The sequence below is a fragment of the Pseudomonas sp. 2 genome (genome assembly GCF_056627435.1).
Genome location: NZ_JBWXNG010000006.1, coordinates 1 through 57,671, shown reverse-complemented (window position 1 = coordinate 57,671; position 57,671 = coordinate 1). Strand labels below are relative to the sequence as shown.

The following is a 57,671-nucleotide window of genomic DNA, read 5'->3' as shown; positions in this document are numbered from 1 at the left end:
CGAGTACGCCTGGCTCGACCCGTTGAAGGTCGCGCACAACTACGGCTGTGAAATCCTTGCGCTGAACTGGACGCTGTGCACGCCCGAGCGCCTGAAGAAAGCCCAGAGTCAGGGCCTGCATGTGTCGGTGTGGACAGTCAACGAGCCTGCGCTCATGCGCAGGCTCGCCGACTTCGGCGTTGACAGCCTGATTACAGACTTTCCCGGTTTGGCCAGCGCCACCCTCGGGAATGACTGAAATCGGTCTCTCCGGCCGGCTCAGGCCACCGGCCGGAGCCGCTCAAAAAAGCCGGTTGAGGCCGTCGTACGCCGCTACTCGATAGGCTTCGGCCATGGTCGGGTAGTTGAACGTGGTGTTGACGAAATACTTCAGGGTGTTGGCTTCGCCCGGCTGGTTCATGATCGCCTGGCCGATGTGCACGATCTCCGAGGCCTGGTCGCCGAAGCAGTGCACGCCCAGGATCTGCAGGGTTTCGCGGTGGAACAGGATCTTCAGCATGCCCACCGGCTCGTTGGAAATCTGCGCCCGTGCCATGCTCTTGAAGAACGCCTTGCCCACTTCGTACGGCACCTTGGCCTGGGTCAGGTCGTGCTCGTTCTGGCCGATCGAGCTGATTTCCGGAATGGTGTAGATACCGGTCGGCACGTCATTGACGAAGCGCCAGGTGCCGTTGTCCACCGCCTTGCCCGACGCCGAACGGCCCTGGTCGTAAGCGGCACTGGCCAGGCTCGGCCAGCCGATCACGTCGCCCGCGCCGTAGATGTTCGGCTTGCTGGTGCGGTATTCCTCGTCGACTTCGATCTGGCCACGGCCGTTGGCCTTGATGCCGACGTTTTCCAGGCCCAGCTTGTCGGTGTTGCCGGTCCGGCCGTTGCACCACAGCAGCGCGTCGGCCTTGACCTTCTTGCCGGACTTGAGGTGCAGGATCACGCCGTTTTCCAGGCCTTCGACGCGCTCGTATTCTTCGTTGTGGCGAACCATCACGTTGTTGTTGCTGAAGTGATAGCTCAGGCCCTGGGAGATTTCCGCATCCAGGAAGCTCAGCAGCTGGTCGCGGTTGTCGATCAGCTCGACGTCAACGCCCAAACCGCTGAAGATCGACGCGTATTCGCAACCGATCACGCCAGCACCGTAGATGATCAGTTTGCGCGGGGTGTGATTGAGGCTGAGGATGGTGTCGCTGTCGTAGATGCGCTTGTGGTTGAAGTCGATATCGGCCGGGCGATAAGGCCGCGAGCCGGTGGCGATGATGATCTGGTTGGCCACCAGATGCTCCACCACGCCGGTGTTGCAGACCACATCGACGGTGCGCTCGTCGGCGAAGCTGCCGGTGCCGAAGAACACATCGACCCGGTTGCGCGCGTAGTAGCCGGTGCGCGAGGCCACTTGCTTGTTGATGACTTTTTCGGCGCTTTTCAGCACATCGGGGAAGGAGAACCAGCGCGGCTCGCCGATGGCGCGGAACATGGGGTTGGTGTTGAACTGGATGATCTGCTTGACCGAGTGACGCAGCGCCTTGGACGGGATCGTGCCCAGGTGGGTGCAGTTACCGCCGACCTGGCGGCGGCTGTCAACCATCGCCACCTTGCGCCCAGCCTTGGCGGCGTTCATTGCCGCGCCTTCTCCCGCTGGACCTGAACCCAGCACCACTACGTCGTAGTTGTAGACAGCCATGCGTACTCCTCAGAACAGGCCGAAACGCCACGATGGCGTCTGCGGCTAAGTCATGCCGTCACGTGCGGCATGAAGAATCGAAACTCGCGGCGCAGTCTAAACGCCAGACGAGGCAACCACCATTAACCCTTGGTCGCGTCACAGGCCTGTTCGGCCAGCGTCGTCTGGCATTCGCATTACCGCGGGACGCCGTCGAGCGCCCGATTGTTGCGGATGATAAAGCCGTTATCGTTACGAATCACAAAAAATGCAGCATTTTTGTATTCAGCGGCCCGACAGCGCCATTTTTATCACCCTGGATCAGCCATCACCCCCGGTGCCTGAGGTGCCACGTTCAAGAACAACCTTTGCGCGACATCTTTGCCGATGACACTGCGGTAAACATTGATGACACCCTTGTTGTCGGTGGCCGCCTTGACTTGTGCCTTGTACCCGATAAACCGCTGCTCGGGCATTTTCAGGTGAGCGGCTGTGTAGGCGGTGGCGGGAGCGCCCTCACTGGCGTAATGAAAGTGCGCCCACCACAGGACACGAGAGTCCTTGCCACGGATGACATATTCCTGAAGAAAATCATCGCGTTTCTTCCCGGACATGTTCTTGCGACCTTCGAAGCTGGCGATACTGATCTCCCGCTCTGTCGCCAGATAGTCAAGACGCGCGCCAGTCGGGGGTTGTGACTTGATCAGGCTGATTCTCAGCGTCCGGCCCTCCTCTACCATTCCCTGTGCTGCCTGACGCAGGCTGGCAATCAGCGCCTGAGTCGAGCCGGGGAGATTGTTTGAATCATCGCTCTTCTGGGCCGTTTCGCTGCGATCGACCGCGAGTTTGTCCGCCAGTACCTGAAGCTTGTCCGCCTTGTGCACCAGCATGTCCTGCACATCCGCAGGCTCCACACCACGGCCGGACTGGCGCCGGATAGCATTGATGTCCGCTTCGACTCGGCCAAGGGCGGCGTTGGCCTGGGATTTCAGCTGCGTCAGGGTCACGACGCTTTCGCCTTTCGCCACCTTTGCCGGCGCGAGCGTCTCGACCTCGACCCACTCACCATTGTCGTGCATATGGTAGGTGCTGATGACTTTTGCATCCCTGGCGTCGATCACATCGACCACCGCCCCCGACAGTTCAGGCTCCCCCTCCCTGAGCTTCCCGACCAGCGTGCGATGGCCCCGGGTCTTGAAGATGCGTCTACGCGCCTGTTTCACCTTCGGCACGTATTCCGGGTAGGACTGCGAGGGCTCGGCGCTCTCTCTGATCAGATCGGACAGCCTGGTTTCTGCACGCTCCGTGAGCCAGGCCAGGTCTTCGAGAAAACGTTCGAAATACTCCGTGACAAGCGTCTGCGCATGGCTCTCTTTTGCGCTCGCAGCCACTAACGAACACCTCTCATACTCGCGCAATGAGCTTTCCAGCACGCTGATCTGATCAGCTGGCGCGTAGTCATTGGGCTTTTCCAGTTCCGCCTGTGAACTGAATGCCGCATGCAGACGCTCATCCATGCGCAAGCCCTTGAGCGCCTGATCACCGTAACCCGCGAGAATGTCGCTTCGGGTAAAACTGAGCTCAAGCAACGACCACATCCGGTAGATGCGCCACTCCAGATGATGCAACAGATTATGGTTCTGCAGGTCGGTCTGCTCTGATCGCCAGAGATTCTCGCCAACTTTGGGCACTTCTCTGAGCCGCTGCATATATTGCTCGCGCGATGCCGACCAGTCCGCGCCCTTGTCCTGGATGTCGAGCAGGTCCTCGAACATCTGCAGATAAGCGTCGATATTGCTTGCCTTGACGATCCCCTCGGCTGATTCATGCAACTGTGGCAGTCGAGAATTGACCGTGTGAGTGGCCTTGTTGAGCAAGACCCCTTCTACAAACCCCATGCGCCGGGTCAGCCCTTGATACGCCGTCGCGACCACTTTTTCGCTGGCACGATCAGCAGCACGCAGACTCTGCTGAAGTTGTCCGTTCTCCTCGATGATCGCGCACAGCGCCTTCAGATCGATCTCCATCAGTCCAATGGTTTGCGCGTCGAATGGCGCCTGTCCTCTTCTGAGCGTTTTGTCCCACTCGGTGAAGCGAGCGTAAATCCGGTCTTCGCTCTGCTGGAGGTTGGCGCTACGCTCCTGAACACGCTTGAGCGTGGCAGCGTTCTCCAGCGCCAGCTGGCGCAAACTGCGCTTTTTGGGGCCACCACCCAGAAGCCGCAGCGACAGGTCCAGACTCCAGCCTTGATCTCCCTTGCGCAACTGCGGCCCCGGAGACGCAGGACGTTGAGGGTCGACGATACACACTCCCTCATCCGTGAAGCTGACCTCAAAGATCCCTTCACCGAACCCGATGCTTACGGCATCGGCGCCGAGAAACTCCAGCTTCACCAGCCATTGCTTCTCATGCAGGTACAATCCTTCCCTGCCGGGTTGAACAGACGCATCCTTGAGAACAGGCTCGGGCGACATCCTCATGCCAGCCAGCTTCGTGGCCTGTTTTACCGTCAGGTGACGTTGCGAGCTCGCCCAGGAAAATTCAAGCGATGCCAGGTGCTCGCCCTGCGCAGGAGTAGGAAAAATGTCAATCTGAAGGGGCGGGTCCACCACAACAGTCGCTGGCACATCCGGCACCGAGGCCGGGGCCGGCTCACCCTCACTTGCCACCACCGATGTTTCTGTCGGCTCAGGTGTTGCCGGACGATCAGGCGACACCAGGCCTCGCGGGAATCCCTGGTGGAGCAGGATCATGGAGATCGTCAGTAACAGGCTGTTCCATGCCTCGGCACGATCACGACCGGTCTTGCGCCTTTCGGCAACCAGCACGTGATCGACTGCCAGCATCATTTGCATCAACCACACCGCATTGGCCACCGCTCCGCTCAGAAACGGCATGACGACATCCAGAGCCAGCCAGCCACCGCGCTGAAACATGGCCCAGCGGCTCTCGGCATTGGTCACCGACTCACGATCGGCCAGGTCTACCAGTGCCTGGGCATTGGCATCAAAAAAGGTCTGCATAGGATCGTCCTGAAGCCAGTCCGACTCCAGTTGTGCGGGGGCCGGGGTTTCAATTGGCGCGAAATCAGACCCCACACCAAAGCGGGTGATGTGCGGCTGATCGAAGCCATTGTTGGCGTAACGCTGGCGCGCTGCGTCGGACATCCAGACAAGCACGTCATCTTGCAGATCCCCGGGCTTGGCGATGGCGTCGCGCAATTGCTGCCAGGAAGAAAATTCGGTCAGTGGTGTTTCGGCGAACGGTCGATACAGGATGAACGGGCCGTTCTGCGGATCGGCATCGCCCATGATGAACATGTTGCCAACCGGATCAGCCGTATACCCCGGCGCGGCCACCCAGGCCAGCGGACGCAGGACGGGGCCACCATCAGACGGCAAGGTCGTGTTGTCGGGGTCGAGCAATGCGCAGACGCAACGATACCCGGCCTGGGTCAGATTGCCCTGACCGCGGATTTTCTGTTCGAGCGCCTTGAGCGGCAACTGCACGCTCAACTGATCGGCAAACAGGGTCTGGCGCCGCGCGGCCTCCACCTGATCGGTAATCAGATAACGCCGTACCAGCGCTGGATAAGCGCACCCCAGATCCAGCCGGACCATCAGCGACTTCAGATACTCAGGCGTCAGCCAGACCGGGATAGGGCCTCCATCCCTGATCGACAGCGTAATCGTACCGTTAGGCAGGCTTGCAAGATTCCCCAGCGCGAAGGTGGCAACGCTCATGCTGACCTTTTCCACAGTACCGGTCGCGATGATTTGTCCGGTGGACGGCACCGCAGCAGCCACAACCTTGGCGATGTGCACCGTCACATCGTCGAGCGTCAACCCGTTGGCGTCGGGATGGTCTTCCAGCAAGCCATCCTGCAGCGCCTTTCTGGCGTAGTCGAGGAGGGGCGGCAGATCGTCATTCCAGGATTGACCCGCAGCGCGCACGGACGCGATCGCCAGCCTCTCCATCCGCCGACTGTAATCCAGACGCTCGGCGGCAGAAGCCGTTTGCAGCCAGCCGGGAAGCTGATCCATCCGGGTCAGATCAGTGCCTGATCCTGCACTCTTGCTGCCCTTGAACAGCGGAGTAATGTCGGTGACTTGCGCCAGATACCCTTCTATTTCGTCAAAATCGTCGCGTTCCAGCGAACGCAATGACTCGATGGCCGACAGTTGCGCTCGTAACACGTTGAGCGCCTTTTTTTCAAAATACGGGTCGACGACAGCCGTTACCGCAACATCGCCGCGCACGGTTGAACCCAGCTTCTGTCGCTCGAGGGCCAGGGCCAGTTGTTCCCAAGGGCTCCTGCCGCTCTTGTCCGGTGTGCTCCAGAACTCTACCAATGCCTTCATGTAGGCGTGGGAAAGGCCCAGCGCCACGCTATCTACAGAAATGGCCAGTGACGCCATGTCGACGTTCACCGCGACCGGAGCCGATGCTTTGGGATCGGCCACCAGCGTGTTCTGATCATCGGTCCAGACCGTGGTCCTGCCCGAAGCGAAGCTGGCATGCAACCAGGCCGACAATGTCCGCCCCTTGATCCGGCCCGGTTGTTCGGTCTGGATCGGGCTTGCCTGGGTAACAATCGCGACATCCGGGTCGATCGTCAGCGACGGGTATTGCGATTTCATTTCGTTCGTCATGAGTGTCGAGGCAACAGACGACAGTGACGGACGCCGCGAAAACGTCTCGATCAATTCAAATTGCTTGTCCATGGTGGGTTTGACTCGCCTATAAGTCCGTTTTTCGGATTGGCTGAGATACAGCCGAAAATTTCAGGCGAGTTAACGGCAGATCGATAGGCGCTGTGACATAAACAAATATTGCGGTTATCAGATCACCGGTTGTGAACGAGCGGCGCCGGCCCGAGTCTTCTGATTGCCATCTGCTACTTTTACACATATCGTTACAAATCTGTTCCGTTCGAGACCAGGCTCGAACGGTGCAGCAGAGGACGCATAAATACAACGGATCCCCCCAGCTAGACAGCCTAAGTGAGTAATTTCAAATGGCCTCGAACACAGGCAAAGGCAAGGCGATTTTTCGCGTTGTCAGTGGCAACTTCCTTGAAATGTTTGACTTTATGGTCTATGGCTTCTACGCCACTGCCATCGCCAAAGCATTCTTCCCGGCAGACAGCGAATTCGCCTCGCTGATGCTCTCGCTGGCCACCTTCGGTGCCGGCTTCCTGATGCGTCCCTTGGGCGCGATTTTCCTCGGTGCCTACATCGACCATCACGGTCGCAAGAAAGGATTAATCATTACCCTGGCGCTGATGGCCATGGGCACCCTGCTGATCGCCTTCGTCCCCGGCTACGCCACCCTCGGCGTTGCCGCGCCGCTGCTGGTGCTGATTGGTCGCCTGCTGCAAGGCTTCTCGGCCGGCGTGGAACTGGGCGGTGTGTCGGTGTATCTGGCCGAAATCTCGACCCCGGGCCGCAAGGGCTTTTTCGTCAGCTGGCAATCGGCTAGCCAACAGGCTGCGGTGGTGTTCGCGGGCCTCTTGGGTGTCGGCCTGAACCACTGGCTCACCCCTGAAGACATGAGCCAATGGGGCTGGCGCGTGCCGTTCCTGGTGGGCTGCATGATCGTGCCGGCGATTTTCATCATCCGCCGCTCGCTGGAAGAAACCCCTGAATTCGAAGCCCGCGCGCGCAAGCATCGTCCGACCATGAGCGAGGTGATGAAGTCAATCGGCTCCAACTTCGGCATCGTCGTCGCCGGCATGGCGCTGGTGGTCATGACCACTGTGTCGTTCTATCTGATCACGGCCTACACGCCGACCTTCGGCAAGAACGAGCTGCACCTGTCCGACCTGGACAGCCTGCTGGTGACCGTGTGCGTGGGGATTTCGAACTTCATCTGGCTGCCAGTGATGGGCGCGCTGTCCGACAAGATCGGCCGCAAGCCGCTGCTGTTGGCGGCGACCATTCTGGCGATCATCACGGCCTATCCTGCGCTGTCCTGGCTGACGGCCAACCCGAGCTTCGGCAATCTGTTGATGGTGGAGCTGTGGCTGTCGTTCCTGTATGGCTCGTATAACGGTGCGATGGTGGTTTCGTTGACCGAGATCATGCCGGTCGAGGTGCGCACCACCGGTTTCTCGCTGGCCTATAGCCTGGCGACGGCGACCTTTGGTGGTTTCACGCCAGCGGCCTGTACTTATCTGATCCATGAGCTGAACAACAAGGCAGCGCCTGGGATCTGGCTGAGTGGCGCGGCGGTGCTGGGGCTGATTGCTACGCTGGTGTTGTTCCGTAAGGGCCCGCAGGGTGTGCATGGGGCGGCTACGGCTGGTTGATTTCGCTGTACGATTCGAGCCGCACGCAAGACCAAACGCCCCGACAGTGATCGGGGCGTTTTTGTTTCAGGAGCTGGTCTGTTTTGACTTCGTTGAATCAGGATCAAGATCAAGATCAAGAGCGCTCTTCCTAACGTCAGATCTGTTTCGACTTCGTCGAGTTACTTGGAAAAGACCCCCAAGTAACCAAGGGGTCTTGCTCCTGGTTTGGGTCCTCCTTCGTCGGACTACCTTCACTCCGGTCTCGCTCCGTGGGCCCGGCGCGAACGGGCCATCCATGGCCCCGCGCCTCGCGCGGCATCCTGCCGCTTGGCCCACTGCGCGAGACCTCCGTTCAGCCTGCACCCAAGTCGCGTTTTGTGGCGCCTGTGAGATTTGCGCACGAAGATCAAAAGCATCTGATGGTTCCCACGCTCCGCGTGGTAACCCATTGCGTGACGCTCCGCGTCACCGGACGCGGAGCGTCCATATGCGGCATTCCCACGCGGAGCGTGGGAACGATCAAAATTGTGGGAGGGAGCGAAGCTCGCGATGCTGTTGCTGTTGTTGCTGTTGATCTTCATGCATCGCCAGTCCAGACACCACAAAACGCGACTTGGGTGCAGGCCGAACGGAGGTCTCGCGGAGTGGGTCGAGCCGCATGGATGCGGCGAGAGGCGCGTGGGCCATGGATGGCCCATTCGCGCCGGGCCCACGGAGCGGGACCGGAGAGAGGGGACCCGACGAAGTCGGGCCAAACCAGGAGCAGGACCCCTTGGTTACTTGGGGGTCTTTTCCAAGTAACTCGACGAAGTCGAAACAGGTCTGGCGTTAGCCAGAACAACTCAGCGTCACCGCCGAAAACGATAAACACGCAACATCCAAAACCACCACAAACAAAAACGCCCCGACTGAATGTCGGGGCGTTCTCGTCTTGCTTCACCTTACGGCTGGCAAATCACTTCGGGAAAGCAGGCGGATTGACCCCGGCCATGTCTTCCATCACGCGAACCACCTGGCAGCTGTAACCGAACTCGTTGTCGTACCAGACGTACAGCACAACACGGTTATCCATGCAGATAGTCGCTTCAGCATCGACCACACCCGCGTGACGCGAACCCACGAAGTCAGTGGACACCACTTCCTGCGAATTCACGAAATCGATCTGCTTGTGCAGGTCCGAATACAGCGCGGTTTCACGCAGGTATTCGTTGATCTCTTCGCGAGAAGTCGCAGTACCCAGGTTCAGGTTCAGGATCGCCATCGAAACGTTTGGCGTTGGCACGCGGATCGCGTTGCCGGTCAGCTTGCCGGCCAGCTCAGGCAGTGCCTTAGCAGCGGCAGTGGCAGCGCCGGTTTCGGTGATGACCATGTTCAGCGCAGCGCTGCGGCCACGGCGATCGCCCTTGTGGAAGTTGTCGATCAGGTTCTGGTCGTTGGTGTACGAGTGAACGGTTTCAACGTGGCCGTTGACAATACCGAACTTGTCGTTGACCGCCTTCAGCACCGGCACGATGGCGTTGGTGGTGCAGGACGCCGCCGAGATGATCTTGTCATCGGCGGTGATCTGCTGGTGGTTGATGCCGTGAACGATGTTCTTCAGCTTGCCCTTGCCCGGTGCGGTCAGTACCACGCGGTCGATGCCGGCGCACTGCAGGTGCTGGCCCAGGCCGTCGGCGTCACGCCATACACCGGTGTTGTCGACCAGCAGCGCGTCCTTGATACCGTACTGGGTGTAGTCCACCTCGGTAGGGTTCTTGGCGTAGATCACCTGGATCAGGTTGCCATTGGCGGTGATGGTGTTGTTGGCTTCGTCGATGGTGATGGTGCCGTCGAACGGGCCGTGCACCGAGTCACGACGCAGCAGGCTGGCGCGCTTCATCAGGTCGTTTTCCGAACCCTTGCGCACGACGATGGCGCGCAGGCGCAGGCCGTCGCCACCACCGGTCTTCTCGATCAGGATGCGGGCCAGCAGACGACCGATACGGCCGAAACCGTACAGCACGACGTCAGTGCCCTTGCGCGCGGCGGAGTTCTGCTGGCCAACGATGTCGGCCATTTCCTCGCGAACGAACTGCTCGGCGGTGCGGCCGTTGGCTTCGGCCTTGTATTTGACGGCCAGCTTGCCCAGGTCCACCGAAGCGGCGCCCAGTTTAAGCTCGCTCATCGCCTTGATGAGCGGGAAAGTCTCGTGTACGGACAATTCGGTCGCGTCAGCCTGACGGTGACGGGCAAAGCGGTGCGCCTTGAGAATTGCGATGACGGAACGATTGATCAGAGTGCGGCCATAGATCGAACTCACCACATTGTTGTTGCGGTAGAGCTGACCGATAAGCGGGATCATCGCCTCGGCGAGCGCTTCACGATCGATCCATTCACCAAGACACTGGTCGGGCTTCTGAGTCACGGGAACCTTCCACATGTAGGGGCTGAAAAAAGGGACTACATTATGCCCAAGCCTTTGTTTATGAGCAATCCGGAGTTTTCACCTGACCCGGCACTACATAATTTGCGACCGACAAAGGCGAGCACAAGACTGACACCGGATTCCCGATTTAGTTACAATCCAAGGCTTTGCCGCAACGCCTGGAGCTCAACCTTCCGTGCCCGTCCTGCGCCTGCCGATTCTTCCTGCCGCCACTGGCAAACAACATTGGGGCAACCTGCCCGGTGCCGCCCAAAGCCTGGCCATCGCCGAGGCCGCCAGCGCCGCGAAACGCTTCACCCTGCTTTTGACCGCCGACAGCCAGAGCGCCGAGCGGCTGGAGCAGGAACTGAAGTTTTTCGCCCCCGATCTGCCGGTGCTGCATTTCCCTGACTGGGAAACCCTGCCCTACGACCTGTTCTCGCCCCATCAGGACATCATTTCCCAGCGCATCGCCAGCCTGTACCGGCTGCCTGAGCTGGAACACGGTGTGCTGGTGGTGCCGATCACCACCGCCCTGCACCGCCTGGCGCCGACCAAGTTCCTGCTCGGCAGCAGCCTGGTGCTGGACGTCGGCCAGAAGCTGGACGTCGAACTGATGCGCACCCGGCTCGAAGCCAGCGGCTATCGCTACGTCGACACGGTGTACGAGCACGGCGAATTCACCGTGCGCGGCGCGCTGATCGACCTGTTTCCGATGGGCAGCAAACTGCCCTACCGGATCGACCTGTTCGACGACGAAATCGAAACCCTGCGCACCTTCGAGCCGGAAACCCAGCGCTCCATCGACAAGGTCGATTCGGTGCGCCTGCTGCCGGCCAAGGAATTCCCGCTGCAGAAGGAAGCGGTCACCCGCTTCAAGGCGCGCTTTCGCGAGCGCTTCGACGTCGACTTCCGCCGCAGCCCGATCTTTCAGGATCTGAACAGCGGCATCACCCCGGCGGGTATCGAGTACTACATTCCGCTGTTCTTCGAAGAAACCTCGACCCTGTTCGACTACCTGCCCCAGGACACCCAGGTGTTTTCCCTGCCGGGCATCGAGCAGGCCGCCGAAACCTTCTGGAAGGACGTGCGCAACCGCTATGAAGAACGCCGCATCGACCCGGATCGTCCGCTGCTGCCGCCCGACGAGCTGTTCCTGCCGGTGGAAGACTGCTTCGCCCGCCTGAAAAGCTGGCCGCGCATCGTCGCCAGCCAGGACGACGTCGACACCGGCGTCGGTCGCGAGCGTTTTCCCGCGCGGGCGCTGCCGGAACTGGCCATCGAGGCCAAGGCCAGCCAGCCGCTGGCAGCGCTGTCGGGCTTTCTCGATGAATTCCCCGGCCGCGTGCTGTTCACCGCCGAATCGGCCGGTCGCCGCGAAGTGCTGCTTGAGCTGCTCGAACGCCTGAAACTGCGCCCGAAAACCCTGGACAGCTGGCAAGAATTCGTCGAAAGCAAGGACCGCCTGGCGATCACCATCGCGCCGCTGGACGAAGGCCTGCTGCTTGAGCAACCGGCGCTGGCGCTGATCGCCGAAAGCCCACTGTTCGGCCAGCGCGTGATGCAGCGTCGCCGGCGAGAGAAGCGCACCGACAGCCACGCCAGTGACGCGGTCATCAAGAACCTGGCCGAGCTGCGCGAAGGCGCGCCGGTGGTGCACATCGACCACGGCGTTGGGCGCTACCTGGGCCTGGCGACGCTGGAAGTGGAAAACCAGGTCGCCGAGTTCCTGATGCTGGCCTATGCCGAGGACGCCAAGCTCTACGTGCCGGTGGCCAACCTGCACCTGATCGCCCGTTACACCGGCAGCGACGACGAGCTGGCGCCGCTGCACCGGCTGGGCTCCGAAGCCTGGCAGAAAGCCAAGCGCAAGGCCGCCGAGCAGGTGCGCGATGTCGCCGCCGAACTGCTCGACATCTACGCCCGCCGCGCCGCCCGCGAAGGCTACGCGTTCGCCGATCCCAAGCTTGACTACGAAACCTTCAGCGCCGGTTTCCCGTTCGAGGAAACCCCGGACCAGCAGACCACCATCGAAGCGGTGCGCGCCGACATGCTCGCGCCCAAGCCCATGGACCGCCTGGTCTGCGGCGACGTCGGCTTCGGCAAGACCGAAGTGGCGATGCGCTCTGCGTTCATCGCCGTGCACGGCGGCAAGCAGGTGGCGATCCTGGTGCCGACCACCCTGCTCGCCCAGCAGCACTACAACAGTTTCCGCGACCGCTTCGCCGACTGGCCGGTGAAGGTCGAGGTGATGAGCCGCTTCAAGTCGGCCAAGGAAGTCAACGCCGCCGTGGCGGAGCTGGCCGAGGGCAAGATCGACATCGTCATCGGCACCCACAAGCTGTTGCAGGACGACGTCAAGATCAAGAACCTGGGCCTGGTGATCATCGACGAAGAGCACCGTTTCGGCGTGCGTCAGAAGGAACAGCTCAAGGCCCTGCGCAGCGAGGTCGACATCCTGACCCTGACCGCAACGCCGATCCCGCGCACCCTGAACATGGCCGTAGCCGGCATGCGCGACCTGTCGATCATCGCCACGCCCCCTGCGCGGCGTTTGTCGGTACGCACCTTCGTCATGGAGCAGAACAAGCCGACCGTCAAAGAGGCATTGCTGCGCGAGCTGCTGCGCGGCGGCCAGGTGTATTACCTGCACAACGACGTGAAGAGCATCGAGAAATGCGCCGCGGACCTCGCGGAACTCGTGCCCGAAGCGCGTATCGGCATCGGCCACGGGCAGATGCACGAGCGTGATCTGGAACAGGTGATGAGCGACTTCTACCACAAGCGCTTCAACGTGCTGATCGCCTCGACCATCATCGAGACCGGCATCGACGTGCCGAGCGCCAACACCATCATCATCGAGCGCGCCGACAAGTTCGGCCTGGCCCAGTTGCACCAGTTGCGCGGCCGGGTCGGGCGCAGTCACCACCAGGCCTACGCCTACCTGCTGACACCGCCGCGCAAGCAGATCACCCCGGATGCCGAAAAGCGCCTGGAGGCGATCGCCAATACTCAGGACCTGGGCGCGGGCTTCGTGCTGGCGACCAACGACCTGGAAATCCGCGGCGCGGGCGAGCTCTTGGGCGAAGGCCAGAGCGGGCAGATCCAGGCCGTGGGCTTCACCCTTTATATGGAAATGCTCGAACGCGCAGTCAAATCCATTCGCAAGGGCGAGCAGCCCAACCTTGAGCAACCGCTGGGTGGCGGCCCGGAAATCAACCTGCGTGTGCCGGGGCTGATCCCCGAGGACTATCTGCCGGACGTGCACGCGCGGCTGATTCTCTACAAACGCATCGCCAACGCCGCCGACGAGGAAGGTCTGAAAGACCTGCAAGTGGAGATGATCGACCGCTTCGGCCTGCTGCCCGAGCCGACCAAGAATCTGGTGCGCATGACCGCGCTCAAGCTTCAGGCCGAGCAATTGGGCATCAAGAAGGTCGACGGTGGGCCGCAAGGTGGACGAATCGAATTCGCCGCCGATACTCCAGTAGACCCATTGACGTTGATCAAGCTGATTCAGGGGCAACCCAAACGCTACAAGTTCGAAGGTGCCACGGTGTTCAAGTTCATGGTGCCGATGGAGCGTCCCGAGGAGCGCTTCAATACGCTGGAAGCGCTGTTCGAACGCCTGGCGTCGCCGCCTGCAAAAACAGCCCCTGGAAAATCGGCTTAAGGAAAGTACATGCGTCTGCTTCACTCGCTCACCCTGCTGCTGGTGCTGATTGCCCCTGCGGCATTCGCCGATGGCACTTATCAGGTGGAGCTGATCCTGTTCCGCCAGCACGGCGAACCGGCCGCCACCAATCAGGCGGCCCCCGAAGACTGGGCGCAAGGCGCGCAAACGCTGGGTGCCGACAACCAGACCTCGACCGCGCTGGACGCGCTGGTCGACAAATTGCAGAACAGCGACGGCTACAAGGTGCTGCTGCATCGCGCCTGGCAGCAGCCGCTCAGCGCCACGCCGAGCAAGGTCGCGATCAGCAGCGGCCAGGAGCAGTTCGGCCACTTTCCTATCGAAGGGACGGTGAGTCTGGGCCTGGCGCGCTTTACTGATATCGATGCCAACTTCTGGGTCAACCAGCTGGACGATCATGGCGTGCTGGTCACCAGCGAACGCATGCGTCAGGCGACCCGGGTCAGGAACGGCGAATTGACCTACATGGACAACGGAAGCCTGGCCATGCTGATCAAGGTTTCTCCTCTTCAAGCACCGCGTTGACGTAGGGCAAGACGTGTCATCCCCATTGGAAAAAGCCCTGGCCCTGCCATGGGCACCGCTATTCAAGGCACAGAGCGTGGAACGCGGGCAGGACTATGCCCGGCAGAAACGCGTGATGCTCGAACACCTGAGCGGTGACGCGGTGCGCACCGTCTGCCGGGGCTCGGGCCTGGAAATCTATACGCAAACCCTGCAATTCAAGGACCCCGAGCACACCCGCAACTTCGTGGTCGGCAAGTGCACCTGCCCGGTCCGAAACAACTGCAAACATTGTGCGGCGGCGCTGTTCTACCTGCAGGACCCGGAAAACAAGTCCGGCATTCTGGCCGCCATCGCCCGCGACAGTGCCCCTCGTCAGCCCAAGCCTGAAGACCGCCCCGCCCTGCCGGAGCGCGTCATCGACGACCTGCAGCCGGTGCCGCGCCTGATCCTCGCCAGTTTCGAGTTCAGCGCCTACGAACCGCGCAACGGCAAGATGCAGCGGCACATCCAGCACCGCGCGGCCCTGGCCTTCCGCTACGGCGAGTTCTACACCTCAGGCGTCCCGGCGCCCGGCCGCTCCAGTGACATCGTGCGGCATCTGGCCGAGGAAACCCTGCGCCTGCGCCGACAGCTGGATAAGGAAAACCCGTACCGCAAACAGCTGCAGGAAATCGGTTTTCGCATCGCCACCCGCCAGAGCAAGGCCTTGCCCGACAGCGCCGGAGAAATGTACGAGCTGCCCAACGACAAGGCCTGGCTGAGTTTCATGCTCGACCAGCTGCCCACCCTGCGCGCGCAAGGCTGGGAAGTCGAGATGATCGAAGATTTCGGCTTCGACGTGACGCCGGTCGAGGACTGGTATGCGGTGGTCGATGAGGAGCCGGAGCACGACTGGTTCGACCTGGAACTGGGGATCATCGTCAACGGCGAACGGCTGAGCCTGCTGCCGATCCTGATCAACCTGCTGCGCACCCATCCCGAACTGATGACCGCCAGCGGCATCGCCAAACGCCGCGACGACGAGCAACTGCTGGTGCAACTGAACCACTTCACCCAGCGCGGCGGCGGGCCGATTCAGGTCGCCCTGCCCTACGGCCGGCTGAAGAACGTGCTGGCGACCCTCGGCGATTTCTACTGGCGCGAGGAAGGCAACGACGCGATTCGCCTGAACACCGCCGACGCCACGCGCCTCAAGCAGCTCGATGACCTGCCGCTGGTGTGGCAGGGCGGCGATCGCCTGCGCCAGTTCTCCGAGCGGCTGGTCAATATCAAGGACGCCCGGGTTGAAGTACCTGAAGGCCTCAATGCCACGCTGCGGCCGTATCAACTCGAAGGCCTGAGCTGGATGCAGGCGCTGCGCGAGCTGGAAGTCGGCGGCGTGCTGGCCGACGACATGGGCCTGGGCAAGACCCTGCAGACCCTCGCCCACTTGCTGGCGGAAAAACAGGCCGGACGCTTGGATCGCCCAGCGCTGGCGGTGATGCCCACCAGCCTGATCCCCAACTGGCTCGACGAGGCCCGGCACTTCACGCCGCAGCTCAAGGTGCTGGCGCTGTACGGCGCCAACCGCCATCAGGAATACGAGAGCCTTGAGGATTACGACCTGATCCTCACCACTTACGCCCTGCTGCCGCGGGACGTCGAGCGGCTGAGCAAGCAACTGCTGCATGTGCTGGTGCTCGATGAAGCGCAGTACATCAAGAACCCGGGCAGCAAGGCCGCCCAGGCCGCGCGCCAGCTCAACGCGCGGCAGCGCCTTTGCCTGTCCGGCACCCCACTGGAAAACCACTTGGGCGAGCTGTGGTCGCTGTTCCACTTCCTGATGCCCGGCTGGCTGGGCGACGCCAAGCAGTTCAATAGCAACTACCGCACACCGATCGAAAAAGCCGGCAACGAGGCACGGCTGGAGCACCTGAACGCGCGGATCAAGCCGTTCCTGCTGCGCCGCACCAAGGAAGAAGTCGCCACCGAACTGCCGCCCAAGACCGAGATCGTGCACTGGGTCGAACTCAACGACGCCCAGCGCGACGTGTACGAAACCATGCGTCTGGCGATGGACAAGAAAGTGCGCGAAGAGATCACTCGCAAGGGCGTGGCGCGCAGCCAGATCATCATTCTGGAAGCCTTGCTCAAACTGCGGCAGGTCTGCTGCGACTTGCGCCTGGTCAACAGCGTGCCGGCGAACGCTCGCCATTCGAGCTCGGCCAAGCTGCAAAGTCTGATGGAAATGCTGGAAGAATTGCTGGCGGAAAATCGAAAGATTCTGCTGTTTTCGCAGTTCACCTCGATGCTTGAGCTGATTCAGGCAGAGCTCGAGCAACGCGGCGTCGAGTACGCGCTGCTGACCGGCCGTACCAAGGACCGTCGCACCCCGGTGCAGGAATTCCAGAGCGGCAAGCGCTCGATCTTCCTGATCAGCCTCAAGGCCGGCGGCACGGGCCTGAACCTCACCGCCGCCGACACCGTGATCCACTACGACCCGTGGTGGAACCCGGCCGCGGAAAACCAGGCCACCGACCGCGCGTACCGCATCGGCCAGGAGAAGCCGGTGTTCGTCTACAAGCTGATTGCCAAGGGCACGGTGGAAGAGAAGATCCAGCATCTGCAGCAGGAGAAATCGGCGCTGGCCGCCGGCGTGCTCGACGGGCGGGTCAGCGGCGACTGGAAATTGCAGGACGAAGACATCGAAGCGCTGTTCGCACCGCTGCCGGCGCAGCCGAAGAAGGGTAAGCGTTAGAGCCGGACACGATCCATTGTGGGAGCCGGCTTCGGCCAGAAACAGATCGTGATCACCCCGCGAGCGCCGCCTCCTCGGCCCACTGCACGTAACACACCACCACCGGCATGCCATGTTCGGCGCAGAAATCGATCCAGCGCAGCTGGTTGTCCTGCAAGCGATCCCCCGGCCCCTTGACCTCGATCATCCGGTAGCGGCGCTGCTCGGGGTAGAACTGGATCAGGTCGGGCATGCCGGTGCGGTTGGCCTTGATGTCCTGCAACAGACGGCGGAACCAGCGCTCCAGGTGCTGCGCAGGCAGGCAATGCAGGGCCGTTTCCAGCAGCTGCGGCGTCAGCGCACCCCAGAACACGAACGGCGATTGCAGGCCGAACTTGTCCAGATAATGCTGGCGGATGATCGCCTGATAGCGGCCGTCGGCAAGCGCTGCAAGGGAGGCATCGAACAGCTCGGCGCGGCGCTGGTAGAAGTCCGGGCTATACAGATCGCTCGGCGCACTGTGAAACGGATGGAAGAACGCCCCCGGCAACGGCGCGAAAATCGCAGGCCAGCACAACAGCCCGAACAGCGAGTTGATCAGCGCGTTCTCGACGTAATGCACCTCGCTGCCCGCCTCGCTCAGGTGCAACTGGATCAATTGCTCCACGCTGTACTCGGGCAGCGGCACCACGCTCAGATCCAGCCGCGTGACAGCCCGCGCGGCCTTGCGTCTGGCACTGCCCTGCCCCAGCTTGCGCTGCAGCCGCGGGGCGATGCGCAGCAGGTGCTGGGTTTCTTCATCGTTCTCGGGCGCGCTTTGGGCGATCTGCAACAGCGCCATGGCTTCGACGAACTGCTCGCTGCGTTCGAGCACCCGCACCCGACGCACCCGCGCCCCCGGATAACTGGACTGCTCATACACATTCAGCGCCAGCGGCCAGTCCTGCTCGCGCTCGGCCTGATAACCGATCTGGAACAACAGCTTGGCCCGGCGCATGGCCAGCCACGGATTGTCGGTGGCAATGCTCAGCGCCTGCGTGGCCAGCGCTTGCAACTCGACACCTTCATCCAGGGCCTGGCGGCAGTTGTGCAGATGCAGGCAGGTGTCGATGTCCGCGCGTTGGCTGATGCCCCGCGACTCGACAGAAAACTCGACCTTTTCGTAGCGATAAATGCCCAGATCCGCCAGCACGAACTCCGACCATTCCTGATAGAGATTGCCGAAGTACAACAGCCGCAAACGATCGCACAGCGGCATGACCTGCAGATCGAAAATCACCTCATCCAGATCGGCGAACCACGCCGCCAGCGGTTGCGCCTCTTCGTATTCGAGCAGCAGCCGCTCCAGCAGAGCGGCCTTGTTTTCCGTGCGCCGCACGCCATGGGCCTTGAAGCACTGGGCCAATTCATCCTTGCGCAACAGGGCGAACAGCGCAGGCAGATCCAGATGCGGCTGGCCATCGACCCAGCCGAATTCAAGCAACGGCTGGGCCGCCAACCGGGCGTCACCGATTTCCGCGTAATCGAGCTTGCTGGCACGAAACAGCGTCCCCTTGCGCATGACCATCCGCACCAGCAGCGCCTGGGCAGGCTGTGGCAGGCAGGCGAAGTCGGCGATGAAGCCGCGCTCTGCGTCATCGAGCAGATCGTCGTAGCGCTGGCCAATCCAGTTCAGGACCTGACGGAAGTTCTCCAGGTAATAGAAGGGATTGTCGAGGGGGGATTCGCTCACAATTGGATCACGTAACAGCTGGCTGAAAGAAATCAGAATACTGGTTATTCGTACAGATACCAGCGCTTTTTTCCGCCATTGGTCGGCCGCTGTTTCACACCAGACGCAGTCCGCTCATGCCGCACATGATGGCAGCCGAGATGCCGGCGCTGAGGGTCGCTGCGGCCCACCAGGCTCTGTTGGCCGCAGCCCTGCTCAGCCCGTGAGCCAACATGACGACTCGCATTCCAGAGGCCAGATGAGCGAGGACCAGAAACACACCCAGCGCGTAATGCGGCACCAGGCGAATGTTCCACGGGTCATGAATCAGCCCGGTGGGCGCGCCCGTCGCGAACGCCCAGTCAGTGGGGATGTGCAGAAATGTGCGGGCGAAGATAAAAACCGAGTTCATGTGCCCGAGAATAAAGAACGACATGAAAACGCCGGAGGCAATCTGAAACAGGCGATAGCGATCCACCGACGCTTCATTCCAGCTCCACGCCAGACGCAGGCCCGTGGCTATCTGAAACAACATGACCGCCACCAGCAGCGGCTCGATCGCCGCCGCGCGATAGGCCTTGCGCCCGATCTCCATGACGGCGGCATGGGCGTCGGGGCTGACCAGCCCGAACAAGTGATTGAACAGGTGAAACAACACATACAGGGCGGCAATCGAACCACTGATCCCGTGCGCCACGCGCAAGCGCGCCCCCGGCATCGTCGCAAGCACAGTGATCGAAGCTGATGCGCGAGAGGCCCGGTAACCCAGCAGCAACCACGCTGGCGTCCAGATCCAGGTGTCCGGAATCGTGCTCCCGGCCATGTAGGTGAGCACGCCGAAAAACACATAAACGGTAGGTGCCGTGACGGTCAGCAAGGCGAAACGACGGCTGCGAGCTTCGGCCGATGACAGGGACGCCGATCGCTGCGCGCGGAAGGCCATCTGCAAGTTGACGAGCGGCACGGCAAAGGCCGCCAATAACAACAATGCCGCCAGCAGACTGGCCCAGACCGACAGTCGTGCATCGGACGCGGCAGGGGTAACCGCCCAATGAAAGGCGTCGAGGATCCAGGGATAAATCGCGGCTGTCGCTGCCGTAATCCACACCGTCTCACGTGTCGAGACCGAGCTTGTCGAAGCATTGGCGGTAACGGATACGCCCACTTTTGGCATGTCGAGCATTATTCAAACTCCGGCGATGGGATCAGCGGTCTGTCCCGAAAAGTGCGCTCACGTTAGGGCAGTTATGGCTTAGGATACAGAGCCAAAAATGATCAAAACGACTAGGACATCCATGCAGACTCCGGCTGAAAAAAGCGCCAGTGATCCTGTTTACCGGCAAATCTACTGGCGCTTTCGTCACGGGATCAGTGACGGCAGCCTCAAGCCCGGGGATCGAGTGCCTTCCATGCGTGCACTCGCGGCCGAGTTGAACCTGGCGCGAGGCACCGTCGAAATGGCCTATCAGCTGCTCATCAACGAGGGCTACCTGATCGCCCGCGGCCCCGCCGGAACCGTGGTTTCGCCTTTGCTCAAACCGGCCCGGCCAGGGCACCGGGCCATTTCGCCGATGACATTGCACAAGCCACTGGTGCACTCGGGCGAAAGGCCCTTACCCCTGCAAATGGGCCTGCCGGCGCTGGATGCATTTCCCGGCAAACTGTGGAATCGACTCGCCGGTCAGACCTTGCGTGATGCCGATATCGACAGCCTGATCTACCCGGACGCCCGGGGCGATTCATCCTTGCGCAACGCCGTGGCAGGCTATCTGGGGGTTTCCCGCGGTATTGCCTGCTCGCCTGAGCAGGTATTTATCGTGGCAGGCTATCGCGCAGGTCTTGATCTGATCTGCCGCAGCCTGTTGCAGCAGGGAGACCGCTGCTGGATCGAAAACCCCGGTTACTTCACCGCCCGGGATTTCTTTCGCGAGGCGGGCGCAACCCTGATCCCCGTGCCGGTGGATGCCGAAGGCATGGTCATTGAGCACGGCATTGAGCAAGCGCCTGATGCCGGGTTTGCGATCGTCACCCCCGCACACCAGAGTCCGTTGTGCGTGGCGCTGTCGATGCCCCGCCGACAGGCATTGCTGGATTGGGCCAACCGCCGCAAAAGCTGGATAGTCGAGGACGACTACGACAGTGAGTACCGATACCTGGGTCATCCCCTTCCGGCGCTGAAAAGCCTGGATACGCAAGAAAGAGTTCTGTACTGCGGGACCTTCAGCAAGGTGCTGATGCCTGGGCTGAGGCTGTCGTACCTGGTGGTGCCTCAAGCGCTCGTTCCGCACTTCGCTGAAGTGGCTGACAAAATGCACAGCCATTGCCCACGAATCTGGCAGGCCACCACCGCCCGCTTCATCGAGGAGGGGCATTTCGCACGTCACCTGAAAAAAATGCGCGCTCTGTATGCCATTCGGCGGCAGTTACTGGTGGATGCAATGCAGGCCAACCTCAGCCAGTGGCTGTCGATCAGCCCTCAAGTTGGCGGCATGCATCTGCTGGCTCGCCTGCCTCTGGGTGCGGATGACCGGATCATCGCGGCCAGGGCATTAGCCGCCGGCTTGCGGGTCTATGCGTTGAGTGACTGGTTTTTGCCACCATCCATCGAACAGGGATTGCTGATCGGTTTCACCAACGTGACCACCCCGGAACAGGCACTGGCCTTGACCGCGCGTCTGGCGCAGGTGTTTCGGACCCATTACCCAAGCCGTGGCTAGCGTCAGCGGCTGCCACAGCGGGATTTCATGCTGCGGCAATCCGGATGCCGATCAGCACCCGGGCGGAATCAGCCCAATGTCGAGGAGCCGATATCCAGCTTGTCGGAATCGGCGAACTCGTCCAGCCCCAGATCACCCAGGTCCAGTTCCTCCAGCGAACTGGTCTCTTCGTCGGCGTCCGAATCGTTGAGCGGGGACTGATCGCCGCCGAAATGGTGGTTGTCATCGTTCATCCGGTAGCCGACCGGGTGGGTTTTGCCGTGGGTGTGTGGCTGTGCCTGCATCGTGAATGTCTCCTGTGTCGTTAAGCGCAAAACTACGCCAGAAAGCCTGGCGATCAAACCCAGCTGAAAAACGCGCCGCCGTTGTCGCGCAGCATCTGCACCATGGCATGGGCGGCGGGCGACAGATAGCCCTCGCGGCGCAGGATGACGCAGATGGTCCGCGCCATGGTCGTAGCCTGCAACGGCACCTCCCGCAGATATTGCATGTTCTTGCCATATTCCAGGGTTTCCCTGGCGATGAAGCTCAAGAGGTTGGTCTGGGCGATCAAGCGCGGCAGCAATGAAATGGAATTGGCCTCGATCTGCACCACCGGCAGCGGAAGATTGTGGCGGGCGAACGCCTCGTCGACCCAGATCCGCGACGACACGCCCAGGGGCGGCAGCACCCAGCGATAGTGGCACAGATCGCTCATCTGGAACGGCGCATTGAAAATCGGATGGTTGCGGCTGGCGATCACCACGGCTTCATCGGTGAGGATCGGGTAAGCCGTGAACTCGTCTTCGACGCTGCGCTGGGAGCAGATGATCATGTCCAGATGCCCGGAACGCAGCTGTTCGCGCAGCATGTCGTCCTGGCCGATCACCAGTTTCAGGGTGATGTCCGGGGCGCGCTTGAGCAGCGCGTCGGTCAATTCCGGCAGCAGGTATTCGGCCATGGTCGAGGCGCAACCCAGGCGGATTTCACCCACCGCGCCGCTGGCAAAATCCCGCACTTCGCGCTGGGTCTGGGCGATGCTCTGCTGCAGCATCTTGCCCCGCGCCTGCAGCAATTCACCGACGGGCGTCAGCTTGATCCGCCGCCCGTCGCGCTGAAACAGCTTGGTGCCAAAGGACTCTTCCAGGCGCTGGATGCTCTTGGTCAGCGCAGGCTGGCTGCGATTGAGTTTTTCTGCGGCACGGCCCAGATGGCCAAGCTCGGCGATGGTTTCGAAATAGGTCAGGTCCCGCAGGTCCATATATAAACCAGAGTTATCAATTCATGATTATTAGAAAATAGACTTGATCGATTGAACTGTCGATACTTCCCGGCATTGGACGAACTCCCATCAGGAAAAGCCAATGCACTGGAGATCCTCGTTGTCGCGCCCCGCCTCGTTTTCCCTCGAAACCCTGCATCCGTTGTTGCAATGGTCGCTGCTGATTCTGCTGGCTGGCAGTGCCGGTCAAGCCTTCAAGTATTTCAACGTTCCTGCTGCCCTGTTCCTTGGCCCGATGCTGGTGGCCATCGGCTTTGGCGTGTCGGGCGCGACGATCCGCCTGAACAAGCAGGTGTTTCGCCTCGGCCAAGGCACCGTGGGGGTGTTGGTGGCGCACTCGATGACCATGGGCGTGCTGATCACCGCCATGCAGTCCTGGCATGTGATGGTGTTCGCGACGATCCTGACCATCGCCTTGAGCGCGGTGGTGGGCATTGGCCTGGCGCGCTGGGGCGGCATTCACAGCAGCACCGCAGCCTGGGGCACTTCTCCGGGAGCAGCGTCGGCGATGGTGGCGATGTCCGAGGACTACGGCGCCGACTCGCGGGTGGTCGCCACCATGCAGTACGTGCGGGTGGTGTGCGTGGTGATGATCGGCGCGTTGGTCAGCCGGGTGATCGGCGTTGAAGGCGGCGGCACCGACGCCCACAGCAACGATGCGCTGATGCATGGCGTCAACCTGATGAATCTGGGCTTGAGCCTGCTGGTGATCGTGGTCGGCGTGACCCTGGGCGGCAAACTGCCCGCCGGTGCCTTGCTGGTGCCGCTGCTGCTCGGCGGCGCGCTGCAACTGAGCGGCCTGTTGCAGATCACCATGCCGGCCTGGTTGCTGGCGATCGCCTACGGCGCCATCGGCAGTTACATCGGGCTGCGTTTTGACCGCGCGACCATCCGCTACGTGTGGCGGCGCCTGCCGGCGATGATCATGGGCTCGCTGCTGCTGATCGTGCTCTGCGCGATTTCCGCCTGGGTCATCGCCGAGATGATGGGCAAGGATTTTCTCTCGGTGTACCTGGCCACCAGCCCCGGCGGCCTGGACGCCATGGCGATCATCGCCATCGACACCCACTCCGACGTCGGCTTCGTGCTGGCCATGCAAACCCTGCGCCTGTTCGGCGTGATCGTCACCGGCGCCTACATCGCACGGCAGGTGATTCGGGTGACGCAGCGGTTGGCGTGATCGGCCGGCCGGAATTCGGAACACCGAACGTGTAGCGCATCCCCCCTGTAGGAGCGAATTCATTCGCGAAAAATCGGACAGACGAAACACATGCAGCGCCTGTCCCGGCCAATCGCGAATGAATTCGCTCCTACAGGGATCCGCGTTCATCCCTCCGTCAACAACTCAATCCAGATGGGCAAGCGCCGTCGCCAGGCTCCGCGCCAGCGGCAACACCGGCAACAACGTCGCCTGATACGCGTGATACAGGTCCGGCTTACCCGGCCAGATATCGGCGCTCGGCTGGTTTTGCGGGTTGAGCTCGTGGCGCCAGCTGCCATGTTCACGGTCGATGAACAGCGGCTCGATGAACTCCCAGAACGTGCGATACCAGACCTCGTACTGCGCCTCGCCGGTGCGTTGCAACAGCGCCGCCGATGCCGCTGCTGCTTCGGCGTGGGTCCAGTGCAGGCGATGACGCACCACCGGGCGGTTTTCCCAATCCAGGGTGTAGACGATCCCCGGCGCCCCATCGACGTTCCAGCCATAACGACAGGCGTTTTCGAACAGGCCGCGCGCGTCCGCGAGCAACCAGGACGGCGTCGGCATCTGCGCTTTCTGCCGGGCCGCTTCAAGGTGCAGCACCAGCCGCGCCCACTCGAACGCATGGCCCGGCGTGGTGCCGAACGGCCGGAACTCATCGCCCGGGCGGTCCGCGTTGTAATCGAGCAGCGGCTGCCAGTCGTGGCTGAAATGCTCGATCACTTGATGATCGTTGCCCGCCGCATGTTGGTGAATGACCCGCTCAACGATGCGCAGCGCACGGTCCAGCCAACGCCCGTCGCCAGTGACATCGGCGAGGGCAAGGAAGGTTTCGGTGCTGTGCATGTTGCTGTTGGCGCCGCGATACTGCTCTTCCTGGCTCCAGTCACGGGCGAAGGACTCACGCACCGTGCCCTCCTCCTCGCTCCAGAAATGCTTGCTGATGATCTGGATCGCGTCCTCCAGCAGCGCCTGGGCGCCCGGGCGTTGCGCGACCGCCGCCGAACTGGCCGCCAAGGCAACGAAGGCGTGCAGATACGCAGCCTTGCCAGTGTTGGAGGTATGCGCCAGTGGCCGGTCGAACCAGCCGCCGTGTTCGGCGTCACGCAGAGGGCCGACCAATGCGGCAACGCCGTGATCGACCAGTTCAGCGAAACCGGGGATGCCACTGATGTGGGCCATGGCGAAGCTGTGGGTCATACGCGCGGTGATCAGTGTTTCGGCGACCGCGTGGTCCGGCAACCGGCCGAAATCGTCCAGCGCACCGAAGCCTTCGGGCAGCTTCGAGGCCTTGGCAAAGCCCAGCAAGCGCATGCCCTCTTGAGCCAGCCAGCCCTTGTGCAGGGGGGAACGCAGCCAGCTGCCGAAACCGTGATTCACATCATCCATTGCCTTTCACCTTGCGTGTCGGCGGGTGCGGCCCGCCAGGAATTATTGGTCGGGGAGAATGATGCTAGCGGGGGAAGTTACAGGCAAGTGGCGCTGATGAAACGTTGCAGCTACTTGAAAAGCGGTCCGTAGCAGCCGGGCTTGCCCGCGGGAGCGATCTTGAAACCGCCCCCGCCGGCAAGCCGTGCTGCTACGGGTGATCTGTCGTCGAACTACACCCGAAACCGCGCCACCACCTGATTCAACTCCCCCGCCAGACGCGATAGCTCGTTGCTCGACGCACTGATCTGGTTCGCCCCGGAAGACGACTGCAACGACAGGTCGCGAATGTTGACGATGTTGCGATCCACTTCCCGCGCCACCTGCGCCTGCTCTTCGGCGGCGCTGGCGATCACCAGGTTGCGCTCGGAAATCTGGTTGATCGACGAGGTGATCCGGGTCAGCGACTCGCCCGCGCCCTGGGCCAGCTCCAGCGTGCTGGAGGCCTGGGTGCGGCTGACCAGCATCGATTCCAGCGCCTGGCTGGAACCGCTGCGCATGGTCGAGACCATCTTGTCGATTTCCAGCGTCGACTGCTGGGTACGATGGGCCAGGGCGCGCACCTCGTCGGCGACCACGGCAAAGCCGCGCCCCGACTCACCCGCCCGCGCCGCCTCGATGGCCGCGTTGAGCGCCAGCAGGTTGGTCTGCTCGGCGATCGAGCGGATCACGTCCAGCACCTTGCCGATGTCCTGGGATTGATCGGCCAGATTCTGCACCAGTACCGAAGTCTGCTGCACGTTGGTGGAGAGGTTCTGGATCGAGGTGACGGTCTGGATCACCCGGCTCTGGCCATCCTGCGCCGCCTCGTTGGACTCGCTGGAGGCCTGGGAAGTCGACACTGCATTGCGCGCCACTTCTTCCACCGCCGAGGTCATCTCGTTGACCGCCGTGGCCGCTTGTTCGATTTCAGCGTTCTGCTGGTGCAGGCCACGATGGCTGTCCTCGGTCACCGAGTTCAGCTCCGTAGCCGCCGACGCCAGCTGGCTCGCCGAACTGCCGATCAGGCTCAGGGTGCTGCGCAGGTTGTTCTGCATCTGCTGCAGGGCGCTCAGCAGGCGGGTGACTTCGTCCTTGCCTTCGACGCGGATGTCGTGGGTCAGATCGCCCTTGGCGACGAATTCGGCAGCGCTGACCGCGTCCTCCAGCGGCAGGATGATGCTGCGGGTCAGCCACAGCGCCAGTACCACGGTGGACAAAGCTGCGATCAGCACGAACACCAGCACCACGTTGCGCGACTGACCATACTGGGCCTGCGCGGCCGTGCCTTCCAGCTCGATCTGGCGGGTGTAGAAATCCGCCAGATCGCCCAATTGCGTGCCGGAGTTGTCGACCGCGGTCTTCATGTCCACCAGCAACAAGGTGTTGAGCGCCTTCAGGTCACCGCTCTGGGCCAGCACGAACGACTGGCTCAGCCCGCGCTGGTAATCGCCCAGCGTGGCGCGGAACTTGTCGTACAAGGTCTTTTCTTCAGGCGTGTCGATGAACGCATCCAGGGCGGTCAGTTTTTCGCTCAGCACCTTGGAGCGCACGTCCATCTGGCCCTTGTAGACGCTGACGTTTTTAGGGTCGGTGTCCAGCGCCATGCGCAGCGAGATCGTGCGAATGCGCAGCATGGCTTCGCGAATGTCGTTGACCAGACGCATGCTCGGCACCCAATTGCTTTCCACCGCCACCTCACTCTGGCGGATGGTGGACATCTGGCTCAGGGCAAACCAGCCAAGCAACGCGACAAGCAGGGAAATCAGGGTGAATCCAAGGCCCGCGCGGCGGGCGATGGTCAAATTGCGTAGGTTCATGACCGTAGGCTCGTTGTTTTTGGGGGCAGTCGTAACAAATAATGTCATCGTACGACTCACGGATATCGACGCCGTCGGTCGCTTCTTGAGTGCCCGGCAGATGAATAAAGCGAACGCCCGTTCGACGAAACATCGAACCTGCGGGCGCAGAGCGGTCTAGACCTAAGAGTCAGCCCCTTTGATTGGAACGGGAGAACAGACCATGCACCTGGAAGGTTCCTGCCATTGCGGCGCGGTGGAATTCAGCCTGACCTGCGCCCACCCCTACCCTTATCAGCGCTGCTACTGCTCGATCTGCCGCAAGACCCAGGGCGGCGGTGGCTACTCGATCAACCTGGGTGGTGAGGCGAAAAGCCTAAAGGTCAAGGGCAAGAGCAGCATCGCCATCTATCACGCCAAGATGCGCGACGACGAACAGCACCTGTTGGGCACCAGCAGCGCCGAGAGGCACTTCTGCAAACACTGCGGCAGCGGCCTGTGGCTGTTCAGCCCGGAGTGGCCGGAGCTGATCCACCCGTTCGCCAGCGCCATCGACACCCCGCTGCCGACCCCGCCAGAACACACGCACCTGCTGCTCGACTCCAAGGCCTCGTGGGTCGAAGTGCAGACCGGCCCGAATGATCTGGAGTTCGAGCAGTATCCAGAAGAGTCGATCGCCCAGTGGCATGAGCGGCTGGGGCTGGTGCGCTGAGGCAGATTCTGTGAACCTCTGCGCGGGCCCCCGACTCCCAGAAGAAAGCCTGGGAGGAAAGTGTCATGCCTATGCATCGAGTCGCCAGCCTGGGCGATCTTCGCCGAGATCGCGGCCTTCAGGTTGAAGTTGGCGCAACGCAGGTCGTGCTGGTACGGCATGCCGACGAGGTCCGCGCCTATCAGGCTGAATGTCCCCATGCCGGTGCGCCGCTGGCGGATGGCGCGGTGTGCAACGGCCATCTGATCTGCCCGTGGCACAAGGCCGAATTCGCCATCGAGGATGGCAGCCTCTGCGAGCCACCCGCCCTCGACGCGCTGCTGCGCTACCCGGTGCAGGTCATCGAAGATCAGATCCATGTCGACGAACGCGCCATGACTGCGACGGTGCGGGAGCGGCCCTTCGACAATCGCTGTTTCGTCATCATCGGCGCCGGTGCCGCCGGAACCGCTGCGGCCTGCGCCTTGCGCGAAAAAGGCTTCAACGGCCAGTTGCTATTGGTCGATCGTGAACGGCATCCGGCCTACGACCGGACCGTGCTGAGCAAATTCGTGCTCTCCGCCGAAATGCCTCTCGAGCAGACCCCGGCGCTACGGGAAGAACGCTTCTACGACGACAACCATATCGAGCGCATCCACGGCGAGGTGATGAAGCTCGACGTGATCAACCGGCGCCTGATCCTGGCCGATGGCCGCCGTTTCGATTACGACGCGGCACTGATCGCCAGCGGCGGCGAACCTCGCGCCCTGCCGCTGATTGGCGCTGACCTTGCGCAAGTGCTGACCCTGCGCAGCCGCGACGATGCAAAGAAGATCCTCGCCGCTGCCCAGCCTGGCAGCCGTGCGTTGATCGTCGGCGACAGTTTCATCGGTCTGGAAGCGGCCTCGGCGCTGCGCCGGCACAAGGTTGAAGTGACGGTGATCGCTCGCCATGAAATCCCTTTCGTCGCGCAGTTGGGCGAGCGCATCGGTAAGGCCATTCGCGCGCTGCACGAAGCCAATGGCGTGCTGTTTCGCACCCACGTCGAGGTGAGCCGTTTCGAAGGTGAAATGCACAAAGGCAGGAAACGCCTGAAAACCGCCATTCTGAACAACGGTGAAAAGCTGCCGGTGGACCTGGCCTTGATCGGCATTGGCGTCAGCCCCGCCACCCATTTCATCGACGGCATTCAGCTGGCCGAGGACAACTCACTGGCGGTGGACAGCGGCATGCAGGCGGCCCGGGATGTCTGGGCGGTGGGCGACATCGCGACCTTTCCCATGAACGGCAGCGCCCAACGCATTGAGCACTGGCGCCTGGCCCAGCAACAGGCGCGCATCGCCGCCGGCAACATGCTCGGCGGCGACCTGCATTACCACGACGTGCCGTATTTCTGGACCTACCACTTCGACAAGCGCCTGGACTGCCTGGGCCATGCCGAGCACTGGGACGATGCGGTGTATCTGGGCGAGCCGGAAGACTTCGACTTTCTGGCGCTGCTGTGCCAGCAAGGCAGGGTCGCGGCGGTGATCGGCTGCGAGCGCGAGCGTGAAGTCGCGCTGCTGGCCGAACGGATGAAACAGCCGTTGTTCAAGGATGAAGCCTTGATGCTGATCCGCCAGCTGGGCGGCGAAACGCGACCTTAGCCGCGGCTCGCCACCTGCTGCCGATTGCAGCGCCGCCCGCACTGGCGCGGCGCCGCAGCCTCGACGGCCTTCTCGACCTTGAGCCACCAGGCCTCGCCACGGCTCGGGTAGTCGATGTAGAACGGCTGGCCCATTTCCGGCGTGGTGATGGAGATGCTGCGATCCCAGGCCAGCGCCAGAATGCGGTCGAAGGGTTCGTGCCAGGCGTGCATCGCCAGATCGAAGGTGCCGTTGTGGATCGGCAGCAGCCATTTGCCGCGCACGTCGATGTGCGCCTGCAGGGTTTCTTCGGGCTGCATGTGCACATCGGGCCATTCGACGTTGTAGGCGCCGGTTTCCATCAGCGTCAGGTCGAACGGGCCGTACTGCTCGCCGATCTGCTTGAAGCCTGCGTGATAGCCGGTGTCGCCGCTGAAGAAGATCCGCTGCTCGCCATCGAGCATCACCCAGGAACACCACAGCGTCTGATTGCCGTCACGCAAGGTGCGCCCGGAGAAATGCTGGGCAGGTGTTGCGACAAAGCGGATGCCGTGGATGTCGGTGGATTGCCACCAGTCCAGTTGCTGCACCTTCTCGGCCGGCACGCCCCACTCGATCAGGGTGTCACCCACGCCCAGCGGCGCGATGAAATGCTCGGCCTTGTCCTTGAGCACGCCGATGGTCATGTGGTCCAGGTGGTCGTAATGGTTGTGCGACAGGATCACCGCCTTGATCGGTGGCAGTTCCTGCAGGCTGATCGGCGGCTGGTGAAAGCGCTGGGGCCCGGCCCACTGAACCGGCGAGGCACGCTCGGCGAACACCGGGTCGGTCAGGAAGTACTGATTGCGCAGTTTGAGCAGCACGGTCGAGTGTCCCAGCCGATACACGGTGTTGTTCGGCGCCGCCAGCAACTGCTGACGCGACAGCGGCTGCACCGGGATTTCCCCCACCGGCCGGGTGTGGCGCGGCTTGTTGAACATGGCGTTCCAGAAGATGCGCAGGGTTTTCAGGAAACCGCCGCGCTGCATCGGCTTGTGATTGAAATAGCGGCCATCCCGGCGGGAGAGGACGGGCAACGAGGAAGCTTTTTCGAGGTTCTTTTCGATCGAGGCCATGATGTGCTGACTCCATGAAACGGGGTGGAGATTTCTGCAACGGCGGACGGGTTGCAGAATGTTGCATTCTTCGGGAAGAAGTAAGCGAGAAGTTGTTACAGGCTTTTACACTACACAGTGTAGTTTCTAGCTTGCACGATCAGCAGGAAGAAGTAAACTGCCCAGTGTAATTTTCTTGTCGGGTGCTTTCCCGACCCTTGCCCACCTCTAGAAGCGATGCCATGACAGCCCCCCAGCGCCTGACCGACCGAAAACGTGAATCCATTGTTCAGGCAGCCATTGCCGAATTTCGCGACAACGGTTTCGAGGTCACCAGCATGGACCGCATCGCGGCACGGGCCGAAGTGTCCAAACGCACGGTGTACAACCACTTTCCGAGCAAGGAAGAACTGTTCGCCGAAATGCTCCAGCGCCTGTGGGCCAGGGCCACGGCGCAACCCGACGACATCTACCGCCCCGGCGTGCCGTTGCGCGAACAACTGCGCGACCTGCTGGACACCAAGATGAAGACCTTAGGTGACAGTAATTTTATCGACCTGGCGCGGATCGCCATTGGCGCGACGATTCACTCCCCCGAACGTGCGCAGAACTGGGTCGCGCGCCTGAACGAGCGCGAAGAAACCTTCACCGTGTGGGTGCGCGGCGCCCAGCGCGACGGCCGCCTCAAGGCCGTCGAGCCGGACTTTGCCGCTTCGCAGATTCACGCGCTGCTCAAGGCGTTCGCCTTCTGGCCCCAGGTCACGCTGAACAAACCGTTGTTGACCCCGCAAGAGCAAGAGTCGGTGGTGGAGTCGGCGCTGGACCTGTTCCTATGCTGGTACGAGATCCCCGCCGACGCAGCGTCCGCTTAAGGGCTGACCGCTTAACGGCTGGCCGCCACCACTCGCTCGACGATCTGCCGACGCAACTCAAGCCCGGCAGCGGCCTTGTCGCTGGCAATCGCCAACACTGAAGCGGGCGCGGTTTCAGGACGGCCGGCATTGAATGGAGGCGCCGGGGCGTATTCGATCTGCAACTGAATGGTCTGCGACTTCTCGGCGTCGAACAGCTCGCTGATCAGGGTCAGGGCGAAATCGATACCCGCCGTGATGCCACCGCCGGTCATCAGGTTGCCGTCGCGCACCACGCGCTCCTTGACCGGGATCGCGCCAAATTTTTCCAGCAACTCATGGGACACCCAGTGCGTGGTGGCGCGCTTGCCTTGCAACAGGCCTGCCGCACCGAGCACCAGCGAGCCCGTGCACACCGACGTGATGTACTGCGCCTGGGCGGCCTGGCGCTTGATGAAACCCAGCGTCTGGGCATCTTCCAGCAAGGCGTTTATACCCACGCCGCCCGGCACGCAGATCACGTCCAGATCCGGGCAGTCGTCGAAGGTTTTAGTCGGTAACAGGGTCAGGCCGGTGCTCGATTGCAGCGGATCGAGGTTTTTCCACACCAGATGCACCGATACGCCGGGCATGGTGGCGAACACGTCGTAGGGGCCGGTCAGGTCCAGTTGCTGGATGTTGGGGAAAACCAGCAGGCCGATGTGCAGGGTCATGGGATCGCTCCTTCGTTTGCGTTCAGTGAATTGGACGAATCCACTCTAGCCAGATAGGCTTTGGCGGATACGCCATAACACCCACGAATCACGCCAAATCCGCACGAGGCGCCGCCATGTCCAGCCCAGCCAAAGCCATCCATATCCTGGCGTTCCCCAACGTGCAGTTGCTCGATGTCACCGGTCCCTTGCAGGTGTTCGCTTCGGCCAACGTGCACGCGGCGGAAAAAGGCCTGCCTGCGCCCTACTCGCCCAGGGTCATCGCCCAGGAAGACGGCAGCGTGGTCTCCTCGGCGGGGCTTGGCTTGCACAGCCATCCCTTGCCCGACACGCCCTCGGACACCCTGATCATCGCCGGCGGCTGGGGCGTGCATACGGCGTTGCAGGATCAGAATCTGCTCGGTTGGGTGCGGGGTCAGGCAGCGAGCGCAAGGCGTCTGGCGTCGGTCTGCACAGGCGCGTTCATGCTCGCCGAGGCCGGGCTGCTGGACGGGCATCGAGTCGTCACGCACTGGGACAGCTGCGAAGAACTGGCGCTGAAGTACCCGGCACTGACCGTCGATCCGGAGCCGATCTTCATCAATGAGGGCACGCTGTGGACCTCGGCGGGGGTGACCGCCGGTATCGACCTTGCGCTGGCGTTGGTGGAAGCGGACCTGGGGCGCAACGCTGCACTGGCCGTGGCGCGGCAGCTTGTCGTGTTCCTGAAACGCCCCGGCGGCCAATCGCAATTCAGCACCACGCTGTCGATGCAACACGCGACCCGCAGCCAGGACAGCCGCTTCGGCGATCTGCATGCCTGGATTCTCGACAATCTTGCCAGTGATCTTTCCGTCGCCAGCCTCGCCGCTCAGGTCGGCATGAGCGAACGCAGTTTCGTGCGCCACTACCGCGCCCACACCGGCAACACCCCGGCCCGGGCCATCGAGCAGCTGCGGGTCGAAGCCGCCCGGCGCCTGCTCGGTGACAGCGCGTTGCCAATCAAGCGCATCGCCGACCGCTGCGGCTTCGGCACTGAAGAGACCCTGCGCCGCAGCTTCCTGCGCGCGGTGGCGGTGACGCCCCAGGCGTACCGGGAGCGGTTCAGTACAGGCGTGAATTGATCCCCGTAGCAGCACGGCTTGCCGGCGGAGCGGTGTGTCAGGCGACATTTTCGTCACAGACATACCGCCCCGCCGGCAAGCCGTGCTGCTACGGGGCAAAGAAACAGGGCAAGAAAATAATTTTCATATATTTCTATTTTTATCGATTTTCGTGTAATTTAATTTTCATCACGAAATCAGAGATAAAAATAATGCCTGCCTGTGATCGTCGCCCATCGACCCTCGTTTCACGCTTCAACGCCTTAGCAACACCCACTGCCGAGACCGTTTTCATCGCCGACCTGCGCCCGGACTGACCGCCGTTCGCCGCTCGCCCTGACTTCCATTTCTCTGCAAGGAAACGTTGCATGCCTCCTTCAACCGGCCTGTCCCTGTTGGTTTACGCCGCCATCGCGATCATTGCCCTGATCGTCCTGATCGCGCGCTTTCGTCTCAATCCGTTCGTCGTCATCACCCTCGTCTCCCTCGGCCTGGCGCTGGTCGCCGGGATGCCAGCCACCCAGGTCGTCGCCTCCTATGAGGGCGGTGTGGGCAAGACGCTCGGCCACATCGCGCTGGTCGTCGCGCTGGGCACCATGCTCGGCAAGATGATGGCCGAGTCCGGCGGCGCCGAGCAGGTGGCGCGCACGCTGATCGACCGATTCGGCGAGCGCAATGCTCACTGGGCCATGGTCTGCATCGCGTTTCTGGTGGGATTGCCGCTGTTCTTCGAAGTCGGCTTCGTGCTGCTGGTGCCGATCGCCTTCACCGTCGCGCGACGCGTAGGGGTTTCGATTCTGATGGTCGGCCTGCCGATGGTCGCCGGGCTGTCCGTGGTGCATGCGCTGGTGCCGCCGCACCCGGCGGCGATGCTGGCGGTGCAGGCCTATCAGGCGTCGGTCGGGCAAACCCTGTTCTACGCCATCCTGATCGGCATTCCGACCGCGATCATCGCCGGCCCCGTGTACGCGAAGTTCATCGTGCCGCACATCCCGTTGCCGGAGGAAAACCCGCTGGCCAGGCAGTTTCTCGATCGCGAGCCGCGCCAGCAGTTGCCGGGTTTTGCCATCACCATGGCGACCATTCTGCTGCCGGTGGTGCTGATGCTGCTTGGCGGCTGGGCCAACCTGATTTCCACGCAGGGCAGCGCGCTCAACAGCTTTCTGCTGTTCGTCGGCAACTCGGTGATCGCCCTTCTGCTGGCCACGCTGCTGAGTTTCTGGACGCTGGGCGTCGCACAGGGCTTCAATCGTGATTCAATCCTCAAATTCACCCAGGAGTGCCTGGCCCCTACCGCCAGCATCACCTTGCTGGTCGGTGCCGGTGGTGGCCTGAACCGGATTCTCGTGGACAGCGGCGTGACCAATGAAATCGTCGGCCTGGCCCAGGATTTCCACCTCTCGCCGCTGCTGATGGGCTGGCTGTTCGCCGCGCTGATGCGGGTCGCTACGGGCTCGGCAACGGTGGCCATGACTACCGCGTCCGGCATCGTCGCTCCGGTGGCCATGGGCCTGGGTTATCCGCACCCGGAATTGCTGGTACTGGCGACCGGTGCGGGCTCGGTGATTTTTTCCCACGTCAACGACGGCGGATTCTGGCTTATCAAGGAGTACTTCAACATGACCGTGGCGCAAACCTTCAAGACCTGGACGGTGCTGGAAACGCTGATTTCGGTGATCGCCTTCGTCCTCACCCTGGGCCTGGCACAGGTGCTCTGAGTGGACATTCTTTATCAGATCCGCGCCCGCCAGGACTCCTTCAGCGCCGGTGAAGGGCGCATCGCCAAACTGATTCTCAGCGATGTGGCCTTCGCCGCCAGCGCCAGCCTTGACGAACTGGCCAGCCGCGCCGAGGTCAGCAGCGCCACGCTGTCGCGCTTTGCCCGCAGCATCGGCTGCAAGGATCTGCGCGACCTGCGCCTGCAACTGGCCCAGGCCAGCGGGGTGGGCAGCCGCTTTCTCAAGCCCGAACAGGCGCCGGAACAGTCGGCCTTTTTCACCCGCATCGTCGACGACATCGAAGCGACTTTGCGCCAGCATCTGGCCGGTTTCGACGACGCCCGCTTCAAGGCCGCCGTGGCCCTGCTCGCCCCGGCGCACATGCTGCACAGCTTCGGCATGGGCGGTTGTTCGAGCCTGTGCAGTGAAGAATTGCAGACCCGACTGGTACGCCTGGGTTACCCGGTGGCCAGCAGCCGGGATCCTGTGATGATGCGCCTGATCGCCGCAACCCTGGGCCCCGATCACAGCCTGATCGTCTGCTCGCTGAGTGGCCGCACGCCGGAGCTGCTGGAAGTGGTGGGCCTGGCGCGCAGCTACGGCGCGAAAACCGTGGCCATCACCCTGCCCGATTCGCCGCTGGCCAATCTGGCCGATGTGGTGCTGCCGCTGCAGATCGCCGAAACCAATTTCATCTACAAACCCACGGCGGCGCGCTACGGCATGCTGCTGACCATCGACGTGCTGGCCACGGAACTGGCGCTGCTGGCCCCTGACGACAATCAGGAACGCCTGCGCCGGATCAAGCTGGCACTGGATGAATACCGCGGCGGCGACGACGGCCTGCCGCTTGGAGACTGACATGCTTTATGACCTGATCATTCGCGACGCGCTGGTGATCGACGGCAGCGATACGCCAGGCGTGCGCGCCGACGTGGCGATTCGTGGCGGGCGCATTCAGCGCATCGGCGACCTGGCCGGCGTTTCGGCCAGCGAAGACATCAATGCGGCGGGTCGCGTGCTGGCGCCGGGTTTCATCGACGTGCACACCCATGACGACACCGTGGTGATCCGCCAGCCGGACATGCTGCCCAAGATCACCCAGGGCGTGACCACGGTGATCGTCGGCAACTGCGGCATCAGTGCCTCGCCGGTGACGCTGGCGGGCGATCCGCCGGACCCGATGAACCTGCTCGGCCCAGCTGGGGCCTTTGCCTACCCGCGCTTTCGCGACTATCGCGAGGCGGTGGACAAGGCTCGCCCAGCGGTCAACGTCGCGGCGCTGATCGGCCACACGGCGCTGCGCAGCAACCATCTGGATGATCTGTTTCGCACCGCCAGCCCCGCTGAAATCAGCGCGATGCGCGAGCAATTGCGCGAGAGCCTGGCGGACGGCGCGCTGGGACTTTCCACCGGGCTGGCCTACGCCACGGCGTACTCGGCAGAAACCGACGAGGTCAAGCAACTGAGTGAGGAGCTGACGGCCTTTGGCGCGGTCTACACCACCCACCTGCGCAGCGAGTTCGAGCCCGTGCTAGAGGCGATGGACGAAGCCTTCGACATTGGCCGCCATGCCCGCTCACCGGTGGTCATTTCCCACATGAAATGCGCCGGTGCCGGCAACTGGGGGCGCAGCCCGCAACTGCTGGCGTCGCTGGAAAAAGCCGCGCAGACCCACCCGGTCGGTTGCGACTGCTACCCCTATGCCGCCAGCTCCTCGACGCTGGATCTCAAGCAAGTCACCGATGCGTTTCGCATCACCATCACCTGGTCCACGCCGCACCCGGATCAGGGCGGCCGCGATCTCAAGGACATCGCCGCCGACTGGGGCCTGTCACTGCTCGATGCCGCGAAACAACTGCAGCCGGCCGGGGCGGTGTACTACGGCATGGATGAAAACGACGTACAGAACATCATGAAGCATCCCCTGTCGATGATCGGCTCCGATGGCCTGCCGGAAGACCCTTTCCCGCACCCTCGGTTGTGGGGCGCGTTTCCTCGGGTGCTCGGGCATTTCAGCCGCGATCTGGGGCTGTTCCCATTGCACACCGCCATCCACAAGATGACCGGGCTGACGGCCACGCGCTTTGGCCTGCACGAGCGTGGTTTCGTGCGCGAAGGCTACTGGGCGGACCTGGTGCTGTTCGATGCGGAAACCGTGCGCGATGTGGCGGATTTCAAGGAGCCCAAACGCGCGGCCGAAGGGATCGACGGGGTGTGGGTCAACGGGCATTTGAGTTATGCCGATGGCAAGGTGCAGGGTGAGCGGCAGGGACGGTTTTTGCCGCGTAGCGGGTCGTTGGTGAGCGGGTTTCAAAACAGCTGATCATACGCGGACTGTTTCTGGCCGCAGGCCGTGGGAGCCGGCTTGCTGGCGAACGCGGTGTGTCATTCACAGTTGTGGTGTCTGACACCCTGCATTCGCCAGCAAGCCGGCTCCCACGGCCTTCGGCCAGAAGCAGATCGTGCCCACGCCACGATCAGACCGAATACATCAGCTGACAATCCCCCCCCGACACTCGCCAAACCCGATACTCACCGCGCCCTCGCGGCGGCAGCGGGCCTTGAGGATCACTTCATCCCCAGCCTGCAGAAAGGTGCGCGTTTCGCCACCGGGCAACTCGACCGGATGTTTGCCGCCCTCGGTCATTTCCAGCAGGCTGCCGAACTGCCCTGATTCAGGCCCGGACAAGGTGCCGGTGCCGAACAGGTCGCCCGGCTGCAGCTTGCACCCGTTGACGCTGTGATGGGTGACCATCTGCGCCACGGTCCAGTACATGTTCAGGGTGTTGCTCAGCGCCAGCCTGAAGGGTGCGATGCCCTGCTCTTTCATCTGCGAAGTCAGCAGCAGCACCTCGAGTTCGATGTCCAGCGCGCCCGCTTGCTGATCCTGTTCGTCGAACAGATAGGCCAGCGGCTGTGGATCACCTTCCGGCCGCTTGGGCTGTGCGCTGCGAAACGGCGCCAGCGCCTCGCTCGTCACCACCCAGGGCGAAATCGTGGTGGCGAAGCTCTTGGACAGAAACGGCCCCAGTGGCTGGTATTCCCAGGCCTGCAGATCGCGGGCTGACCAGTCGTTGAGCAGGCAGAAACCGGCGATGTGCTCGCCCGCCTCGCCAATGCCGATGGCCTCACCGGCCGCATTGCCCTGCCCCATCCACACGCCGACTTCCAGTTCGTAGTCCAGGCGCTTGCACGGGCCGAATACCGGTGCCTCGGCGCCCGGCGGCAAGGTCTGGCCGTTGGGGCGTTTGACGGCAGTGCCGGACACGCACAAGGTCGAGGCCCTGCCGTGGTAGGCGATGGGCACGTATTTGTAGTTGGGCAGCAGCGGGTTGTCTGGGCGGAACAACTTGCCGACGTTGGTGGCGTGATGAATGCCGACGTAGAAATCGGTGTAGTCGCCAACCTGGGCCGGCAGGTGCATCTGGCAGGCGCTCATCGGCTGCAACAGGTCTTCACGGGCCGGGCTGCTTTCATCCAGCAGCTGCAGCAGCTCAGTACGCAGCGCCTGCCGCGCCGAGGCGCCAAGGGCGAAGAAATCGTTGAGTTGCCCGCGCCCTGCTGCTTCGGCCGCGACGCGCGCCTGACCTGTGAACAGGCCGCTTTCCAGCGCTGCTTGCAGGTCGAGAATGAAGTCGCCGATGGCCACGCCGCCGCGACGGCTCAGCCCCTTGGCGCTGAATACGCCGAACGGCAGGTTCTGCAGCGGGAAATCCCCATGACCGTTGGCAGAGGTCACCCAACTGCGTGCGTGCGAAAAAGTGCTCATCGTTGATTGTCCGTGTCCAGAGGTTTGAAGGTTCGGGCGATGCCGTTCCAGCAGGCGTCGTAGTCGCCTTGCAATTGCGGGCATTGCAGGGCATGGCGGCTGGGGCGCAGGACCTTGCCAGTCTCGAACATAAACGCCATGGTCTGTTCGATCTTGTGCGGCTTGAGGTCAGCGGCGATGGCCTTTTCAGCGGTGGCGTTGTCCGGGCCGTGGGCACTCATGCAGTTGTGCAGCGACACCCCGCCGGGCATGAAACCCTCGGCCTTGGCGTCGTAGGCGCCGTCGATCAGGCCCATGAACTCGTTCATCAGGTTGCGGTGGAACCACGGCGGGCGGAATGTGTTTTCCGCCACCATCCAACGCGGCGGGAAGATCACGAAATCGACGTTGGCCTGGCCGTGGTGCAGGCCGGGCGAAGTCAGCACGGTGAAGATCGACGGGTCCGGGTGGTCGTAGCTGACGGTGCCAATGGTGTTGAACAAGCGCAGGTCGTATTTGTACGGCACGTTGTTGCCATGCCAGGCCACCACGTCGAAGGGCGAATGCTCAAGTTGTGCCGCCCAGAGTTCGCCCAGAAACTTCTGCACCAGCACGACGGGTTTGTCGCTGCTGTCGAAACTGGCCACTGGCGCCTGGAAATCCCGGGGGTTGGCCAGGCCATTGCTGCCGATCGGACCCAGATCCGGCAGGCGCAAGGCGCAGCCATGGTTTTCACAGATATAGCCGCGGGCCTTGCCGTCGAGCAGTTGCACGGAAAACTTCAGGCCACGGGGAATCACCGCGATTTCCTGCGGCTCGATGTCCAGCAGCCCCAGTTCGGTGACCAGGCGCAGGCGCCCCAGCTGCGGAACGATCAGCCACTCGCCGTCGGCGTTGAAAAACGCGCGTTGCATCGATTGATTGGCCGCGTACACGTAGACGCTGACGCCCTCGGCCTGATCTGCCGCGCAGGTCGCGGCCAGGGCGATCAGGCCGTCGATGAAATCGGTGGGTTCAGCCGGAATGTCGAAGGCATTCCAGCGCAGGCGGTTCGGGGTGATGGGGCCTTGCTCCAGGCCGATTATCTGCCGTTCCACGCGCTGGAATTGCGGGTGAGCTGCAGACGGCTTGATGCGGTATAGCCAAGTGCGCCGGGCTTCGCTGCGAGCAACGGTGAAGGCAGTGCCGGAGAACTGTTCGGCGTAGAGCCCCAGGGGATGGCGCTGCGGCGAGTTCTGGCCAACAGGCAACCCGCCGGGCACGGCCTCGCTGCTGAATTGATTGCCGAAGCCGGACTGATACCTCAGCGCTTCGGATGCGGGTGTGGTGAACATCTCGACCTCTTTGAATTGTTATGGCGTCGTGACAGTGGCCCATGGGCGCAAAATGAATAATCGTAAATTGATTACGCATAACGTAATTTGAGTTTGCAGGGTGGTCAAGCTATAAAGCTGCCTTTTCAGACCGACGCTTTGGCTCATGACAGACGATTCCTCAAACCCTGTAGCCCCACGCCAACAGAAGGTGCAGTCCGCTGAAGTCGGCGTCGGTATCCTCAAGGCGCTGGCCGAGCTCGCGCCTTCAACCTCGCTGTCGAAGCTGGCCGAATACGTGCAGATGCCGGCGAGCAAGGTGCATCGTTATCTGCAGGCGCTGGTGGACAGCGGCTTTGCCGAGCAGGACGCGACCACCAACCACTACCGCCTGGGGCGCTCGGCGTTGCAGGTGGGCCTGGCCGCGTTGAGCCAGCTGGACGTGCTGAAAATCTCCGCGCCCGAATTGATCGCCCTGCGCGACGAGATCAACGAGACCTGCTTTCTGGCGGTGTGGGGCAATAAGGGCCCGACCGTGGTCTACGTCGAGCAATCGCTGGGCGCGGTGACGCTGGTGACGCAGATCGGCTCGGTGCTGCCGCTGCTCGGCTCGTCCACGGGGCTGGTGTTCGACACCTTCCTGTCCAATGCGGAAACCGCCTCTCTGCGCGAACTGGAATCGGCATCGCTGAACGCGAAACAGCTCAAGGAAGTCGAGCGCCATATCGAGGAAATTCGCAGCACGGGCGTGCATCAGATCCACGGTTTGTTGATGACCGGGGTCAACGCGGTGTCCTCTCCGGTGTTCGCCATGGGCAACAAGCTGGTGGGCGTGGTGACTGTGGTGGGTTCTGCGTCGGTGTTCACCGATGAGCATCAGGCTCAGGCGGCGCAGAAACTCCTGCACACCGCCCAAGCCATCAGCGCCCGGATGGGCGGAGAAATGCCGACAGCCTGACTCAATCCGCCGTCAACACCCCACGGCGCAACTGATCGCGCTCGATCGATTCGAACAGCGCCTTGAAGTTGCCCTCGCCGAAGCCGTCATCGCCCTTGCGCTGGATGAACTCGAAGAACACCGGGCCCATCAGGGTTTCCGAGAAAATCTGCAGCAGCAGGCGCTTGTTGCCGTCCTCCGAGGTGCCGTCCAGCAGGATGCCGCGCGATCGCAGCTCGCCCTCGGGTTCGCCGTGGTTCGGGATGCGGCCCTGGAGCATCTCGTAATAAGTGTCTGGCGGAGCGGTCATGAAACGCATGCCCAGCGCCTTGAGGCGGTCCCAGGTCTTGACCAGATCGTCGGTGAAAAACGCCACGTGCTGGATGCCTTCGCCGTTGAACTGCATCAGGAACTCTTCGATCTGCCCCGCGCCCTTGGACGACTCCTCGTTGAGCGGGATGCGGATCATGCCGTCCGGCGCGGTCATGGCCTTGGAGGTCAGGCCTGTATACTCGCCTTTGATATCGAAGTAGCGGATTTCGCGGAAGTTGAACAGTTTTTCGTAGAAGTTAGCCCAGTACGCCATGCGCCCGCGGTAGACGTTGTGGGTCAGGTGATCGATAAACTTCAGCCCCGCCCCTTCCGGATTGCGATCGACCCCTTCGATGAACACGAAGTCGATGTCGTAGATCGAGGTGCCTTCGCCGAAGCGGTCGATCAGGTACAACGGCGCACCTCCGATGCCCTTGATCGCCGGCAGACGCAGCTCCATCGGCCCGGTGGCGATTTCAATCGGTTGTGCCCCCAGCTCCAGCGCGCGCTTGTAGGCCTGATGCGAATCCTTGACCCGGAATGCCATACCGCACACTGAAGGACCATGCTCGGCGGCAAAGTAGGACGCTTCACTGCGCGGCTCGTTGTTGAGGATGATGTTGATCGCGCCCTGGCGGTACAGCGCCACGTTCTTGGAACGGTGGTTGGCCACCTTGGTGAAGCCCATCATCTGGAACACCGGTTCCAGCGTGTTGGGGGTTGGCGAGGCGAATTCGATGAATTCGAAGCCCATCAGGCCCATGGGATTTTCATAGAGATCGGTCACGGTCTTGCTCCTGCTCGTAGTGTGAAATGCGTTGCGACGAAATTCACGGACGAGCGGGTGGCGCGCAGGGAATGCCCCGTACGCTGCGGGCGAGGAAGTCGCCGAAGATCAGTTGCAGACCGAAGATTTTCATAAGAGGAAGACTACTCCGGCTTGTCCGATTGCGCATCCGGATGCGCTTTCTGGAAAGCAGGCTGGGCCAACGCCAGCGCCTCGACCCGGCAAATGCGCGGGAAGGCACTCAAGTCGACGTTGAAACGCCGTGCCGCGTACAGCTGGGGCAGCAGGTAGACATCAGCCAGGCCCACCTCGCCGAAACAGAAATCCTGATCGCCAATCAGCGCTTCCACGGCCTTGAAGCCTTCGCCGATCCAGTAGCCGATCCAGGCCGTCACATCGCCTTCGTCATGGCCCAGGCCACGCAGCCGATTGAGCACAGCCACATTGTGCAGCGGATGGATATCGCAGCCGATCAGCGCGGCCACTTCGCGATGGCGGGCGCGGGCCAGCAGGTCGTCGGGCAGCAGGGTCGGTGTGGGGAATCGCTCTTGCAGGTATTCGATGATCGCCACCGACTGGATGACGACCTGACCCTCGTCCAACCGCAGCGCGGGCACCCGCCCCTGGGGATTGACCGCCAGATACTCGGGCTTGCGGTGCTCGCCGCCGTCGCGGATCAGGTTCACGGGAATGGCATTGACCTCAAGCCCCTTCAACGCCAGGGCGATGCGCACGCGGTAGCTGGAGGTCGAGCGGTAGTAGGTGAATAGATCCACGGGAAGGCCTGCGCGCTGATTATTGTTGTGGCAATCGTTTTTTGTAAACGATTTACGCAATGCGTAAATTGCGACATTCCCCCGTGACTGTCAAGGTCAGGTCCAGCCCTCCAGGCGCAACGTCGCCCGTACCAGCCGCTGCTCCTCGTTCTCGATCTCGCGCAGGTTGTCGCAGATGCTCTGGATATGTGCCACGGCAGCCTTGCGCGCCTGTTCCGGGAGGCGGCCGATGACGGCGTTGTAGAGCCGGGCATGATGGCGGTCGATCTGTTTCTTCTGCGCTTCCCGGTGATAGAGGTTGTTGACCGAGGCGAAGACGGTGTTGAGCAGCAGGTCGGTCAGCGAGCGCAGGGTCTGCACCAGCACCGGGTTGTGCGAGGCTTCGCTGATCGCCAGATGAAAGGCGTGGTCCAGCCGCGCGTGTTCCGAGGCCGGCAGTTCATGACCGTGGCCTGCGACCAGCGCATCGTAGGCCCGGGTGATAAGCACGAAATCCGCATCGGTGCCGCGCAGCGCCGCCAGCCGCGCGGACTCTCCTTCCAGCAGGCTGCGCACTTCGAACAGGTCGTACAGGGTGCGCGGCTGCGAGGCGAACAGGTGCATCAGCGGAGACGCGGCGGTCACGCCCAGCCCGCCCATCTGCGCGACGAACGAGCCCTTGCCGTGGCGGGTTTCGATGATGCCCCGGGCGCGCAGCAGCTTGAGCCCTTCGCGCAAGGCGGTGCGCGACACACCGAGCTTCTCGGTCAGGCGCCGTTCCGACGGCAGCAACTGCCCGACCTTGAGCACGCCGTCGACGATCAGCCGCTCGATGCGTTCGCTGACGACGTCGGCGACCTGAGGGGTGGCGTTCTGCACTGGGTTTTCCATGACTTCTCTTTTTATGAATAGGTTCGCAGATCCCTCGTAGCAGCACGGCTTGCCGGCGGGTGCGGTGTGTCAGTCAACATTTCTGCAACTGACACACCGCTCCCGCCGGCAAGCCGTGCTGCTACGGGGTGGGTCAACCATCTGGTATGACCAGTAGCAATATTGCGCTCAACAAGATCAAACAAAATAATTAACTATTTGATTAAAAAGGAATTAATAAAATCGCTTTGTGCAAATGCCAAAAAAAACTGGTTCGACCAGTGCTTTCCGCCATGGACAGTAAGCCCCGCCCGGCCAATGATGCAAGTCAGCTGTAGAACGTTCTGCACCGGAACGGGCCCATATAAGAACAAGACAACGGGGTGAAACACCCACCATGAATATCCTGTACGACGAACGCGTCGATGGCGCGCTGCCGGACATCGACAAGGCTCAGTTGCTGGCGGCCTTGCAGTCACGCCTGCCGGACCTTGAGATCCTCCACCGCGCCGAAGAGCTGCGTCCTTACGAATGCGATGGGTTGTCGGCCTATCGCACCACGCCGATGCTGGTGGTGCTGCCGCAGCGGGTCGAGCAAGTGCAGACCCTGCTCAAACTCTGTCATGAACGCGGCGTGCCGGTGGTGGCGCGCGGTGCGGGCACGGGGCTGTCCGGTGGCGCCCTGCCGCTGGAGAAGGGCGTGCTGCTGGTGATGGCGCGCTTCAACAAGATTCTCCACATTGATCCTGCCGGGCGCTTCGCCCGCGTGCAGCCCGGAGTGCGCAATCTGGCGATCTCCCAGGCTGCGGCGCCCTACGATCTTTATTACGCGCCCGATCCGTCTTCGCAGATCGCCTGCTCCATTGGCGGCAACGTCGCCGAGAACGCTGGCGGCGTGCATTGCCTCAAGTACGGCCTGACCGTGCACAACCTGCTCAAGGTCGACATCCTCACCGTCGAGGGCGAGCGCATGGTGCTGGGTTCCGACGCACTGGACAGTCCCGGTTTCGATCTGCTGGCGCTGTTCACCGGCTCCGAAGGCATGCTCGGCATCATCACCGAAGTCACCGTCAAACTGCTGCCCAAACCCCAGGTGGCGCGGGTGCTGCTGGCAGCGTTCGACTCGGTGGAAAAAGCCGGGCGCGCGGTGGGCGACATCATTGCCGAGGGCATCATTCCCGGCGGCCTGGAGATGATGGACAACCTGGCCATTCGCGCTGCCGAAGACTTCATCCATGCCGGTTACCCGGTGGACGCCGAGGCCATTTTGCTTTGCGAGCTGGATGGCGTTGAGGCCGACGTGCACGAGGACTGCGACCGGGTCCGCGCGGTGCTGGAAAAGGCCGGCGCCACCGAAGTGCGTCAGGCGAAAGACGAGGCCGAACGCGTGCGTTTCTGGGCCGGGCGCAAGAACGCTTTCCCGGCGGTGGGCAGGCTTTCGCCGGACTACTACTGCATGGATGGCACCATCCCGCGTCGGGAATTGCCGGGCGTGCTGCAGGGCATTTCCGCGCTGTCCGACGAATACGGATTGCGGGTGGCCAACGTCTTCCATGCCGGTGACGGCAACATGCACCCGCTGATTCTGTTCGATGCCAACCAGCCGGGCGAGCTGGACCGCGCCGAAGCGCTGGGCGGCAAGATTCTGGAACTGTGCGTGAAAGTCGGCGGCAGCATCACCGGCGAGCACGGCGTGGGCCGCGAGAAGATCAACCAGATGTGCGCCCAGTTCAACAGCGATGAGCTGACCCTGTTCCATGCGGTGAAAGCCGCCTTCGACCCCAGCGGCATGCTCAATCCGGGCAAGAACATTCCGACCCTGCATCGCTGCGCCGAATTCGGTGCGATGCATGTGCACATGGGCAAGCTGCCCTTCCCTGAACTGGAGCGTTTCTGATGGGTGCCGAACGTCAATTGAACATCGGCGCGCAGGATCGCGATGCCAGCGATGCGCTGCTCGATCAGGTCAACCAGGCCATTCAGAGCGGCCTGCCGCTGCGCATCCAGGGCGCCAACAGCAAGGCCTTTCTGGGCCGCGAAGTGGCCGGGGAAGTGCTCGATACGCGTATCCATCGCGGCATCGTCAGCTATGACCCGACGGAACTGGTGATCACCGCGCGCGCCGGCACCCCGCTCAGCGAGCTCAATGCCGCGCTGGATGCTGCCGGGCAGATGTTGCCCTGCGAGCCGCCAAGCTTTTCAGACAGCGGAATGAATGATGCGACAGTGGGCGGCATGATCGCCGCCGGTCTGTCCGGGCCACGTCGGCCGTGGGCCGGTTCCGTGCGTGATTACGTGCTCGGCACGCGAGTCATCACGGGCCTGGGCAAGCACTTGAAATTCGGCGGTGAGGTGATGAAGAACGTCGCCGGTTATGACCTGTCGCGCTTGATGGCCGGCAGTTTCGGCTGCCTGGGCCTGATCACCGAAGTGTCACTGAAGGTGCTGCCGAAGCCGCGCTTGTGCACCAGCATTGCGCTGGAAATGGACGGCGCTCGCGCCCTCGCCCGCCTCGCCGAATGGGGCCAGCAGCCATTGCCGATCAGCGCGGCCAGCCATGACGGGCGCGTGTTGCGCCTGCGTCTGGAAGGCGGCGAAGGCTCGGTGGCCGCGGCCCATGAGCGGCTGGGTGGCGAGTCCATCGACCCGGCCTGGTGGCAGGCGCTGAACGAGCACCGGCTGGATTTCTTCACCGATGGCAGGCCGCTGTGGCGCCTGTCGCTGCCGACCAATACCGCAGAACTCGAACTGCCCGGCGAGCAACTGATCGACTGGGGCGGCGCCCAGCGCTGGCTGAAATCCGATGCATCGCAGGAGCAGATCCGCGCCGTGGTCAGCGCGGTCGGCGGCCACGCCACCTGTTACAGCCATGGCCTGGCGCAGAGCCCGTTTCAACCGCTGGCCGCACCGCTGCTGCGCTATCACCGCCAGCTCAAGGCGCAACTGGACCCGCACGGGATCTTCAACCTGGGCCGTATGTACGCAGAGATCTGAACCATGCAGACCACCCTCAGCGAACAGGCCAAGCGCCTGCCCCGCGGCGAAGAAGCCGAAAGCATCCTGCGCAGCTGCGTGCACTGCGGTTTCTGCAACGCCACCTGCCCGACTTATCAACTGCTGGGCGACGAACTGGACGGCCCGCGCGGTCGCATCTACCTGATCAAGCAGGTGCTGGAAGGCCGCGAAGTCACCGAAAAAACCCAGCTGCACCTGGACCGTTGCCTGTCGTGCCGCAACTGCGAAACCACCTGCCCGTCCGGCGTGAACTACCACAACCTGCTGGACATCGGTCGGGCCGTGGTCGATGCCGCCGTGCCGCGCCCGATGGGCCAGCGCATGGTGCGCGAAGGCTTGCGCACGGTGGTGCCGAACACCGGGCTGTTCAAGACCCTGACCCAGGTCGGCAATTCGTTTCGCCCGCTGCTGCCCGCCTCGCTCAAGGACAAGCTGCCCGGTAATGTGCGCCCGGCCAAGCCCCGCCCCACGCAGCAACATGCGCGGCAGGTGCTGATCCTCGAAGGCTGCGTTCAACCGGGCCTGTCGCCCAACACCAACGCAGCGACGGCACGGGTGCTCGACCGGCTAGGCATCAGCGTCAAGTCCATCGCCCAGGCCGGGTGCTGTGGCGCGGTGGACTATCACCTCAACGCCCAGGAACAGGGACTGCAACGTGCCCGGCGTAACATCGATGCCTGGTGGCCCAGCGTGCAGGCCGGTGCCGAAGCCATCGTGCAGACCGCCAGCGGCTGCGGAGCGTTCGTCAAGGATTACGGTCACATGCTGCGGGGCGACCCGGCCTATGCCGAGAAGGCCGCCAGGATCAGCGCACTGAGCAAGGACCTGGTGGAAGTGCTGCGTGCCGAGCCACTGGAAAAGCTCGGCGCCTGCACCAGCCAAAAACTGGCGTTTCACTGCCCCTGCACCCTGCAACACGCCCAGAAACTGGGTGGCGCGGTGGAGTCGGTGCTGACCCGCCTGGGCTTCAATTTGACCGCGGTGCCGGACAGTCACCTATGCTGTGGCTCGGCCGGGACGTACTCGATCACCCAGCCCGAGCTGTCGAAGCAGTTGCGCGACAACAAGATGAATGCTCTGGAAAGCGGCCGGCCCGAGGTCATCGCCACCGCCAACATCGGTTGCCAGACTCACCTCGCCAGCGCGGGCCGAACCCCCGTCAAGCACTGGATCGAACTCATTGAAGATGCGTTGCAACCTGCTTGAACCGCAACGCCCGAACCCCACAATCTCGCAAAGGAGCGCCTCATGAAAAGCAAATCCGTACTGACCCAGACCGAAGTCACCCAGATCCTCGCCGCCGCGCGCAAAGAGGCCCAGGCCAACGGCTGGGCCGTGTCCATCGCCGTGACCGACGACGGCGGCCACCTGCTGGGCTTCGAGCGCCTGGACGGCTGCGCGCCGATCGGCGCCTACATCGCCATCGAAAAGGCCCGCACCTCGGCGCTGGGCCGCCGCGAATCCAAGGGCTATGAAGAGATGGTCAATGGCGGGCGCACCGCGTTCGTCACCGCGCCCCTGCTGACCTCGCTGGAAGGCGGCGTGCCGGTGATCGTGGGCGGCGAAACCATCGGCGCGGTGGGCGTGTCGGGCGTCAAGGCCGACCAGGATGCGCAAGTGGCCAAGGCCGGGGTGGCGGCAGTGAATGCCGGCTAATCGCTGAAATTCAACTCACCACCCCCACCCTGTAGGAGCGAATTCATTCGCGATTGGCCGGCAGATCCGACACATCTCCATCGCCTGTCATATCTTTCGCGAATAAATTCGCTCCTACAGGGGTCAGCGTTCAAACCATTGTTTAACGGAGAACCCGAGATGACCGAATTCGTCACCTGCCACAACCTGAACGTGGCAGCCAATCTGAAACGCTTTGTCGACGAGGACGTGCTTCCCGGAACCGGGCTGAACCCGGAAGTTTTCTGGGCCGACTTCGACTCGCTGGTCCACGACCTGGCGCCGCTCAACCGCGAGCTGCTGGCCGAGCGCGACCGTATTCAGGCGCAACTGGACAAGTGGCACAAAGCCAATCCGGGCCCGGTCACCGACATGCCCGCCTACATCGGCTTTCTCGACTCCATCGGCTACCTGCAGCCGGTGCCCGATCAGGTGCAAGCGACCACCAGCAAGGTCGACGTCGAAATCAGCGAACAGGCCGGCCCGCAACTGGTGGTGCCTGCGGCCAACGCGCGTTACGCGCTCAACGCCGCCAACGCCCGCTGGGGTTCGCTGTACGACGCGCTGTATGGCACCGACGCGATCTCCAGCGAGCACGGCGCGGAAATAAAAGCCGGTTACAACCCGCTGCGCGGCGCCAAGGTCATCGCTTTCGCCCGCGCCTTGCTCGATGAAGCCGCGCCGCTGGCGTCGGGCTCCCACGTTGATGCCAAGGCCTACGCCGTGGACAGCGGCGAACTGCTGGTGACCCTCGCCGATGGCAGCCAGTCGCGTCTGGCCCAGCCGGAAAAATACGTCGGTTACCAGGGCGACGCGCTCAAGCCGACTGCCATCCTGCTGAAAAACCACGGCCTGCACATCGACATCCAGATCGACCCCACCAGCCCCATCGGCAGCAGCGACCCGGCCGGTATCAAGGACCTGCTGCTGGAAGCCGCGCTGTCGACCATCATCGACTGCGAAGACTCGGTGGCCGCCGTGGACGCCGACGACAAGCTGGTGATCTACCGCAACTGGCTGGGCCTGATGAAGGGCGACCTGACCGAAGAACTGGTCAAGGGCGGCAAGACCCTCACCCGCAAGCTCAATGCCGACCGCCAGTACACCGCTGCCGATGGCAGCGCCATCACGCTGCACGGCCGTTCGCTGCTGTTCATCCGCAACGTCGGCCACCTGATGACCAACCCGGCCATCACCTACGACGGCGGCAAGGAAATTCCCGAGGGCATCCTCGACGGCGTGATCACCAGCCTGATCGCCCTGCACGACCTGCACAACCGCACCAACTCCCGCGCCGGCAGCGTGTACATCGTCAAACCGAAAATGCATGGCCCGGCCGAAGTGGCCTTTGCCGACCAGCTGTTCGGGCGCATCGAAGACGCCCTGAAGATCCCGCGCAATACGCTGAAAATGGGGATCATGGACGAAGAGCGACGCACTAGCGTCAACCTCAAAGCCTGTATCAACGCGGCCTCGGCGCGGGTAGCGTTCATCAACACCGGTTTCCTCGATCGCACCGGCGATGAGATGCACACCTCGATGGAAGCCGGCCCCATGCTGCGCAAGGGCGACATGAAGGCCACGCCGTGGATCAAGGCGTACGAACGCAGCAACGTGCTGGTGGGCCTGGCCTGCGGCCTGCGCGGTCGTGCGCAGATCGGCAAGGGCATGTGGGCGATGCCCGACCAGATGGCCGACATGCTGGAGCAGAAGATCGGCCATCCGAAATCCGGCGCCACCACCGCCTGGGTGCCCTCGCCGACCGCCGCCACCCTGCACGCGCTGCACTATCACAAGGTCGATGTAAAAGCGGTTCAGCAAGAACTGGAGAAGGTCGACCTGAACGCCGAAAGCGAGCAGATCCTGATTGACCTGCTGAGCATTCCGGTGGCGGCTGAAGCGAAGTGGACCGACGAGCAGATTCGCGAGGAAGTCGAGAACAACGCACAGGGCCTGCTGGGCTACGTGGTGCGCTGGGTCGAGCAAGGCGTGGGTTGCTCCAAGGTGCCGGACATTCACAACGTCGGCCTGATGGAAGACCGCGCCACGCTGCGCATCTCTAGCCAGCACATCGCCAACTGGCTGCGCCACGGGGTGATCCACGAGCACGAAGCGATGGACACCCTCAAGCGTATGGCCAAGGTGGTGGACAAACAGAACGCCGGCGACGGGGCCTACAAGCCGATGGCGGAGAACTTCGAGAAATCGACGGCGTTCCAGGCGGCTTGTGCGTTGGTGTTCAAAGGGCGTGAACAGCCGAGCGGGTACACCGAACCGTTGCTGCACCAGTTCCGGTTGGCGTTCAAAAAAGAGCAATAAAATCTGTGGGAGCCGGCTTGCTGGCGAATGCGGTGTGTCATTCAACACAGGGTTGTCTGATCCGACGCATTCGCCAGCAAGCCGGCTCCCACACGTAGAGATACAGTCAGGTGCTCTCGCGCACCACCAACTCAAACCCCAGATCCACCTGCGCCTGCTGCACATTGCCGTCCAGCAACCCCAGCAGCAATTGTGCGGCGCGCTGGCCGACCTGTTCGCGCGGGGTCCGGATCGAGGTCAGGCGCGGCACCATGTGCGCTGAACCCGGCAGGTCGTTGAAGCCGATCAGCGACACCTGCTCGGGCACTTTGATGCCGCGACGCAGGGCTTCCAGGGTCGCGCCCTGGGCCAGGTCGTCGTTGCAGAAGAATACCCCGTCGACATCCGGATGCTCGTCCAGCAGACGTGCGAACAACTCGCCGCCCAGGCCAATCGACGACGGCAAGGGCGAAGCCATCTGCAAGGTTTCGTCGTACAGCCCCTGCTCTTCCAATGCGCTGCGAAAGCCACTGCCGCGCTGAATCACCCGCGGGTCCAACTGCGCCGACACATAGGCCAGGCGTTTGCGCCCACGGCTCAACAGATGTCGCGCCGCTTCTGCCCCGGCCTGCTGCTGGGAGAAGCCCACGCAGGGTTCGGCGCGGCTAGGGTCCAGCTCCATCATGTGCACGCAGGGCACGCCGCTGGCCGCCAGCAATTGCTGCGCCGCCGGGCTGCGGTCGAAGCCGGTCAACAGAATGCCCCGTGGCCGGTTGGCCAGGTGGCTGCGCAACAGGTTTTCTTCTTCGACGGGCGAGTAGTGATAGTTGCCGATCACCACTTCCAGGCCGCGCGGGCGCAACACGTTCTGGATCGCCTCAAGGGTCTCGATGAACAGCTGGTTGGACAGCGACGGCACCAGCACCACCACCGACTGGCTTTGCGACGATGCCAGCGCCCGGGCGGCAGGGTTGGCGACATAGCCTAGACTCTGCGCAGCAGCGCGCACTTTTTCCACCAGATCCGGCGCGACAGTGGCCACGCCACGCAGGGCGCGAGAGGCGGTGATGGGTGAAACTGCCGCCAGTTTCGCGACTTCGTTGAGAGTGGGACGACCGGTGGAGCGGGAACCAATGCGAGTCATGCGTTGCCAACTAAGCAGAAGGAAAGGCGAAGGGGTTGCGATTGTGTCGGATGGGCTCTAAGGTAGCGCTATCTCACGGAGGCCCGCAACTTTCTTCACTCGTGCAAACGGTGGGGACGATGCATCTCATGGATCAGCGAGATACCCATAACAATGACTGCCCCCGGAAACAGTCTTGCCGGACTTGCACACCATTCGGCAAAGACAGCGCTGTCTTCGGGACGAGGTTTTTATGACTACTGCTCCAACTGCTATTTCCGCCCTCGTGGTAATGGGTGTTTCCGGCTGCGGCAAAAGTGCCGTCGGCGCCGAGATCGCCAAGAACAGCGGCGGACGCCTGATCGAAGGCGACGCCTTTCACCCCCAGGCCAACATCGACAAGATGAGCGCCGGCCACCCCCTCAACGACGATGACCGCGCAGGCTGGCTGACCCGCCTGGGTGAGGAAGTCGCGCAAGCCGTGCGCAACGGGGAAAAACCGGTCCTGACCTGCTCCGCCCTCAAGCTCATCTACCGTGACCGCCTGCGTGATGCCGTGCCGGGCCTGGGTTTCGTGTTCCTGGAGCTGACCCGCGAGCTGGCCACCGAACGCTGCTCCCACCGCCCCGGGCATTTCATGCCGGCGAGCCTGGTGGACAGCCAGTTCGCCACGCTGGAAGCACCTTACGGCGAAGACCGCACGCTGGTGGTGGACGCCACGCAATCGATCGAAACCATCGGCGCCAAGGCGGCCGGCTGGTGGCGTGAATCGCAAACCGAATCTGGCAACGCTCTCACCGGCTCCTGATCCGGGATCCTGCGTGAGCGACAAAGATAGCGCTGTCTTTTTGAGTACACAGGGCAGTGAACGATAGCGCTTTGCTTCAGCTCCAAAAAAACAAAATACAACGGAGAGACACCCCATGTTTGGCATGACTCAAGACACGTATCTGCTGGTAGATGCGTTGGTGACCATCATCGGCCTCGTGCTGTTGATCACCAAATTCAAGGTTCACCCTTTCGTAGCACTGACCATCGCAGCGGGCTTTCTCGGGCTGACCTCCGGGATGCCTGTGGACAAAGTCATGAAATCCTTCCAGGACGGCTTCGGCGGCGTGCTGGGCTTCGTCGGCATCATCCTGGGCCTGGGCACCATGCTCGGCAAACTGATGGCCGACTCGGGCGGTGCCGACCAGATCGCCCAGACGCTGATCCGCCGCTTCGGCAAGGAGCGCGTGCATTGGGCGATGATGTTCTCGGCGTTCCTGGTGGGCATCCCGCTGTTCTTCGAAATCGGCTTCGTGCTGCTGATCCCGCTGGTGTTCATCGTGGCCCGTCGCAGCGGCGTGTCCATCGTCAAGATCGGCATCCCGCTGCTGGCCGGCCTGTCCGCCGTGCACGGCCTGGTACCGCCGCACCCGGGTCCGCTGCTGGCGATCGGCATTTTCAACGCTGACATCGGCAAGACCATTTTCTACGGCCTGATCGTCGCCTTCCCGACGGCCATCGTCGCCGGTCCCATCTTCGGCAAATGGATCGCCAAGTCCATTCCTGGCAACCCGTCCAAGGAACTGATGGACCAGATCGCCAAGGAATCGACCAACGAAAACCTGCCCAGCTTCGCGGTCACCCTGATCACGATCCTGCTGCCGGTGTTCCTGATGCTGCTCAAGACCTTCGCTGACGTGGCGCTGCCCAACGGCCACATCTTCCGCATCTGGATGGACTTCATCGGCCACCCGATCGCCGCGCTGCTGTTCGCCCTGCTGCTGGCGTTCTACACCTTCGGCGCCGCGCGCGGCTTCAGCAAGGAGCAGATCATCAAGCTGCTGGACCAGAGCCTGGCACCCGTTGCGGCGATCGTGCTGATCGTCGGTGCCGGCGGTGGCTTCAAGCAGATGCTGGTGGACAGCGGTGTCGGCAACCTGATCGGCCACATGGCCGTGCAGGCACAGATTTCGCCGATCCTGCTGGCCTGGCTGGTGGCGGCGGTGATTCGTGTGGCAACCGGTTCGGCCACCGTGGCGACCATCACTGGCGCCGGTATCGTCGCTCCGGTGGTCGGCATGATCCCGGGCGTGAACCGCGAACTGCTGGTGCTGGCCACCGGCGCAGGCTCGCTGATTCTGTCCCACGTCAACGACGCAGGCTTCTGGCTGGTCAAGCAGTACTTCAACATGACCGTCACTGAAACCCTGAAAACCTGGACCGTGATGGAGACCATTCTCTCGGTGGTCGGCATCATCTTCATTATGCTGCTGTCGCTGGTGGTCTGATTTTTTCTCGGATCGCACGCTCAATGCCCACCCTCGCGGTGGGCATTTCGTTTCTGCCTCTGAAACACTTCCCGCCCTTGCGACTACAGGCCGAGAGACAGCTTGTAGCCATTTCGTTTAAAGTTACGCCACTTTGCCTTCACGCAATTCGGAACTCTCCTACACTCCCTTAGGAGATCGCTCACAGGCAATCTAATGAAAATTTCATCACTCGCTTGCACGAGCGCTTTGCAATAAATCTCAAAGAAGTGTGCAATAGGCGCCGCCCCGGATCCGGCTATCAGGGTCATAGCCGATTGTTACGGGGATTTACCGCCAAAAGCAGGCAAAATTCGCATGCCGTTGGCCTCAGGAGCGACCATACCAATGACAAGAAGATGAACCTGGGGAATTAATTGCACACCGGTGACGTCATAATGACGGACACATTGGGATGCACTCGGCAACCACACCACCCAAAGGCTAACGCCAGCCTCCTGGTAGAGGCGCTTGAAAGAGGCCATCAAGGAAAAGATTATGTTGATACTCACCCGCAAAGTCGGCGAAAGCATAAACATCGGTGACGAAATCACCGTCACCATTCTGGGCGTGCAGGGCCTTCAGGTCCGGCTCGGCATCAACGCTCCGAAAAACGTTTCAGTTCACCGTGAAGAGATCTATAAACGTATTCAAGCCGAGATCGCCCCTGACCAAAAGGCGCAATGATCCCCCGGGTTCATCTTCCAAGTCGCTAGTCTGCCTGCCCACCGCAGACTCATTAAAACGGCGTACAACCAGACGCCGTTTTTTTATGTCCAACTTTTGGATCCATTAACCCGACACTAGTGACGGGTGCACCAAGTTGGGTTGGGCAAGTAACAAACTTCATACAGTAATAAGCCGCCGTGATATCAGCGCAACCGCTCTAGTCTGCGGGCTGGCGTTTATTGATGGCGACTAATGAGAATTACTATCAATTGACTCCATAAACAGAAACGGCCGGTTCAGCGCCCCGAACCGGCCGTTCATGTTCAGCTGCGTTGACGACCGAGCTGGACTACATCAGCTGCTGGACGATCCTGTCCTTGGCCAACAGGCGCTTTTCCTTGAGCTTCTTGAGCTGCTCGTCCGAGACATCGCCCGACGATCCGGCCTCGGCCTTGACGATGTCGGCGTCGATAGCGTCGTACTGGCCAACCAGATGATCGAGCTTGGCATCCTGACCGCGACGTTTGGTCATCTCATCTTTGGTGATACTCAAATCCGCGTACAAATCGTGCTTGACCGGCATGGTGCGCCTCTCCTCTGACAACAGATGTTGAGTTATTGAGGGTAGCTCACGGCGAAGGTTCGACGCTTTTGCCTGACGTCACACCTTGACCAGCACCTGCACCATCGACGCCGCCGTGCTGCGCAGCCGCTCGGGGTCCTGGTAGATCCGCTCCATGACCACCACGCCGCGGGTGAAGGTCGACACCAGGCGCGAGGCTTCGACGGCGGGCAGATTCAGCGTGCCGTTCGGCTCCTCGGCGAGAAACCTGCGCTGCAGCAGCGCCTCGATGTCATCGAGCATGCCCTGCAGGGCCACGCGTATCGTATCGACTTCGGAAATGCCGTCGACTGCGGTCTTGGTCGTCAGGCAGCCACGCGTCGGCGTGCCCTCGATCATGGAGCCGATGATGAACGCGAAGAAGTTCTCCAGCGCCAGGCGAATCGACGGCTCATCCAGGGCCCGGGCCATGCTGGCGGTCATGCGCTGGCGATAACGCTCGAACACCTTGAGAAACAGCTGCTCCTTGCCCTGATAAGCGTTGTACAGCGAGCCACGCAACACGCCGGTGGCTTCGGCCAGATCCTGCATCGAAGTTGCGCTCAGGCCCTTCTGCCAGAACACGTTCATCGCAAGATCCAGCGTCTTGTCTTCGTCGAACTGCCTTACACCCGCCATTTCTCTGCTCTCCAGCGTTGTTCAAGGTTCAGCCGGCCGACTTCTCGACCGGCGAACGAAGCATGAGTTGACCTCATCCTTGTCAGCCATGTCAATTTTGACTAGCATGACAAACATGACATCGCTGTCAAACATGACGCCCACTTGCTTCCGAGGTCCGGACCATGCAGCCCGACGCAACAACCCTCGATACCCTCTCGCCCGGCGACGCGCCCGTGCGCACACCGATTCCCTGGCACGCCATCATCGCCGGCCTGTGCGCGACCCTGGTCGGCATCGGCCTGGCGCGTTTCGCCTACACGCCGCTGATTCCGCCGCTGATTGAAAACCACTGGTTCGCCACCTCCGACATCATCGTGCTCAGTGCCGCCAACCTCGCGGGCTATTTCATCGGCGCGCTGCTCGGCCGCCCCATCGCCCGCCGCTTTTCCAACCGCAGCACGTTGCGCCTGATGATGGTGCTGGTGACGCTGTCGTTCGCCGGTTGCGCGGTGCCGTTGTCGACCTTGTGGTTCTTCGCCTGGCGCTTCATCTCCGGCCTTGCGGGTGGCGCGATCATGGTGCTGGTGGCCTCGACCGTACTGCCGCACATCCCCGGCACCCGCAAGGGGCTGGCCAGCGGCGCAATCTTTTTCGGCCTGGGGCTGGGCATCGCAGCCTCGGGCACGCTGGTGCCTTTGTTGCTGGACATGGGGTTGCGCATCACCTGGCTGGGCCTCGCGCTGTTCTGCGCGATCCTCACGGCCGTCAGCTGGACGGGCTGGCCCCAGGCAACAACGCCTGCGGCAGCAGCGCAGATCCAGACAGCCCCCGCCCCTCGCCCGCCGCGCCATCGGCTGTTGCTCAACCTGACCTATGCCCAATTCGGCCTGATGGCGATCGGGCTGGTGCCCTTGATGGTGTTTCTGGTGGATTTCGTCGCGCGGGATCTGAAACTGGGCGCCCACGTGGGAGCCGTGTACTGGATCGTCTACGGCGTCGGCGCCCTGGCCGGCCCGATGCTCTACGGCTACATCGCCGACCGGCTGGGACCGGTGCGCGGCATTCGCCTGGTGCTGATCCTGCAGGCCGTGGTGGTTGGCATCCTCTACAGCTCCCACAGCAGCCTACTGATCGCCGCGCTGACCCTGGTCATCGGCAGCTTCCCACCCGGCATCGTGCCCCTGGTACTGGCGCGGGTCCACGAACTGCTCCCCCACGACGCCCCTGCCCAAGGCGCCGCCTGGAGCCGCGCCACCACCGTATTCGCCCTGATGCAAGCGTTGTCCGGGTACGGCTACTCGATGCTGTTCAACGCCAGCGGCGGCGATCATCGCTTGCTGTTCCTGATGGGTGCCGGAGCGTTGGTGCTGGCGCTGGTGATTGAGGCGCTGGTGCGAGGATCCATTCGCATGCGCAGCGCACGCCTGAGCGCAGGACAATAAAATCAGGCCGTGTCAGGTACACCGTGTGCACAGGATTTGCTGTCGCTTCGCGCCAGATCGCGAGCAAGCTGC

At 62.4% G+C, this 57,671-nt stretch carries 44 protein-coding genes (1 of these 44 running past the window's edge); 24 read left to right on the top strand and 20 right to left on the bottom strand.

Features of this window, described 5'->3' with window-relative positions; translation table 11 throughout:
• On the top strand, window positions 1-238 hold the final stretch of the coding sequence (locus AC1MEK_RS11825; protein ID WP_480396468.1) for a glycerophosphodiester phosphodiesterase. It extends 485 nt beyond the left edge of the window; 238 of the gene's 723 nt are visible here — the last part of the coding sequence; the start codon falls outside the window, past its left edge; it ends in the stop codon at window positions 236-238.
• A gap of 42 nt (window positions 239-280) precedes the next feature.
• On the opposite strand, the gene sthA is transcribed toward AC1MEK_RS11825, so the two are convergent.
• Together sthA and AC1MEK_RS11815 are read right to left on the bottom strand one after the other, a co-directional pair.
• Complete coding sequence (sthA, locus tag AC1MEK_RS11820; RefSeq protein WP_480396467.1) at window positions 281-1,675, bottom strand: Si-specific NAD(P)(+) transhydrogenase; 1,395 nt, start codon at window positions 1,673-1,675, stop codon at window positions 281-283.
• Window positions 1,676-1,965: 290 nt separating this feature from the next.
• Window positions 1,966-6,378, bottom strand: a complete 4,413-nt coding sequence (locus tag AC1MEK_RS11815) for a dermonecrotic toxin domain-containing protein (protein WP_480396466.1) — start codon at window positions 6,376-6,378, stop codon at window positions 1,966-1,968.
• Between the two features lie 293 nt (window positions 6,379-6,671).
• Between AC1MEK_RS11815 and tcuC the strand changes: the two genes are divergently transcribed.
• The gene (tcuC, locus tag AC1MEK_RS11810) at window positions 6,672-7,964 is read left to right on the top strand and encodes a tricarballylate/proton symporter TcuC (protein WP_480396465.1); all 1,293 of its coding nucleotides are present in this window, start codon (window positions 6,672-6,674) and stop codon (window positions 7,962-7,964) included.
• Window positions 7,965-8,901: 937 nt separating this feature from the next.
• On the opposite strand, the gene AC1MEK_RS11805 is transcribed toward tcuC, so the two are convergent.
• Window positions 8,902-10,365: a glyceraldehyde-3-phosphate dehydrogenase gene (locus AC1MEK_RS11805; protein WP_480396464.1), complete on the bottom strand. Its 1,464-nt coding sequence runs from the start codon at window positions 10,363-10,365 to the stop codon at window positions 8,902-8,904.
• Between the two features lie 181 nt (window positions 10,366-10,546).
• Between AC1MEK_RS11805 and mfd the strand changes: the two genes are divergently transcribed.
• The 3 genes from mfd to AC1MEK_RS11790 are packed head-to-tail and all read left to right on the top strand — an operon-like array spanning window position 10,547 to window position 17,288.
• The gene (gene mfd / locus AC1MEK_RS11800; protein ID WP_480396463.1) at window positions 10,547-14,023 is read left to right on the top strand and encodes a transcription-repair coupling factor; all 3,477 of its coding nucleotides are present in this window, start codon (window positions 10,547-10,549) and stop codon (window positions 14,021-14,023) included.
• A 9-nt stretch (window positions 14,024-14,032) separates the two neighbouring features.
• Window positions 14,033-14,569, top strand: coding sequence for a CsiV family protein (locus AC1MEK_RS11795; RefSeq protein ID WP_480396462.1), 537 nt, complete (start codon window positions 14,033-14,035; stop codon window positions 14,567-14,569).
• Between the two features lie 13 nt (window positions 14,570-14,582).
• Window positions 14,583-17,288 (top strand): DEAD/DEAH box helicase, encoded by a 2,706-nt coding sequence (locus AC1MEK_RS11790; protein ID WP_480396461.1) that lies wholly within the window; start codon window positions 14,583-14,585, stop codon window positions 17,286-17,288.
• A 52-nt stretch (window positions 17,289-17,340) separates the two neighbouring features.
• Here the strand turns inward: AC1MEK_RS11790 and AC1MEK_RS11785 are convergent, their stop codons facing one another.
• Together AC1MEK_RS11785 and AC1MEK_RS11780 are read right to left on the bottom strand one after the other, a co-directional pair.
• Window positions 17,341-18,999 carry a VRR-NUC domain-containing protein gene (locus tag AC1MEK_RS11785; protein ID WP_480396460.1) on the bottom strand — a complete coding sequence of 553 codons (1,659 nt, stop codon included), beginning with the start codon at window positions 18,997-18,999 and terminating at the stop codon, window positions 17,341-17,343.
• Between the two features lie 94 nt (window positions 19,000-19,093).
• The gene (locus tag AC1MEK_RS11780) at window positions 19,094-20,161 is read right to left on the bottom strand and encodes a hypothetical protein (RefSeq protein WP_480396459.1); all 1,068 of its coding nucleotides are present in this window, start codon (window positions 20,159-20,161) and stop codon (window positions 19,094-19,096) included.
• 112 nt (window positions 20,162-20,273) lie between these two features.
• On the opposite strand from AC1MEK_RS11780, the gene pdxR reads away from it, so the two are divergent.
• Complete coding sequence (gene pdxR / locus AC1MEK_RS11775; RefSeq protein ID WP_480396458.1) at window positions 20,274-21,695, top strand: MocR-like pyridoxine biosynthesis transcription factor PdxR; 1,422 nt, start codon at window positions 20,274-20,276, stop codon at window positions 21,693-21,695.
• Between the two features lie 68 nt (window positions 21,696-21,763).
• Here pdxR and AC1MEK_RS11770 read toward each other — a convergent pair whose 3' ends face one another.
• Window positions 21,764-21,979, bottom strand: coding sequence for a hypothetical protein (locus AC1MEK_RS11770; protein WP_480396457.1), 216 nt, complete (start codon window positions 21,977-21,979; stop codon window positions 21,764-21,766).
• Between the two features lie 53 nt (window positions 21,980-22,032).
• Window positions 22,033-22,935, bottom strand: coding sequence for a LysR family transcriptional regulator (locus AC1MEK_RS11765; RefSeq protein ID WP_480396456.1), 903 nt, complete (start codon window positions 22,933-22,935; stop codon window positions 22,033-22,035).
• Window positions 22,936-23,038: 103 nt separating this feature from the next.
• On the opposite strand from AC1MEK_RS11765, the gene AC1MEK_RS11760 reads away from it, so the two are divergent.
• A complete protein-coding gene (locus AC1MEK_RS11760; protein WP_480396455.1) occupies window positions 23,039-24,136 on the top strand; it encodes an AbrB family transcriptional regulator in 1,098 nt (365 codons plus the stop codon).
• A gap of 165 nt (window positions 24,137-24,301) precedes the next feature.
• Here AC1MEK_RS11760 and AC1MEK_RS11755 read toward each other — a convergent pair whose 3' ends face one another.
• Together AC1MEK_RS11755 and AC1MEK_RS11750 are read right to left on the bottom strand one after the other, a co-directional pair.
• Complete coding sequence (locus AC1MEK_RS11755; protein WP_480396454.1) at window positions 24,302-25,546, bottom strand: D-mannose isomerase; 1,245 nt, start codon at window positions 25,544-25,546, stop codon at window positions 24,302-24,304.
• Between the two features lie 212 nt (window positions 25,547-25,758).
• Window positions 25,759-27,384 carry a methyl-accepting chemotaxis protein gene (locus tag AC1MEK_RS11750; RefSeq protein WP_480396453.1) on the bottom strand — a complete coding sequence of 542 codons (1,626 nt, stop codon included), beginning with the start codon at window positions 27,382-27,384 and terminating at the stop codon, window positions 25,759-25,761.
• A gap of 202 nt (window positions 27,385-27,586) precedes the next feature.
• On the opposite strand from AC1MEK_RS11750, the gene AC1MEK_RS11745 reads away from it, so the two are divergent.
• Both AC1MEK_RS11745 and AC1MEK_RS11740 read left to right on the top strand, forming a co-directional pair.
• A complete protein-coding gene (locus AC1MEK_RS11745) occupies window positions 27,587-28,075 on the top strand; it encodes a GFA family protein (RefSeq protein ID WP_480396452.1) in 489 nt (162 codons plus the stop codon).
• 65 nt (window positions 28,076-28,140) lie between these two features.
• Window positions 28,141-29,700: an FAD-dependent oxidoreductase gene (locus tag AC1MEK_RS11740; protein ID WP_480396451.1), complete on the top strand. Its 1,560-nt coding sequence runs from the start codon at window positions 28,141-28,143 to the stop codon at window positions 29,698-29,700.
• On the opposite strand, the gene AC1MEK_RS11735 is transcribed toward AC1MEK_RS11740, so the two are convergent.
• Window positions 29,697-30,794 carry an MBL fold metallo-hydrolase gene (locus tag AC1MEK_RS11735; RefSeq protein WP_480396450.1) on the bottom strand — a complete coding sequence of 366 codons (1,098 nt, stop codon included), beginning with the start codon at window positions 30,792-30,794 and terminating at the stop codon, window positions 29,697-29,699. The genes AC1MEK_RS11740 and AC1MEK_RS11735 overlap by 4 nt on opposite strands.
• 221 nt (window positions 30,795-31,015) lie before the next feature.
• On the opposite strand from AC1MEK_RS11735, the gene AC1MEK_RS11730 reads away from it, so the two are divergent.
• Window positions 31,016-31,645, top strand: coding sequence for a TetR/AcrR family transcriptional regulator (locus AC1MEK_RS11730; RefSeq protein ID WP_480396449.1), 630 nt, complete (start codon window positions 31,016-31,018; stop codon window positions 31,643-31,645).
• Between the two features lie 11 nt (window positions 31,646-31,656).
• On the opposite strand, the gene AC1MEK_RS11725 is transcribed toward AC1MEK_RS11730, so the two are convergent.
• On the bottom strand, window positions 31,657-32,337 hold the full coding sequence (locus AC1MEK_RS11725) for a DJ-1/PfpI family protein (protein ID WP_480396448.1): 681 nt from the start codon (window positions 32,335-32,337) through the stop codon (window positions 31,657-31,659).
• A gap of 116 nt (window positions 32,338-32,453) precedes the next feature.
• Between AC1MEK_RS11725 and AC1MEK_RS11720 the strand changes: the two genes are divergently transcribed.
• Complete coding sequence (locus AC1MEK_RS11720; RefSeq protein ID WP_480396447.1) at window positions 32,454-33,440, top strand: GlxA family transcriptional regulator; 987 nt, start codon at window positions 32,454-32,456, stop codon at window positions 33,438-33,440.
• A gap of 139 nt (window positions 33,441-33,579) precedes the next feature.
• On the opposite strand, the gene AC1MEK_RS11715 is transcribed toward AC1MEK_RS11720, so the two are convergent.
• Window positions 33,580-33,789, bottom strand: a complete 210-nt coding sequence (locus AC1MEK_RS11715; protein WP_480396446.1) for a hypothetical protein — start codon at window positions 33,787-33,789, stop codon at window positions 33,580-33,582.
• On the opposite strand from AC1MEK_RS11715, the gene AC1MEK_RS11710 reads away from it, so the two are divergent.
• The 3 genes from AC1MEK_RS11710 to AC1MEK_RS11700 are packed head-to-tail and all read left to right on the top strand — an operon-like array spanning window position 33,788 to window position 37,463.
• Window positions 33,788-35,137 (top strand): GntT/GntP/DsdX family permease, encoded by a 1,350-nt coding sequence (locus tag AC1MEK_RS11710; RefSeq protein WP_480396445.1) that lies wholly within the window; start codon window positions 33,788-33,790, stop codon window positions 35,135-35,137. The two genes, AC1MEK_RS11715 and AC1MEK_RS11710, sit on opposite strands and share 2 nt — an antisense overlap.
• A complete protein-coding gene (locus AC1MEK_RS11705; RefSeq protein ID WP_480396444.1) occupies window positions 35,138-35,998 on the top strand; it encodes a MurR/RpiR family transcriptional regulator in 861 nt (286 codons plus the stop codon). It abuts the gene before it with no gap.
• A gap of 1 nt (window position 35,999) precedes the next feature.
• The gene (locus AC1MEK_RS11700) at window positions 36,000-37,463 is read left to right on the top strand and encodes an N-acyl-D-amino-acid deacylase family protein (RefSeq protein WP_480396443.1); all 1,464 of its coding nucleotides are present in this window, start codon (window positions 36,000-36,002) and stop codon (window positions 37,461-37,463) included.
• 168 nt (window positions 37,464-37,631) lie between these two features.
• Here the strand turns inward: AC1MEK_RS11700 and fahA are convergent, their stop codons facing one another.
• Both fahA and hmgA read right to left on the bottom strand, forming a co-directional pair.
• Window positions 37,632-38,909 carry a fumarylacetoacetase gene (fahA, locus tag AC1MEK_RS11695; protein ID WP_480396442.1) on the bottom strand — a complete coding sequence of 426 codons (1,278 nt, stop codon included), beginning with the start codon at window positions 38,907-38,909 and terminating at the stop codon, window positions 37,632-37,634.
• Window positions 38,906-40,222 carry a homogentisate 1,2-dioxygenase gene (gene hmgA, locus AC1MEK_RS11690; RefSeq protein WP_480396441.1) on the bottom strand — a complete coding sequence of 439 codons (1,317 nt, stop codon included), beginning with the start codon at window positions 40,220-40,222 and terminating at the stop codon, window positions 38,906-38,908. Before hmgA ends, fahA begins: the two co-directional genes overlap by 4 nt.
• 145 nt (window positions 40,223-40,367) lie before the next feature.
• On the opposite strand from hmgA, the gene AC1MEK_RS11685 reads away from it, so the two are divergent.
• Window positions 40,368-41,159, top strand: a complete 792-nt coding sequence (locus tag AC1MEK_RS11685) for an IclR family transcriptional regulator (RefSeq protein ID WP_480396440.1) — start codon at window positions 40,368-40,370, stop codon at window positions 41,157-41,159.
• A 1-nt stretch (window position 41,160) separates the two neighbouring features.
• On the opposite strand, the gene hppD is transcribed toward AC1MEK_RS11685, so the two are convergent.
• The 3 genes from hppD to glcC all read right to left on the bottom strand — a co-directional run bounded on the left by hppD (window position 41,161) and on the right by glcC (window position 43,883).
• Window positions 41,161-42,237 (bottom strand): 4-hydroxyphenylpyruvate dioxygenase, encoded by a 1,077-nt coding sequence (gene hppD, locus AC1MEK_RS11680; RefSeq protein ID WP_480396439.1) that lies wholly within the window; start codon window positions 42,235-42,237, stop codon window positions 41,161-41,163.
• Between the two features lie 143 nt (window positions 42,238-42,380).
• Entirely contained in the window at window positions 42,381-43,013 is a 633-nt protein-coding gene (gene maiA / locus AC1MEK_RS11675; protein ID WP_480396438.1) for a maleylacetoacetate isomerase, read from the bottom strand.
• 96 nt (window positions 43,014-43,109) lie between these two features.
• Window positions 43,110-43,883, bottom strand: coding sequence for a transcriptional regulator GlcC (glcC, locus tag AC1MEK_RS11670; protein WP_480396437.1), 774 nt, complete (start codon window positions 43,881-43,883; stop codon window positions 43,110-43,112).
• Window positions 43,884-44,259: 376 nt separating this feature from the next.
• On the opposite strand from glcC, the gene glcD reads away from it, so the two are divergent.
• The 5 genes from glcD (at window position 44,260) to AC1MEK_RS11645 (ending at window position 50,870) form a co-directional block, all read left to right on the top strand.
• Entirely contained in the window at window positions 44,260-45,759 is a 1,500-nt protein-coding gene (gene glcD, locus AC1MEK_RS11665) for a glycolate oxidase subunit GlcD (RefSeq protein WP_480396436.1), read from the top strand.
• Window positions 45,759-46,856, top strand: a complete 1,098-nt coding sequence (gene glcE, locus AC1MEK_RS11660; protein ID WP_480396435.1) for a glycolate oxidase subunit GlcE — start codon at window positions 45,759-45,761, stop codon at window positions 46,854-46,856. The genes glcD and glcE overlap by 1 nt, the downstream gene beginning before the upstream one ends.
• A gap of 3 nt (window positions 46,857-46,859) precedes the next feature.
• Window positions 46,860-48,083: a glycolate oxidase subunit GlcF gene (gene glcF, locus AC1MEK_RS11655; protein WP_480396434.1), complete on the top strand. Its 1,224-nt coding sequence runs from the start codon at window positions 46,860-46,862 to the stop codon at window positions 48,081-48,083.
• Window positions 48,084-48,125: 42 nt separating this feature from the next.
• Complete coding sequence (locus AC1MEK_RS11650; RefSeq protein WP_480396433.1) at window positions 48,126-48,533, top strand: heme-binding protein; 408 nt, start codon at window positions 48,126-48,128, stop codon at window positions 48,531-48,533.
• Window positions 48,534-48,692: 159 nt separating this feature from the next.
• Window positions 48,693-50,870: a malate synthase G gene (locus AC1MEK_RS11645; RefSeq protein ID WP_480396432.1), complete on the top strand. Its 2,178-nt coding sequence runs from the start codon at window positions 48,693-48,695 to the stop codon at window positions 50,868-50,870.
• 106 nt (window positions 50,871-50,976) lie between these two features.
• On the opposite strand, the gene gntR is transcribed toward AC1MEK_RS11645, so the two are convergent.
• On the bottom strand, window positions 50,977-51,993 hold the full coding sequence (gene gntR, locus AC1MEK_RS11640; protein ID WP_480396431.1) for an HTH-type transcriptional regulator GntR: 1,017 nt from the start codon (window positions 51,991-51,993) through the stop codon (window positions 50,977-50,979).
• Between the two features lie 271 nt (window positions 51,994-52,264).
• Between gntR and AC1MEK_RS11635 the strand changes: the two genes are divergently transcribed.
• The 3 genes from AC1MEK_RS11635 to csrA all read left to right on the top strand — a co-directional run bounded on the left by AC1MEK_RS11635 (window position 52,265) and on the right by csrA (window position 54,953).
• On the top strand, window positions 52,265-52,780 hold the full coding sequence (locus AC1MEK_RS11635) for a gluconokinase (protein WP_480396709.1): 516 nt from the start codon (window positions 52,265-52,267) through the stop codon (window positions 52,778-52,780).
• Between the two features lie 115 nt (window positions 52,781-52,895).
• The gene (locus AC1MEK_RS11630) at window positions 52,896-54,248 is read left to right on the top strand and encodes a GntP family permease (RefSeq protein ID WP_480396430.1); all 1,353 of its coding nucleotides are present in this window, start codon (window positions 52,896-52,898) and stop codon (window positions 54,246-54,248) included.
• A 516-nt stretch (window positions 54,249-54,764) separates the two neighbouring features.
• Window positions 54,765-54,953, top strand: coding sequence for a carbon storage regulator CsrA (gene csrA / locus AC1MEK_RS11625; protein WP_480396708.1), 189 nt, complete (start codon window positions 54,765-54,767; stop codon window positions 54,951-54,953).
• A gap of 331 nt (window positions 54,954-55,284) precedes the next feature.
• Here csrA and AC1MEK_RS11620 read toward each other — a convergent pair whose 3' ends face one another.
• Both AC1MEK_RS11620 and AC1MEK_RS11615 read right to left on the bottom strand, forming a co-directional pair.
• Window positions 55,285-55,518, bottom strand: a complete 234-nt coding sequence (locus tag AC1MEK_RS11620) for a DUF465 domain-containing protein (protein ID WP_480396429.1) — start codon at window positions 55,516-55,518, stop codon at window positions 55,285-55,287.
• Window positions 55,519-55,596: 78 nt separating this feature from the next.
• The gene (locus AC1MEK_RS11615; RefSeq protein ID WP_480396428.1) at window positions 55,597-56,175 is read right to left on the bottom strand and encodes a TetR/AcrR family transcriptional regulator; all 579 of its coding nucleotides are present in this window, start codon (window positions 56,173-56,175) and stop codon (window positions 55,597-55,599) included.
• Between the two features lie 164 nt (window positions 56,176-56,339).
• On the opposite strand from AC1MEK_RS11615, the gene AC1MEK_RS11610 reads away from it, so the two are divergent.
• Window positions 56,340-57,599, top strand: a complete 1,260-nt coding sequence (locus AC1MEK_RS11610; RefSeq protein ID WP_480396427.1) for a YbfB/YjiJ family MFS transporter — start codon at window positions 56,340-56,342, stop codon at window positions 57,597-57,599.
• Window positions 57,600-57,671 lie beyond the last annotated feature (72 nt).

Bases quoted from the DNA above. Each gene is read 5' to 3' on its own strand.
- AC1MEK_RS11650 (WP_480396433.1), top strand. From the start codon at position 48,126: ATGAAAAGCAAATCCGTACTGACCCAGACCGAAGTCACCCAGATCCTC.
- tcuC (WP_480396465.1), top strand. From the start codon at position 6,672: ATGGCCTCGAACACAGGCAAAGGCAAGGCGATTTTTCGCGTTGTCAGT.
- sthA (WP_480396467.1), bottom strand. From the start codon at position 1,675: ATGGCTGTCTACAACTACGACGTAGTGGTGCTGGGTTCAGGTCCAGCG.
- AC1MEK_RS11780 (WP_480396459.1), bottom strand. From the start codon at position 20,161: ATGCTCGACATGCCAAAAGTGGGCGTATCCGTTACCGCCAATGCTTCG.
- AC1MEK_RS11720 (WP_480396447.1), top strand. From the start codon at position 32,454: ATGTCCAGCCCAGCCAAAGCCATCCATATCCTGGCGTTCCCCAACGTG.
- AC1MEK_RS11795 (WP_480396462.1), top strand. From the start codon at position 14,033: ATGCGTCTGCTTCACTCGCTCACCCTGCTGCTGGTGCTGATTGCCCCT.
- hmgA (WP_480396441.1), bottom strand. From the start codon at position 40,222: ATGTTCACCACACCCGCATCCGAAGCGCTGAGGTATCAGTCCGGCTTC.
- AC1MEK_RS11750 (WP_480396453.1), bottom strand. From the start codon at position 27,384: ATGAACCTACGCAATTTGACCATCGCCCGCCGCGCGGGCCTTGGATTC.
- AC1MEK_RS11735 (WP_480396450.1), bottom strand. From the start codon at position 30,794: ATGGCCTCGATCGAAAAGAACCTCGAAAAAGCTTCCTCGTTGCCCGTC.
- AC1MEK_RS11765 (WP_480396456.1), bottom strand. From the start codon at position 22,935: ATGGACCTGCGGGACCTGACCTATTTCGAAACCATCGCCGAGCTTGGC.
- AC1MEK_RS11630 (WP_480396430.1), top strand. From the start codon at position 52,896: ATGTTTGGCATGACTCAAGACACGTATCTGCTGGTAGATGCGTTGGTG.
- AC1MEK_RS11805 (WP_480396464.1), bottom strand. From the start codon at position 10,365: ATGTGGAAGGTTCCCGTGACTCAGAAGCCCGACCAGTGTCTTGGTGAA.
- AC1MEK_RS11620 (WP_480396429.1), bottom strand. From the start codon at position 55,518: ATGCCGGTCAAGCACGATTTGTACGCGGATTTGAGTATCACCAAAGAT.
- glcF (WP_480396434.1), top strand. From the start codon at position 46,860: ATGCAGACCACCCTCAGCGAACAGGCCAAGCGCCTGCCCCGCGGCGAA.
- AC1MEK_RS11700 (WP_480396443.1), top strand. From the start codon at position 36,000: ATGCTTTATGACCTGATCATTCGCGACGCGCTGGTGATCGACGGCAGC.
- AC1MEK_RS11635 (WP_480396709.1), top strand. From the start codon at position 52,265: ATGGGTGTTTCCGGCTGCGGCAAAAGTGCCGTCGGCGCCGAGATCGCC.
- AC1MEK_RS11715 (WP_480396446.1), bottom strand. From the start codon at position 33,789: ATGCAACGTTTCCTTGCAGAGAAATGGAAGTCAGGGCGAGCGGCGAAC.
- pdxR (WP_480396458.1), top strand. From the start codon at position 20,274: ATGCAGACTCCGGCTGAAAAAAGCGCCAGTGATCCTGTTTACCGGCAA.
- AC1MEK_RS11725 (WP_480396448.1), bottom strand. From the start codon at position 32,337: ATGACCCTGCACATCGGCCTGCTGGTTTTCCCCAACATCCAGCAACTG.
- AC1MEK_RS11645 (WP_480396432.1), top strand. From the start codon at position 48,693: ATGACCGAATTCGTCACCTGCCACAACCTGAACGTGGCAGCCAATCTG.
- AC1MEK_RS11755 (WP_480396454.1), bottom strand. From the start codon at position 25,546: ATGGATGATGTGAATCACGGTTTCGGCAGCTGGCTGCGTTCCCCCCTG.
- csrA (WP_480396708.1), top strand. From the start codon at position 54,765: ATGTTGATACTCACCCGCAAAGTCGGCGAAAGCATAAACATCGGTGAC.
- AC1MEK_RS11610 (WP_480396427.1), top strand. From the start codon at position 56,340: ATGCAGCCCGACGCAACAACCCTCGATACCCTCTCGCCCGGCGACGCG.
- AC1MEK_RS11740 (WP_480396451.1), top strand. From the start codon at position 28,141: ATGCCTATGCATCGAGTCGCCAGCCTGGGCGATCTTCGCCGAGATCGC.
- gntR (WP_480396431.1), bottom strand. From the start codon at position 51,993: ATGACTCGCATTGGTTCCCGCTCCACCGGTCGTCCCACTCTCAACGAA.
- AC1MEK_RS11745 (WP_480396452.1), top strand. From the start codon at position 27,587: ATGCACCTGGAAGGTTCCTGCCATTGCGGCGCGGTGGAATTCAGCCTG.
- glcE (WP_480396435.1), top strand. From the start codon at position 45,759: ATGGGTGCCGAACGTCAATTGAACATCGGCGCGCAGGATCGCGATGCC.
- AC1MEK_RS11710 (WP_480396445.1), top strand. From the start codon at position 33,788: ATGCCTCCTTCAACCGGCCTGTCCCTGTTGGTTTACGCCGCCATCGCG.
- glcD (WP_480396436.1), top strand. From the start codon at position 44,260: ATGAATATCCTGTACGACGAACGCGTCGATGGCGCGCTGCCGGACATC.
- fahA (WP_480396442.1), bottom strand. From the start codon at position 38,909: ATGAGCACTTTTTCGCACGCACGCAGTTGGGTGACCTCTGCCAACGGT.
- AC1MEK_RS11770 (WP_480396457.1), bottom strand. From the start codon at position 21,979: ATGCAGGCACAGCCACACACCCACGGCAAAACCCACCCGGTCGGCTAC.
- glcC (WP_480396437.1), bottom strand. From the start codon at position 43,883: ATGGAAAACCCAGTGCAGAACGCCACCCCTCAGGTCGCCGACGTCGTC.
- AC1MEK_RS11815 (WP_480396466.1), bottom strand. From the start codon at position 6,378: ATGGACAAGCAATTTGAATTGATCGAGACGTTTTCGCGGCGTCCGTCA.
- AC1MEK_RS11685 (WP_480396440.1), top strand. From the start codon at position 40,368: ATGACAGACGATTCCTCAAACCCTGTAGCCCCACGCCAACAGAAGGTG.
- AC1MEK_RS11760 (WP_480396455.1), top strand. From the start codon at position 23,039: ATGCACTGGAGATCCTCGTTGTCGCGCCCCGCCTCGTTTTCCCTCGAA.
- AC1MEK_RS11730 (WP_480396449.1), top strand. From the start codon at position 31,016: ATGACAGCCCCCCAGCGCCTGACCGACCGAAAACGTGAATCCATTGTT.
- AC1MEK_RS11615 (WP_480396428.1), bottom strand. From the start codon at position 56,175: ATGGCGGGTGTAAGGCAGTTCGACGAAGACAAGACGCTGGATCTTGCG.